62 protein-coding genes, 1 tRNA gene and 1 riboswitch (2 of these 64 running past the window's edge) are annotated in these 53,986 nt (G+C 64.0%); of the genes, 27 read left to right on the forward strand and 36 right to left on the reverse strand.

Annotated features, from left to right (window positions below; genetic code table 11):
- Window positions 1–91, forward strand: partial view of a TIGR02302 family protein gene (locus FJV80_RS12360; RefSeq protein ID WP_142876498.1) — the final stretch only. Its footprint begins 2,516 nt before the window's first position; the window shows 91 of its 2,607 coding nt (coding positions 2,517–2,607); its start codon lies beyond the left edge, outside the window; its stop codon occupies window positions 89–91.
- Between the two features lie 47 nt (window positions 92–138).
- Window positions 139–510: a glyoxalase superfamily protein gene (locus FJV80_RS12365; protein WP_142876499.1), complete on the forward strand. Its 372-nt coding sequence runs from the start codon at window positions 139–141 to the stop codon at window positions 508–510.
- Here the strand turns inward: FJV80_RS12365 and FJV80_RS12370 are convergent.
- Window positions 489–1,370: a LysR substrate-binding domain-containing protein gene (locus tag FJV80_RS12370; protein ID WP_142876500.1), complete on the reverse strand. Its 882-nt coding sequence runs from the start codon at window positions 1,368–1,370 to the stop codon at window positions 489–491. The two genes, FJV80_RS12365 and FJV80_RS12370, sit on opposite strands and share 22 nt — an antisense overlap.
- 224 nt (window positions 1,371–1,594) lie before the next feature.
- Here FJV80_RS12370 and FJV80_RS12375 point away from each other — a divergent pair, with 224 nt between their 5' ends.
- Entirely contained in the window at window positions 1,595–2,542 is a 948-nt protein-coding gene (locus tag FJV80_RS12375; RefSeq protein WP_142876501.1) for a DMT family transporter, read from the forward strand.
- On the opposite strand, the gene FJV80_RS12380 is transcribed toward FJV80_RS12375, so the two are convergent.
- From FJV80_RS12380 to FJV80_RS12390, 3 genes are all read right to left on the reverse strand, one after another.
- Window positions 2,543–2,914: a response regulator gene (locus FJV80_RS12380; RefSeq protein WP_010911735.1), complete on the reverse strand. Its 372-nt coding sequence runs from the start codon at window positions 2,912–2,914 to the stop codon at window positions 2,543–2,545. It abuts the gene before it with no gap.
- 119 nt (window positions 2,915–3,033) lie between these two features.
- Entirely contained in the window at window positions 3,034–3,576 is a 543-nt protein-coding gene (hpt, locus tag FJV80_RS12385; RefSeq protein ID WP_010911737.1) for a hypoxanthine phosphoribosyltransferase, read from the reverse strand.
- Between the two features lie 22 nt (window positions 3,577–3,598).
- Window positions 3,599–4,240 (reverse strand): hypothetical protein, encoded by a 642-nt coding sequence (locus FJV80_RS12390; protein ID WP_095787882.1) that lies wholly within the window; start codon window positions 4,238–4,240, stop codon window positions 3,599–3,601.
- 189 nt (window positions 4,241–4,429) lie between these two features.
- On the opposite strand from FJV80_RS12390, the gene ftsE reads away from it, so the two are divergent.
- The 3 genes from ftsE (at window position 4,430) to FJV80_RS12405 (ending at window position 6,910) form a co-directional block, all read left to right on the forward strand.
- Window positions 4,430–5,089 carry a cell division ATP-binding protein FtsE gene (gene ftsE / locus FJV80_RS12395; protein WP_010911739.1) on the forward strand — a complete coding sequence of 220 codons (660 nt, stop codon included), beginning with the start codon at window positions 4,430–4,432 and terminating at the stop codon, window positions 5,087–5,089.
- A complete protein-coding gene (locus FJV80_RS12400; RefSeq protein WP_142876502.1) occupies window positions 5,082–6,074 on the forward strand; it encodes an ABC transporter permease in 993 nt (330 codons plus the stop codon). Before ftsE ends, FJV80_RS12400 begins: the two co-directional genes overlap by 8 nt.
- Before the next feature lie 110 nt (window positions 6,075–6,184).
- Entirely contained in the window at window positions 6,185–6,910 is a 726-nt protein-coding gene (locus FJV80_RS12405; protein WP_095772263.1) for a YdcF family protein, read from the forward strand.
- Window positions 6,911–6,928: 18 nt separating this feature from the next.
- Here FJV80_RS12405 and FJV80_RS12410 read toward each other — a convergent pair whose 3' ends face one another.
- The gene (locus FJV80_RS12410; protein WP_142876503.1) at window positions 6,929–7,561 is read right to left on the reverse strand and encodes a pyridoxamine 5'-phosphate oxidase family protein; all 633 of its coding nucleotides are present in this window, start codon (window positions 7,559–7,561) and stop codon (window positions 6,929–6,931) included.
- Between the two features lie 81 nt (window positions 7,562–7,642).
- A complete protein-coding gene (locus FJV80_RS12415; protein ID WP_095772261.1) occupies window positions 7,643–8,113 on the reverse strand; it encodes a DUF1348 family protein in 471 nt (156 codons plus the stop codon).
- 107 nt (window positions 8,114–8,220) lie between these two features.
- Here FJV80_RS12415 and FJV80_RS12420 point away from each other — a divergent pair, with 107 nt between their 5' ends.
- Together FJV80_RS12420 and FJV80_RS12425 are read left to right on the forward strand one after the other, a co-directional pair.
- Window positions 8,221–9,123: a LysR family transcriptional regulator gene (locus FJV80_RS12420; protein ID WP_142876504.1), complete on the forward strand. Its 903-nt coding sequence runs from the start codon at window positions 8,221–8,223 to the stop codon at window positions 9,121–9,123.
- Between the two features lie 114 nt (window positions 9,124–9,237).
- A complete protein-coding gene (locus tag FJV80_RS12425) occupies window positions 9,238–10,026 on the forward strand; it encodes a 1-acyl-sn-glycerol-3-phosphate acyltransferase (RefSeq protein ID WP_142876505.1) in 789 nt (262 codons plus the stop codon).
- An 18-nt stretch (window positions 10,027–10,044) separates the two neighbouring features.
- On the opposite strand, the gene FJV80_RS12430 is transcribed toward FJV80_RS12425, so the two are convergent.
- From FJV80_RS12430 to FJV80_RS12440, 3 genes are all read right to left on the reverse strand, one after another.
- On the reverse strand, window positions 10,045–10,671 hold the full coding sequence (locus FJV80_RS12430) for a LysE family translocator (RefSeq protein ID WP_142876506.1): 627 nt from the start codon (window positions 10,669–10,671) through the stop codon (window positions 10,045–10,047).
- 87 nt (window positions 10,672–10,758) lie between these two features.
- On the reverse strand, window positions 10,759–11,706 hold the full coding sequence (locus FJV80_RS12435) for an aldo/keto reductase (protein WP_142876507.1): 948 nt from the start codon (window positions 11,704–11,706) through the stop codon (window positions 10,759–10,761).
- 123 nt (window positions 11,707–11,829) lie between these two features.
- Window positions 11,830–12,351 (reverse strand): gamma-glutamylcyclotransferase, encoded by a 522-nt coding sequence (locus FJV80_RS12440; protein WP_095772257.1) that lies wholly within the window; start codon window positions 12,349–12,351, stop codon window positions 11,830–11,832.
- Window positions 12,352–12,504: 153 nt separating this feature from the next.
- Here FJV80_RS12440 and FJV80_RS12445 point away from each other — a divergent pair, with 153 nt between their 5' ends.
- The gene (locus FJV80_RS12445; RefSeq protein ID WP_142876508.1) at window positions 12,505–13,503 is read left to right on the forward strand and encodes a DUF2125 domain-containing protein; all 999 of its coding nucleotides are present in this window, start codon (window positions 12,505–12,507) and stop codon (window positions 13,501–13,503) included.
- A 6-nt stretch (window positions 13,504–13,509) separates the two neighbouring features.
- Entirely contained in the window at window positions 13,510–14,439 is a 930-nt protein-coding gene (locus FJV80_RS12450) for a sugar kinase (RefSeq protein WP_142876509.1), read from the forward strand.
- Here the strand turns inward: FJV80_RS12450 and FJV80_RS12455 are convergent.
- The gene (locus tag FJV80_RS12455; protein ID WP_185975196.1) at window positions 14,436–15,371 is read right to left on the reverse strand and encodes a prephenate/arogenate dehydrogenase family protein; all 936 of its coding nucleotides are present in this window, start codon (window positions 15,369–15,371) and stop codon (window positions 14,436–14,438) included. The two genes, FJV80_RS12450 and FJV80_RS12455, sit on opposite strands and share 4 nt — an antisense overlap.
- 23 nt (window positions 15,372–15,394) lie before the next feature.
- Window positions 15,395–16,504, reverse strand: coding sequence for a histidinol-phosphate transaminase (gene hisC / locus FJV80_RS12460; protein ID WP_095772367.1), 1,110 nt, complete (start codon window positions 16,502–16,504; stop codon window positions 15,395–15,397).
- Between the two features lie 159 nt (window positions 16,505–16,663).
- Window positions 16,664–16,741: riboswitch (SAM riboswitch) on the forward strand.
- A 106-nt stretch (window positions 16,742–16,847) separates the two neighbouring features.
- Between hisC and FJV80_RS12465 the strand changes: the two genes are divergently transcribed.
- Window positions 16,848–18,017 carry a homoserine O-acetyltransferase gene (locus tag FJV80_RS12465; RefSeq protein WP_095772253.1) on the forward strand — a complete coding sequence of 390 codons (1,170 nt, stop codon included), beginning with the start codon at window positions 16,848–16,850 and terminating at the stop codon, window positions 18,015–18,017.
- 58 nt (window positions 18,018–18,075) lie between these two features.
- Window positions 18,076–18,693 (forward strand): methionine biosynthesis protein MetW, encoded by a 618-nt coding sequence (gene metW, locus FJV80_RS12470; RefSeq protein ID WP_095788041.1) that lies wholly within the window; start codon window positions 18,076–18,078, stop codon window positions 18,691–18,693.
- A 2-nt stretch (window positions 18,694–18,695) separates the two neighbouring features.
- On the opposite strand, the gene FJV80_RS12475 is transcribed toward metW, so the two are convergent.
- From FJV80_RS12475 to FJV80_RS12495, 5 genes are all read right to left on the reverse strand, one after another.
- On the reverse strand, window positions 18,696–19,163 hold the full coding sequence (locus FJV80_RS12475; protein ID WP_095793218.1) for a macro domain-containing protein: 468 nt from the start codon (window positions 19,161–19,163) through the stop codon (window positions 18,696–18,698).
- Window positions 19,163–19,483, reverse strand: coding sequence for a DUF1330 domain-containing protein (locus FJV80_RS12480; protein ID WP_142876510.1), 321 nt, complete (start codon window positions 19,481–19,483; stop codon window positions 19,163–19,165). The genes FJV80_RS12475 and FJV80_RS12480 overlap by 1 nt, the downstream gene beginning before the upstream one ends.
- Before the next feature lie 139 nt (window positions 19,484–19,622).
- Window positions 19,623–20,426, reverse strand: a complete 804-nt coding sequence (locus FJV80_RS12485) for a DUF1194 domain-containing protein (RefSeq protein ID WP_142876511.1) — start codon at window positions 20,424–20,426, stop codon at window positions 19,623–19,625.
- 87 nt (window positions 20,427–20,513) lie between these two features.
- Window positions 20,514–22,334, reverse strand: a complete 1,821-nt coding sequence (locus tag FJV80_RS12490) for an ABC transporter ATP-binding protein/permease (protein WP_142876512.1) — start codon at window positions 22,332–22,334, stop codon at window positions 20,514–20,516.
- Window positions 22,335–22,463: 129 nt separating this feature from the next.
- A complete protein-coding gene (locus tag FJV80_RS12495; RefSeq protein WP_095772250.1) occupies window positions 22,464–23,252 on the reverse strand; it encodes a methyltransferase domain-containing protein in 789 nt (262 codons plus the stop codon).
- 141 nt (window positions 23,253–23,393) lie between these two features.
- Here FJV80_RS12495 and gloB point away from each other — a divergent pair, with 141 nt between their 5' ends.
- Window positions 23,394–24,161, forward strand: coding sequence for a hydroxyacylglutathione hydrolase (gene gloB, locus FJV80_RS12500; protein WP_095772365.1), 768 nt, complete (start codon window positions 23,394–23,396; stop codon window positions 24,159–24,161).
- Between the two features lie 13 nt (window positions 24,162–24,174).
- Window positions 24,175–24,615, forward strand: a complete 441-nt coding sequence (locus tag FJV80_RS12505) for a cupin domain-containing protein (protein WP_095787899.1) — start codon at window positions 24,175–24,177, stop codon at window positions 24,613–24,615.
- On the opposite strand, the gene FJV80_RS12510 is transcribed toward FJV80_RS12505, so the two are convergent.
- The 3 genes from FJV80_RS12510 to FJV80_RS12520 all read right to left on the reverse strand — a co-directional run bounded on the left by FJV80_RS12510 (window position 24,590) and on the right by FJV80_RS12520 (window position 27,046).
- Window positions 24,590–25,264, reverse strand: coding sequence for a lysoplasmalogenase family protein (locus tag FJV80_RS12510; protein ID WP_095772248.1), 675 nt, complete (start codon window positions 25,262–25,264; stop codon window positions 24,590–24,592). The genes FJV80_RS12505 and FJV80_RS12510 overlap by 26 nt on opposite strands.
- A complete protein-coding gene (locus FJV80_RS12515) occupies window positions 25,261–26,175 on the reverse strand; it encodes an EamA family transporter (protein WP_095772247.1) in 915 nt (304 codons plus the stop codon). The genes FJV80_RS12510 and FJV80_RS12515 overlap by 4 nt, the downstream gene beginning before the upstream one ends.
- 82 nt (window positions 26,176–26,257) lie before the next feature.
- Window positions 26,258–27,046, reverse strand: coding sequence for a DUF3108 domain-containing protein (locus FJV80_RS12520; RefSeq protein ID WP_095787900.1), 789 nt, complete (start codon window positions 27,044–27,046; stop codon window positions 26,258–26,260).
- A 259-nt stretch (window positions 27,047–27,305) separates the two neighbouring features.
- On the opposite strand from FJV80_RS12520, the gene rpmB reads away from it, so the two are divergent.
- The 3 genes from rpmB (at window position 27,306) to FJV80_RS12535 (ending at window position 29,126) form a co-directional block, all read left to right on the forward strand.
- Entirely contained in the window at window positions 27,306–27,602 is a 297-nt protein-coding gene (rpmB, locus tag FJV80_RS12525) for a 50S ribosomal protein L28 (RefSeq protein WP_010911765.1), read from the forward strand.
- Window positions 27,603–27,755: 153 nt separating this feature from the next.
- Complete coding sequence (locus tag FJV80_RS12530) at window positions 27,756–28,436, forward strand: queuosine precursor transporter (RefSeq protein ID WP_142876513.1); 681 nt, start codon at window positions 27,756–27,758, stop codon at window positions 28,434–28,436.
- 3 nt (window positions 28,437–28,439) lie between these two features.
- Window positions 28,440–29,126, forward strand: a complete 687-nt coding sequence (locus FJV80_RS12535; RefSeq protein WP_142876514.1) for a spermidine synthase — start codon at window positions 28,440–28,442, stop codon at window positions 29,124–29,126.
- A 67-nt stretch (window positions 29,127–29,193) separates the two neighbouring features.
- Here FJV80_RS12535 and FJV80_RS12540 read toward each other — a convergent pair whose 3' ends face one another.
- From FJV80_RS12540 to FJV80_RS12560, 5 genes are all read right to left on the reverse strand, one after another.
- On the reverse strand, window positions 29,194–30,222 hold the full coding sequence (locus tag FJV80_RS12540; RefSeq protein ID WP_142876515.1) for an esterase-like activity of phytase family protein: 1,029 nt from the start codon (window positions 30,220–30,222) through the stop codon (window positions 29,194–29,196).
- Entirely contained in the window at window positions 30,219–32,117 is a 1,899-nt protein-coding gene (gene cobT, locus FJV80_RS12545) for a cobaltochelatase subunit CobT (RefSeq protein ID WP_142876516.1), read from the reverse strand. Before cobT ends, FJV80_RS12540 begins: the two co-directional genes overlap by 4 nt.
- A 9-nt stretch (window positions 32,118–32,126) precedes the next feature.
- The gene (locus tag FJV80_RS12550) at window positions 32,127–32,513 is read right to left on the reverse strand and encodes a hypothetical protein (protein ID WP_246688953.1); all 387 of its coding nucleotides are present in this window, start codon (window positions 32,511–32,513) and stop codon (window positions 32,127–32,129) included.
- A 78-nt stretch (window positions 32,514–32,591) separates the two neighbouring features.
- Complete coding sequence (gene cobS / locus FJV80_RS12555) at window positions 32,592–33,578, reverse strand: cobaltochelatase subunit CobS (RefSeq protein WP_142876518.1); 987 nt, start codon at window positions 33,576–33,578, stop codon at window positions 32,592–32,594.
- Between the two features lie 123 nt (window positions 33,579–33,701).
- Window positions 33,702–34,331, reverse strand: a complete 630-nt coding sequence (locus FJV80_RS12560) for a J domain-containing protein (protein WP_019861454.1) — start codon at window positions 34,329–34,331, stop codon at window positions 33,702–33,704.
- 158 nt (window positions 34,332–34,489) lie between these two features.
- Between FJV80_RS12560 and FJV80_RS12565 the strand changes: the two genes are divergently transcribed.
- Window positions 34,490–34,792 carry a BolA family protein gene (locus FJV80_RS12565; protein WP_142876519.1) on the forward strand — a complete coding sequence of 101 codons (303 nt, stop codon included), beginning with the start codon at window positions 34,490–34,492 and terminating at the stop codon, window positions 34,790–34,792.
- 30 nt (window positions 34,793–34,822) lie between these two features.
- On the opposite strand, the gene FJV80_RS12570 is transcribed toward FJV80_RS12565, so the two are convergent.
- The 5 genes from FJV80_RS12570 to FJV80_RS12590 all read right to left on the reverse strand — a co-directional run bounded on the left by FJV80_RS12570 (window position 34,823) and on the right by FJV80_RS12590 (window position 40,012).
- A complete protein-coding gene (locus FJV80_RS12570) occupies window positions 34,823–36,376 on the reverse strand; it encodes an acetolactate synthase large subunit (RefSeq protein WP_142876520.1) in 1,554 nt (517 codons plus the stop codon).
- A gap of 119 nt (window positions 36,377–36,495) precedes the next feature.
- Window positions 36,496–37,296, reverse strand: a complete 801-nt coding sequence (locus tag FJV80_RS12575; protein ID WP_142876521.1) for an alpha/beta hydrolase — start codon at window positions 37,294–37,296, stop codon at window positions 36,496–36,498.
- A gap of 85 nt (window positions 37,297–37,381) precedes the next feature.
- Window positions 37,382–38,266, reverse strand: coding sequence for an HlyC/CorC family transporter (locus FJV80_RS12580; protein ID WP_095787906.1), 885 nt, complete (start codon window positions 38,264–38,266; stop codon window positions 37,382–37,384).
- Between the two features lies 1 nt (window position 38,267).
- A complete protein-coding gene (aroB, locus tag FJV80_RS12585) occupies window positions 38,268–39,404 on the reverse strand; it encodes a 3-dehydroquinate synthase (protein WP_095772237.1) in 1,137 nt (378 codons plus the stop codon).
- The gene (locus FJV80_RS12590; protein WP_095772363.1) at window positions 39,401–40,012 is read right to left on the reverse strand and encodes a shikimate kinase; all 612 of its coding nucleotides are present in this window, start codon (window positions 40,010–40,012) and stop codon (window positions 39,401–39,403) included. Before FJV80_RS12590 ends, aroB begins: the two co-directional genes overlap by 4 nt.
- Window positions 40,013–40,223: 211 nt before the next feature.
- Here FJV80_RS12590 and FJV80_RS12595 point away from each other — a divergent pair, with 211 nt between their 5' ends.
- From FJV80_RS12595 to FJV80_RS12615, 5 genes are all read left to right on the forward strand, one after another.
- Window positions 40,224–40,376, forward strand: coding sequence for a histidine kinase (locus FJV80_RS12595; RefSeq protein WP_142876576.1), 153 nt, complete (start codon window positions 40,224–40,226; stop codon window positions 40,374–40,376).
- A 24-nt stretch (window positions 40,377–40,400) separates the two neighbouring features.
- Entirely contained in the window at window positions 40,401–41,318 is a 918-nt protein-coding gene (locus tag FJV80_RS12600; RefSeq protein ID WP_095793203.1) for a site-specific tyrosine recombinase XerD, read from the forward strand.
- 98 nt (window positions 41,319–41,416) lie between these two features.
- Window positions 41,417–42,367: an acetyl-CoA carboxylase carboxyltransferase subunit alpha gene (locus FJV80_RS12605; RefSeq protein ID WP_095772234.1), complete on the forward strand. Its 951-nt coding sequence runs from the start codon at window positions 41,417–41,419 to the stop codon at window positions 42,365–42,367.
- A gap of 238 nt (window positions 42,368–42,605) precedes the next feature.
- On the forward strand, window positions 42,606–43,937 hold the full coding sequence (locus tag FJV80_RS12610) for a murein L,D-transpeptidase family protein (protein ID WP_142876522.1): 1,332 nt from the start codon (window positions 42,606–42,608) through the stop codon (window positions 43,935–43,937).
- 8 nt (window positions 43,938–43,945) lie between these two features.
- Complete coding sequence (locus tag FJV80_RS12615) at window positions 43,946–44,185, forward strand: sulfurtransferase TusA family protein (RefSeq protein ID WP_185975197.1); 240 nt, start codon at window positions 43,946–43,948, stop codon at window positions 44,183–44,185.
- 16 nt (window positions 44,186–44,201) lie between these two features.
- On the opposite strand, the gene FJV80_RS12620 is transcribed toward FJV80_RS12615, so the two are convergent.
- Both FJV80_RS12620 and FJV80_RS12625 read right to left on the reverse strand, forming a co-directional pair.
- The gene (locus tag FJV80_RS12620; RefSeq protein WP_185975198.1) at window positions 44,202–45,311 is read right to left on the reverse strand and encodes a GTP-binding protein; all 1,110 of its coding nucleotides are present in this window, start codon (window positions 45,309–45,311) and stop codon (window positions 44,202–44,204) included.
- 68 nt (window positions 45,312–45,379) lie between these two features.
- Window positions 45,380–46,546 (reverse strand): D-alanyl-D-alanine carboxypeptidase family protein, encoded by a 1,167-nt coding sequence (locus tag FJV80_RS12625; protein WP_142876525.1) that lies wholly within the window; start codon window positions 46,544–46,546, stop codon window positions 45,380–45,382.
- Between the two features lie 253 nt (window positions 46,547–46,799).
- On the opposite strand from FJV80_RS12625, the gene FJV80_RS12630 reads away from it, so the two are divergent.
- The 3 genes from FJV80_RS12630 to FJV80_RS12640 all read left to right on the forward strand — a co-directional run bounded on the left by FJV80_RS12630 (window position 46,800) and on the right by FJV80_RS12640 (window position 48,802).
- Window positions 46,800–47,963 carry a M20 aminoacylase family protein gene (locus FJV80_RS12630; protein ID WP_095772362.1) on the forward strand — a complete coding sequence of 388 codons (1,164 nt, stop codon included), beginning with the start codon at window positions 46,800–46,802 and terminating at the stop codon, window positions 47,961–47,963.
- A gap of 84 nt (window positions 47,964–48,047) precedes the next feature.
- Window positions 48,048–48,124 (forward strand) — tRNA-Arg (locus FJV80_RS12635).
- Window positions 48,125–48,259: 135 nt separating this feature from the next.
- On the forward strand, window positions 48,260–48,802 hold the full coding sequence (locus FJV80_RS12640; RefSeq protein ID WP_246688954.1) for a cytochrome b: 543 nt from the start codon (window positions 48,260–48,262) through the stop codon (window positions 48,800–48,802).
- A gap of 34 nt (window positions 48,803–48,836) precedes the next feature.
- Here FJV80_RS12640 and FJV80_RS12645 read toward each other — a convergent pair whose 3' ends face one another.
- Window positions 48,837–49,271 carry a YqaA family protein gene (locus FJV80_RS12645; protein ID WP_095787913.1) on the reverse strand — a complete coding sequence of 145 codons (435 nt, stop codon included), beginning with the start codon at window positions 49,269–49,271 and terminating at the stop codon, window positions 48,837–48,839.
- 6 nt (window positions 49,272–49,277) lie between these two features.
- Entirely contained in the window at window positions 49,278–50,786 is a 1,509-nt protein-coding gene (locus tag FJV80_RS12650) for a multicopper oxidase family protein (RefSeq protein WP_142876527.1), read from the reverse strand.
- A 163-nt stretch (window positions 50,787–50,949) separates the two neighbouring features.
- Here FJV80_RS12650 and ugpC point away from each other — a divergent pair, with 163 nt between their 5' ends.
- Entirely contained in the window at window positions 50,950–52,035 is a 1,086-nt protein-coding gene (gene ugpC / locus FJV80_RS12655; protein ID WP_142876528.1) for a sn-glycerol-3-phosphate ABC transporter ATP-binding protein UgpC, read from the forward strand.
- Window positions 52,036–52,072: 37 nt separating this feature from the next.
- Here the strand turns inward: ugpC and FJV80_RS12660 are convergent, their stop codons facing one another.
- The 3 genes in view from FJV80_RS12660 to FJV80_RS12670 are tightly spaced (at most 58 nt apart) and all read right to left on the reverse strand, a layout consistent with a single transcriptional unit that may run on beyond the window.
- Entirely contained in the window at window positions 52,073–52,915 is an 843-nt protein-coding gene (locus FJV80_RS12660) for a carbohydrate ABC transporter permease (RefSeq protein ID WP_095772225.1), read from the reverse strand.
- Entirely contained in the window at window positions 52,912–53,796 is an 885-nt protein-coding gene (locus FJV80_RS12665) for a sugar ABC transporter permease (protein WP_142876529.1), read from the reverse strand. The genes FJV80_RS12660 and FJV80_RS12665 overlap by 4 nt, the downstream gene beginning before the upstream one ends.
- 58 nt (window positions 53,797–53,854) lie before the next feature.
- A protein-coding gene (locus FJV80_RS12670; RefSeq protein WP_142876530.1) for an extracellular solute-binding protein crosses the window boundary here: on the reverse strand, window positions 53,855–53,986 show its 3' portion. The gene runs 1,143 nt beyond the window's last position; only the last 132 of its 1,275 coding nucleotides appear in the window; its start codon lies beyond the right edge, outside the window — the gene reads right to left on this strand; the stop codon is at window positions 53,855–53,857.

Genomic DNA, 53,986 nt, shown 5'->3' on the forward strand with positions numbered 1-53,986 from the left:
GATCCTGGAAGCGATCCGCAAGCGGCTCGGCAACGCGCTCAGCCCCGATATCGAGCGCAGCTATCTCGAACGGCTGCTCGAGCTGAAATAGGGACCGCCCCCACACCCCGCCCGCCCCCCTCGAACGGTTGCAACACCATGCCGAAGCTCGGTACCGTCACGCCCATTCTGCGCATCTTCGACGTTGCCAAGGCGCATGAATTCTACGTGGGGTTTCTCGGTTTCGAAGTGCGGTTCGAACACCGCTATGATGACAACGCGCCGCTCTACACAGGCGTTTCTCGCGACGGCTGCGTTTTGCATCTGAGCGAACATCATGGCGACGGCACGCCGGGCTCTCACATCCGGATCGAGACGACCGACATTGCGGGGCTCAACCACGAATTGACCGAAAGAAAGTACCGCTTCGCCAGGCCGGGGTTGGAGGAGACGCCCTGGAAGACGAAAGAGGTCACGGTCGACGATCCGTTCGGCAACCGCCTGACCTTCTATGAGGATGTGAAGGACTGAGCTAACCGGTTAACGAATGCCTCGCGGATCGCCTCCTGCATGCCGTCGATCGCCTCGCCCGACGCGTTCGGGTTGCGATGCATCACCACATTGGAGGAATCGATGTCGCCGAATCCATCGGCGGAGGTCAATTCGCGGCAGCCGTCCGGGATGTTGCTGCGCGAGATCGGCGCGATCGCCAGCCCTGACGTGACCGCAAGCTTCAGGCCGCCGGTGGTGTCGCTGGTATAGGCGACGCGATAGCCAAGACCGCGCTGCTCCAGCGACTTGATGGCGAAGTCCTTACACCAGCTGACCCGGTTGTAGAGCGCGATCGGCACCGGTCGTTCCTCGTGCATGTGATGCAGGGTCGACGTCACCCAGACCGTCGGGTCGTGCATCAGCACTTCGCCGCCGGTCGGATCCTGCCATTCGAACACCACGCAAAGATCGAGTTCGCCGGCGGCGAGCGCCGCCAGCTGCGCCTCCGAATGCGCGTAGCGCACGGTGACCTCGACCTTGGTGTGGCGTTTCGAAAACGCGCTGAGCGCGCGCGACAGGATGGCGTGGCCATATTCCTCCGGAATGCCGATGCGCACCGGTCCGCCGAGCGGCGCTGCCGCCATCGACGCCGCCGTTTCGTCGAGCAGCGAGACGATGCGGCGGGCATTGACGATGAGTTCGCCGCCGCGCCGCGTCAATGCGACGCCGCGCGAGCCGCGCTCGAACAGGCTGTCGCCGACCAGCTCCTCGAGCTTCTTCATCTGCATCGATACGGCCGACTGGGTGCGCCCGGCCTGCTCAGCCGCACGGGTGAAATTGCCGGTCTCGGCGATGGCGACGAAGGTGCGCAGGAGATCGCTGTCGAGGGTTGGACGCATGCTATCCATCATAAGCAGATTTGATTGCAGGCATCATTCCAATTCGTTTGCAACATGTCAAACACCGGACGATAGTTGCCTTACCCATTGGATATGCGGCTGCGAAATCGGCCGCGGACCAATCAAAGAGTCCTCACTCGTACCCGCTGCCCGAAACGGTGGCGGGTTCTTTTTGATCTGGAGGCGGGCTGCTTCGGATCGTACGCGCAGGAGCCGGAACGCAGATGCAGAATAGGATGGTGCGCGGCATCCTGAGCCTGTGCCTGGGCGTGCTGGTGTTCTCGCTGCAGGACCCGCTCGTCAAGGCCGTGTCGAGCGGCTATCCGGTGACCGAGGTGATGGCGATCCGGTCGATCGTCGCCCTGCCGATCCTGATCATTCTCGTCCATGCCGATGTCGGGCTGTCGGCAATCCTGTCGAAGCGGTTCGGCTTGCTGACAATCCGCGCCTTCATCCAGTTCACCTCCTACACGGTCTATTATCTGGCCATCGCCGCGCTGCCGCTGGCCGACGCGGTGGCGCTCTATTTCATGGCGCCGCTGTTCATCATGGCGCTGGCCGGACCCTATCTCGGCGAACGCGTCTCCTGGCGGACGCTGGCGACGGTGCTCATCGGCATGCTTGGCGTCATCGTGATGGTGCGCCCCGGCGCCGGCCTGTTCGACTGGGCGGCACTGCTGTCGCTCGGCTCGGCGGCGCTCTACGGCTTCTCGCAACTGATGGCGCGCAAGATCGGCGATACCGAATCGTCCACCGTCATGGCCTTCTACCAGAACGGCGCCTATCTCATCGGCGCCGCCGTGGTTGCCGGCACGTTCCATCTCGCCGGCATAAGTCACGCCGTCCACCCCAGCGTCGAATTCCTGGTGCGGCTCTGGATATGGCCGACGCTGCCGGATTTCCTCAAGATGGCCGCCTGCGGTTTCGTCGCCTCCGCCGGCATGATCCTCCTGTCGCAGGGCTACAGGCTGGCGCCGGCCAACCGGGTAGCGACCTTCGAATACACCGGCATTCTGTGGTCGCCGCTCTGGGGTTTCCTGTTCTTCGCCGAGGTGCCGCGGTCGACGACCGTGATCGGCGCGGCGCTGATCATCGGCGCCGGTCTGCTCGCGCTCAACACTGGGCGGCGCAAGAGCGCGGCGCCCGTGCTTGCCGCCGTCGATCCGGCCTGATCAGGCGAAGCAGATCAGCGCCCGCTCGACGCGCGAGCGGATTTCGGCCAGCGTGAACGGCTTCTGCACGACATCGAGGATGATGCCGTTCAACTCCTCGGCGCGCTCGCGCTGGTCGGCATAACCGGTCATCAGCATGATCTTCATCGCCGGAAAAAGGGCGGCCGCAGCGATCGCCATCTCGATGCCGTCCATCTCGGGCATGCGGATGTCGGAGACGACGAGATCATAGCCACCATGGGCGGCGCGTATCAGCGCCAGGCCTTGAGCGCCGTCGGCGGCGATATCGATTGCGTGGCCTGCGCGTTCAAGCGCGCGGGCAGCGAGGGTGCGGACGGACTCATCGTCCTCGACGATCAAAAGCTTTGCCATGGCCGGCAATTTGGCCGCGAAAAGTTGACTTTTCCTGAAAGCGCCCAGCCTCCGACCGGGCTAATTTTTCCGGCGCCGTTAAGGCCTTTTTCAGAACTTGTCGGCGCAAGGCAGTGGCCTCACGCATCGCCTTTCACAACACCCACGAACGGCAATTCACGGAAGGCGTGCGCGACATCCATGCCGTAACCGACGACGAAATAATCGGGGCAGTCGAAGCCGACATAGTCGGCGACGAGCGCGGTCTGGCGGCGCATGCGCTTGTCGAGCAGCACGGCGATGGAACAGCTTTTCGCGCCGCGCGACAGCATCAGGTCGCGGGTGAAGGTCAGTGTCTTGCCCGATTCCAGAATGTCGTCGATCAGCAGCACGTCGCGGCCGGCGACCTCATTGTCGATGTCGCGCAGCACCCTCACCTCGCCGCTGGTGGTGCCGGCGCCATAGCTGGAAATGAAGATGAACTCGACCTCCGGCGACAGGCCGACATCGTGCATGGCGCGGATCAGGTCGGCGGCGAAGATGAACGAGCCCTTCAGCACCGAAATCACCAGGAGATCATGATAGTCGTGCCCGGCGATCTCCTTGGCGAGTTCGAGATTGCGCCGCGCGATCGCCGACGCCGAAAACAGGACTTCGATGTCCTTGTCGCGTACGATGGGCATTGTCGTCTTCCCCGGTGATCGCCTACTCAGCGAAAGTAACCAAAACGGTCCTTACGCCGTTCTTAGGCACGTCGAGCCGGCTGGCAAAGCCGAATCTTTCGCCCGATGCCAGCGAATGGCCGGATGTCCCCAACGTATAGCGGGTTACGCGCCCATCATTGCCCGTCACGCGGATTTCGAGCGACGGCATTGTCGCGGGCCCCGCCCCGTCATTGGCGGCCTCGCCATCGACGAACAGCACCGGATTGGCGCCCGAGGCGTCGACACGCGAGGTGACGCCTGAAATGGTCAGCGCCGAGGCTTGCGCGCCGGTCAGGAACGGCGCCTGGCGCACCAGCGCATGTCCGCCGGAGACCCAGAAAGCGGCCAAGGCGGCACCGACGCCGGCGATCCAGAAGATCGGCCCGCCGCGCGCGGCCGGCGGCCGTTCCGCCGGCGCTTCCGGCTTGCGCAGCATGTCCATGCCCTCGATGGACGGCGTGGCAATCAGGCGCGGCGGTGAAACGCTTTCCACGGCGGGGACAAAGCGCGGCATCACTTCATAGTCGGCATCGACGATATCAGCCGCCGGGCCGCGCACGATCCGCTCCGCCGCGACGATTGCCGGAGGATCGGTCATGATTTCGCCGGAAACCGGGCGCGCGGTTCGTTCGTCAGCCATCATGGCCCCGTTATTGCGCGTGTTCGCTTTTCGTTTCTTTTGCCTAAACAAAAATGGTTAACGCTTCCCCACCGGAGCCCTCGTGACGCGCCGAAACAAGCCAGAAATTAACCGCCGGTTAACCATGCCGGCCGATGGTCTTTTCGCAGAACAGGCAGGCTCAGCACTGCCAGGAATTTCAGGTCGTCGAAATTGATTCGCTTCGAAAATGTCGGCCTCCGCTATGGCATGGGTCCGGAAATCCTCCGCGACATCTCCCTGCACATCCCGGAGCGCTCCTTCCAGTTCCTGAGCGGACCCTCGGGCGCCGGCAAGACGACGTTGCTGCGGCTTCTGTTCATGTCGCTGAAGCCGACGCGCGGGCTGATCACCATTTTCGGCAAGGACCGTTCGCGCATTTCGCGCACCGAACTGCCGCATCTGCGGCGCCGCATCGGCGTGGTGTTCCAGGATTTTCGCCTGCTCGACCACATGACCACCTATGAGAATGTCGCGCTGCCGCTGCGCGTGCGCGGGCGCGAGGAAGCAAGCTACCGCACCGATGTCACGGAGCTGCTGAAATGGGTGGGGCTGGGCGAGCGCATGCATGTGCTGCCGCCGGTCCTGTCGGGCGGCGAGAAGCAGCGCGCCGCCATCGCGCGCGCCCTGATCGAGCAGCCCGAGATCCTGCTCGCGGACGAACCGACCGGCAACGTCGATCCGCCGCTGGCGCGGCGGCTGCTGCGGCTCTTCATCGAGCTCAATCGTCTCGGCACCGCCGTGGTGATCGCCACCCATGACCTTGGCCTGATGGAACAGGTCGATGCGCGCCGCATGATCCTGGCCGGCGGAAGGCTGGACATCTATGACTGATCTGTCCGCCGAACGCCTCGAAGAGCATGAGCTGGAAGCCGAGGCGGCTGAAGCAAGACCGCGCGCCCAGCGCCGAATGGCGCCGATCGTCCCGGCGCAGAACATCGCCGGCCGGGCGCTCGTCCTGGTCATCGCCATCATGACCTTCCTGTCCTGCCTGACCTTCGGCGCGGTGACGCTGGTGCGCGACACCGCCTCGGTCTGGGAGAACCAGATCTCGCGCGAGGCGACGATCCAGATCAAGCCGGCCGACGGCCTCGACATGGAGGCCGCCCTTGCCCAGGCCTCGCAGATCGCGGGCGAATTCCCCGGCGTGAAGTCGACAAGGATCATCGACCGCGATGCGACCGCCAGGCTGCTGGAGCCATGGCTTGGTTCGGGCCTCAACATCGACGAGCTGCCGGTGCCGCGCCTGATCATCGTCACCATCGATGAGAACAACCCGCCCGACTTCGCCGCCATGCGCGCCGCCATCACGCCGAAACTGCCGAGCGCGTCGCTCGACGATCACCGCACCTGGGTCGACCGGCTGGTGGCCATGGCCCGCACCACGGTGACCATCGGCATTGCCGTGCTGGCGCTGATGCTGTCGGCGACGCTGCTGACCGTGGTGTTCGCGACCCGCGGCGCCATGGCCGGCAATGGCCACATCATCGAGGTGCTGCATTTCGTCGGCGCCGAGGCCGCCTTCATCGCGCGCGAATTCCGCCGGCATTTCCTGGTCACCGGCATGAAGGGCGCGGCCGCCGGAGGTGCTGCGGCGGTGCTGGTTTTCATCGTCTTTTCCTGGTGGTCGTCACGCAATATGGCGACGCCGCAGGCCGACCAGGCGACTGCCCTGTTCGGCAATTTCGCCATTGGGTCGGCGGGCTATCTCGGCGTCGTCCTCATGGTGCTGGTGATCGGCGCGCTGACGGCGGCAACCTCGCATGCCACCGTCGTCGCCTATCTCAGCGACATCGATGTTCGCCAACCCGACGCATGAAAGGCAACTTGCTCTGGCGGAAATCGAAGCAGGATGATCACGGATGGAGAAACGACGTAACGCAAAGTGCGTCTTTTACCTACCCAAGGCCGCATTTCAGGATTAACCATATGGCCATGGACGTGCGGGATTCGACCGGGACGGTTGGACAGATGCCAGTGGTGGTTGCGCGTCTGCGCGACCATAGCGGGATTAGCCGTTTAAAGACCGCAGTGCGGATATCCGCGCTCTCCCTCCTCATTTTCGCAACCCTGTTTGCCGGCGGCTTCGGCTGGTTCGCCAACAAGGTCGCCCATCTCACCACGCCAGCCAATCCGGCCAAGGCCGATGCCATCATCGTGCTGACCGGCGGCCAGTCGCGCCTTGACGCGGCGATGGATCTGCTGGCATCCGGCAAGGGCGAGCGGCTGTTGATCAGCGGCGTGCATCCGTCCGCCAGCCGGCGCCAGCTCCAGGCAGCCACCGGCGGCGACAAGAACCTGTTTTCCTGCTGCGTCGACATCGACCGTGCCGCGTTGGATACGATCGGCAATGCCGAGGAAAGCGCCAAATGGGTCGAGAGCCACGCCTATGGCACGGTGATCCTGGTCACCAACAATTACCACATGCCGCGCAGCCTGCTGGAAATGGGCCGCCTGCTGCATGGCGCCAAGCTGGAACCCTATCCAGTGGTCAATTCCAATCTCGACAATGGCGGCTGGCTGACCAAGCCGCGGGCGTTGCGCGTGCTGTTCACCGAATACACCAAATACCTGCTGGCGCTGGCGCGCGGCATCGTGCCGGTGAAACCGACCCCGGACGGCATTGCGCTGGCCGAGACCGCGGCCGGCGGCTGAGCCCCCGGCGTTCCATCATCATTCCTTGTCTGTCCCCTTCGACACGGCCTTCAGGCGGCTGACCTCCTGCTCGAGCTGTTGAATGCGCCTGTCCCGCTCCCCAAGCGCTGCCGCCACATCAGCCGCTTCGAAGCGCTGCGGGATGTGTTGCGGGCAATTGGCATCCCAGGCCGAGACGGTGAACAGGATGATCTGCTCGGGACGTGCCTTGTAATCCTGCGGCATCAGCCTCGCCATCAGCTCGGCATCGTTCTCGACGACGCGCGCCGTGCCCCAGATCTTGATGCGCTGGCGCAGCATGTAATCGATCAGGAACAGGAAGGCGCGTGGATTGTCCGCCAGATTGCCTTGCGTGATGAACTGCCTGTTGCCGGAAAAATCCGCGAAGCCGATCGTCTTTTCGTCCAGCACCTTGAGAAAGCCGGCCGGGCCGCCGCGATGCTGGATGTAGGGCTGGCCATCGCCATTGGCCGTCGACAGGAAGACGCTGGTCTGCATCTCGATGAAGGCGGCAAGGTCCGGCGTGATGACAGCCTGCCAGCCACCACGCTCCTCGACGCGGGCGTAGGACTGGCGCGAACCCTTGCGCGCCTGGATCGCCTTGACGGTCGGCGTGAAGGCGACATCGCTGGTGAAAGCATGCGCGTCCATCGAAACCTCCTTGCCTGAAACCGGCTTCTAGCCGACGCAATTCCGGACGGAAAACCGCTTCACACTTTTCCTGGAACTGCTCTAAAGCCCGAGCGCCGACAAAGTCGGATGGTCGTCCGGGCGACGCCCCAACGGCCAATGGTACTTGCGATCAGCCTCGCTGATCGCCAGGTCGTTGATGCTGGCGATGCGCAGACGCATCAGCCCGTGCTCGTCGAACTCCCAGTTCTCATTGCCATAGCTGCGGAACCAGGAGCCGCTGTCGTCGTGCCATTCATAGGCGAAGCGCACGGCGATGCGGTTGCCGTGGAAGGCCCAGATCTCCTTGATCAGCCGGTAGTCGAGTTCGCGGCTCCATTTGCGCGTCAGGAAAGCCTGGATGGCATCGCGGCCCTGCAGGAATTCGGCGCGGTTGCGCCAGCGGCTGTCGATCGTATAGGCGAGCGCCACCCGTGCCGGATCGCGCGAATTCCACGCATCCTCGGCCATGCGGGCCTTTTGCGCGGCGGTCTCGGCGTTGAACGGCGGAAGGGGTGGGCGACTTTCAGACATGAGAACTCCATGGCGCGGCTCTGCTGCGAACTGACATATAGCCCCTTCCATTCCTGAAATGGAGATGGCATATTTGCAACCGTTCCTTCCATTTTCTGGAAGAAGTTGTGGATCGTCTCGAAGCCATGTCGCTCTTCGTCGCGGCGGTGGAGGCCGGCAGCCTTTCCGCCGCGGCCCGCCGTTTCGGCATTCCCCTGGCGACCGTCAGCCGCAAGGTTTCCGATCTTGAGCGCCATCTCAACACCCGGCTCCTGAACCGTTCGACGCGCCGGCTGACGCCGACCGATGCCGGCGAAGCCTATCTTGCGGCCTGCCGCCGCATCCTTGATGACGTTGGCGAGGCTGAACGCGGCGCGGCCGGCGAGTACAGCGCTCCGACCGGTGAACTGGCCATCACCGCGCCGGTCGTGTTTGGCCGTCTCCATTTGTTGCCGGTGGTCACCGGCTTTCTCTCGGCCTATCCCGACGTGGATATCCGCCTGACCCTGGCGGACCGCATAACCCGCCTGGTCGAGGACCATTTCGACCTCGCGCTGCGCATCGGCCAGTTGCCGGATTCGAGCCTGATCGCCATTGGGGTCGGCTCGATTCGCCGCGTTGTCTGCGCCAGCCCGGCCTATCTGGCCGAACACGGCACGCCCACGACCCCGGAAGATCTCGGCACCCACAGTTGCATCACCTTCGAGGGACTTTCCTCCGCCGCCCCTTGGAGCTTCGCCAGAGGCAAGACGGACGTCACGGTGCAGGTCCGCTCGCGCCTTCAGGTCAACACCGCCGAGGCGGCGATCGATGCCGCGGTTGCCGGCGTCGGGCCGACGAAAGTGCTTTCCTATCAGGTGGATGCCGCCGTGCGGTCCGGCAAGCTGCGCATCCTGCTGCAAGAGTTCGAGCCGGAACCGTGGCCGGTGAGCCTGGTGCATGCGGGCCACGGCCTGCTGCCGGTCAAGCTGCGCGCCTTCCTCGACTTTGCCGCACCGCGTCTGAAGGAGCGGCTGGCGCGATTGGAGTAGCGTGCCTGCGCTGGCGTGAGCCATGCTTCAGCATCGGCCGGGACACTGCTGCGCCATTTCCTTTTTCCCCGCGCTTGGTGTAACCAACGCACACTTCCTCACCGGACCTCCCCCATGCTCCATGTCAGATCGCTGGCGTTCAATTTCGCCTTCTACGTCAATCTGATCGTCCAGATGATCCTCTGGACCCCTTATTATTTCCTGTCGCCCCGCCACCGCGCCTGGTTCGTGCCGAAATTCTGGTCACGCACCTGCATGTGGCTCTATGACAAGATCGCCGGCACCAAAAGCTACATCACCGGGCAGGAAAACCTGCCGGAGGGGTCCTTCATCCTGGCCCCCAAGCACCAGTCGTTCTGGGATGCAATCGCCTTCTTCCCCTTTCTCAAGGACCCGCTCTACATCCTCAAGCGCGAGCTGACCTGGATCCCGTTCTTCGGCTGGTACATCATGAAGATGCGCATGATCCCGGTCGATCGCGGCAGCCGCTCAAAAGCCTTGAAGGCAGTGGTCGCGGCGACCAAGGAAGAGATGGCGCGCAACCCGCGCCAGCTGATCATCTATCCCGAGGGCACGCGCCGGGCGCCGGGCGACGAGCCGGCCTACAAATACGGCATCGTCGAAATCTACGCGCAGTTGGGCGTGCCAGTGGTGCCTGTGGCCCATGTCGCCGGCCTCTATTGGCCGCGCCGCAAATTCCTGCGTTATCCCGGCACCATCAAGGCGCGTTTTCTGCCGCCGATCCCACCGGGCCTCGGCAAGGACGAGTTCATGGCGAGGCTGATCGGCGAGACGGAAGCGGCTTGCGACCAGCTCCTCATCGAGGCATCGCGCGCCCCCAACCCGCCCGCCTTCCCGCCGACGGCGTTGAAGCGGCTGCGGGAGCTCGGCGCGAAGGCCTGAACGCCTCCAGCCAGGCGATCAGCCGTAGACGGCCAGCAGCGTGGTCAGCACCAGCGTCGCGGCAAAGATCAGATTGATGATCCGCGAAGCGATAGGCCTGCGCAGGAAGCGCGCGAACGCCGCACCGGCAAGCAGCCACACGGCATGGATGACAACGATCATCGCCGCCAGAACCGCCAGCTTCAGCCATAGGCCGAGTTCCGCGCCGTCCTGGCTCGACGAGGCGCCGGCGAACACGGCGGCGATCGCCACATAGGCTTTCGGGTTGGCGACAGCCAGCAGGAACCCGGCCAGCCAGGTCGGGCGCGCAGCGTCGGCCGTGCGCGCCGCCCGCGGCGGCGCCGTGGCGATCCTGAACGCGAGATAGAGGATATAGGCTGCCGAGGCGACAACCAGCACCGGCGCCAGCTTCGGCATCGAGCCAAGCACCGCCATGATCCCGGTCGCCACGACCAGCAGCACGGCGACCGTGCCGAGAACGATCCCCAACGTGTAGCGCACAGAATCGCGCAGACCGAAGGCGGCGCCAACAGCGGTGACGCTTATCGTTGCCGGCCCTGGACTGCCCATGACCACCGTGGCGGCCAGCACCAGGGCGAGCAGAGGCCGCCAAAGCTGCGGCTGCGAAAGAAGCGGCTCGGTCATCGCACCCTCTGTCTTGCCAATGGCGAAGGACGCTATGGCAAGACGGGAGCGTGGTCTTGGACGTTCGTGCGTGGGGCGGCCGAAGCCTCAGTCGCTCGCTTTGTCGAGCTCGGCCATGTCGTCGGCGGTCAATTTCAACGACGCCGCCTTGATCAGGCTGTCCATCTGGCTGGGCTTGGTGGCGCTGGCGATCGGTGCCGTGACACCTGGCCGCGCGATCGCCCAGGCAAGAGCGACTTCCGCCTGTTTCGCCGAATGCTTGGCGGATATGGCATCCAGAGCGGCCAGAATGCGCATGCCGCGCGCATTGAGATAACTGCCGACGCCCCCGCCGCGTTCGCTTTGGCCGAGATCGGCCTCGCTGCGGTATTTGCCGCTCAGGAAACCCTTGGCCAGGCTGAAATAGGTGATGACGCCGATATCCTCGGCCACGCACAGATCGCGCAACGGCCCATCGAAGGAGGAGCGGTCGTAGAGATTGTATTCCGGCTGCAGCACCTCATAGCGCGGCAAGCTGCGCAGGCTCGCCACATCGAGCGCGGCGCGCAATTGGCCGGCGTCAAGGTTCGAGCAGCCGATATGGCGGACCTTGCCCTTGGCAAGCAGCTTCTCATAGGCGCCAAGCGTCTCCTCATAGGGCGTGGCCGGGTCCGGCCAGTGCGACAGATAGAGGTCGATGACATCGGTCCGCAGTCGCTTCAGCGAGGCCTCGACGGCCTTTTCGATATAGGCGGCGGAGAGGTCCTTGTGCCCCTGCCCCATATCCGAGCCGACCTTGGTGATCACCACGACCTTGTCCCGGTTGCCACGGTCCTTCATCCAGTTGCCGATGATGGTTTCCGATTCGCCGCCCGTGTTGCCGGGCACCCAGCGTGAATAGGCGTCGGCCGTATCGATGGCGTTCAGTCCGCCCGCGACGAAGCGGTCGAGCAGGTCGAAGGAGGTTTTCTCGTCGGCGGTCCAGCCGAAGACGTTGCCGCCCAGAACCAGCGGCGCGATGGAAAGGTCGGTGCGACCGAGACGGCGTTTCTGCAAGATGGTTCTCCGTGATGATTGGGTTGGGGCGCATGCCCCCCGCTGGCTGGGTTCGGAGCCTAAGCTAGGTCGTCCCGCGTCGAGGTCAAAGGCCTGACCGCCTATTTGAGCAGAGCCAGTGCTTCACGATGGCGCTATCCCCCGTGCCACATCCTCCAGCCAGTGGTCGCGGATACCCAGTGCCTCCAGATGCTTCAGCGTGCTGAGCACATAATCCTCGTTGTTGCCGGATTGGCCGGCGGCGCCGCGCACCACCGCCGCCGCATGCGCGGCATCCAGCGCGCCGGCATATTGCTCATGCTTGCGGTCGACGATGTAGGCGACCGCTTCGACCGTGCCGCCGCCGTCGAGGCGGACCTTGAGCGTGCGCTCGAGATAGACGCTGGTGACGAGTTCGCGCTCACGCAGATAGGCGATCACCTCGTCGCGTAATTGTCCAGGCACGCGGAAAGCCAGGCCGACGCAGGAGCCGCCATGGTCGAGGCCAAGCACCAGCCCGGGCCGCTCACGCGTGCCACGGTGCACGAAGGAATAGACACACAGCGAGCGGCGATAGCCGTGCAAATGGGCGCGCCGCGTCTCGACATGTGCGAAACCCGGCCGCCAGATCAGCGAACCGTAGCCAAACACCCAAAAATCGCCCATATCGCCGTGCCTGATTGCAAAAAGAATGGCCACACCGCACCGGAATCCGGTGTTTTTCCGTCCGTCCCCGGCTACCTATTCGTCAATGTCTACCAAGTGTTGTCGGAATCGAAGGTCCGTCCACCAACACCGTGGGTTAATGAGAGCCAAAGCATGACGTCAAGTGACGAACGCCAACCAAAGTCCCGCCGCGGCCTGTTCTGGCTTGCGGCGTTCATCGTTGTGCTGTTCGCCATCTACAGCGGCGGCTGGTTCTATCTGGCCAACAGGGTCAGGACCGAGGCCGACAAGGCGGTCACCACGCTCAACAAGAGCGGCATCGAAGCCGGCTGCGCCAATCTCCAGGTCAGCGGCTATCCCCTGAGCTTTACCGTCTCTTGCGACAATCTGGCGTATGAGGACGATGCCAAGAACATCGCGGCCTCGGCCGGCTCCTTCAATGCCGTCGCCCAAATCATCCAGCCCTTGTCGCCGGTCGCCGATCTGCGCGGTCCGCTCAGGACCTCCGTCCCCGGCATGGTGCCGCTGTGGATCGACTGGGACAATCTGCAGGCAAAGGTCAAACTGTCATGGCCGCTGCCGCAGCGCATCGCGCTGCAAGCGGAAGGCCTGTCGGGCCAGACCGATCCAGCCGACGACACCGATCCGGTGGAACTGTTCAGCGCCGGCAGGGCGGCCGGCCAGCTGCAGCCGAACGGTCAGGACGTCGATTATGTCGGCAGCTTCACCGATCTGGAAATCGACCCGGATGCGATCGGCGGCCGCGTGCTGCCGGCGCTCGATGCCAGCGGCGACGCCACGCTGAAGAATGGCGTCGCGCTGATCGGAACGCAGGTGAAGAGCCTTCGCGGCCAAAGGGTCGAGATCCGCAACCTCGATTTGTCGTCAGGCACGGCGCGAGTCACTGTTTCCGGGCCGCTGTCGGTCGACGCCGAAGGCCTGGTCGACGCAGATCTGATGATCAGGATCAAGGATCCGAAGGCCGTGGCGGCCATTCTGGCCGGTGCCATACCCGAGCAGAAGAATGCGATCGAACAGGGTTTTGCCGCGCTTGCCATGCTCGGCAGCGAACCGTCGATGCCGCTGAAAGTGGTCAAGGGCAAGGCCTCGCTCGGCTTCATCCCGCTCGGCAAGATCAAGCCGGTGCAATAGCGCGCCATGCCGGGACCCCCGAGGCTCCTCAGTGTCGGCGCGCTGACGCTGGACACCATCCTGCGTGTCGAGACGCTGCCCACGCATCAGGGAAAGTTCATCGCCGCCGATGGCGTGCAGATCGCCTCGGGCATGGCCACCAGCGCTGCCTGCGCCGCGCATCGGCTGGGCGCCGAGGTGTCGCTGTGGGCGAGCGCCGGCGACGATCCGGTCGGCGATCAGCTGATCGCCGGGATCGAGGCCGAGGGTTTCGACTGCAGCTATGTCCGCCGCGTCAGCGGCGCCCGCTCGGCATTAGCCTCGATCCTGGTCGACGCGCATGGCGAGCGCATCATCGTGCCTTTCTATGACAGCCTGGCCCAGGCCGACCCCGGGGCATTGCCTTTCGCCGACATCACGGCATTCGATGCCGTGCTGGTGGACGTGCGGTGGCCCGGTGCAGCGACACTTGCCCTCGAGGCGGCGCGCGCGGCCGGTCGGCCGGCAATCCTCGATGCCGATACGGCGCCGCTGGCGGTGCTGGAGCAGCTGTTGCCGCTGGCCTCGCACATCGTCGCCTCGGAGCCCGCCGTCCGCATCATCTGCGGCCAGGCGCTGGATCTGGCGAGCGCTTGCACCGAAATGGCTTCCCGCACCGATGCGTTCGTCGCCGTCACCGGCGGCGCGGCAGGCACCTGGTGGTTCGATCGCGCGGCGGGATTATCCCGCCATGTCGCGGCGCCAAGGATCAAGGCGGTCGACACGCTCGCCGCCGGAGACGTCTTTCACGGCGCCTTTGCCGTCGGATTGGCGGAGGCCATGCCGGTCGAGCAGGCCTTGCGCTTTGCAAGTGCCGCCGCCGCGCTCAAATGCCTGCGCTTTGGCGGCAGGCTCGGCGCGCCGGATCGGGCCGAGACGCTGGCCATGGTCACGGCGACCTGGCCCGAAACAGCCTAGTTCTTCGACGGATGCTCCACCGCCTGGCGGCCGAAATCGGGCACGTCGATATCCTGGCCAGCCTCGATGATCGAGCGGCGCACGGCGCGGGTGCGGGTGAACAGGTCGAACAATTTATCGCCATCGCCCCAGCGGATCGCCCGCTGTAGGAACGCCAGATCTTCCGAGAACCGCGCCAGCATTTCCAGGATCGCATCCTTGTTGTGCAGGCAGACGTCCCGCCACATGGTCGGGTCGGAGGCGGCCAGACGCGTGAAGTCGCGAAAGCCGGAGGCCGAATATTTGATGACTTCCGTCTTGGTCACCGATTCCAGATCGTCGGCGGTGCCGACGATGTTGTAGGCGATGATGTGCGGCAGATGCGAGACGATGGCCAGCGTCATGTCGTGATGCTGGGGATCCATCGTGTCGATGTTGGCGCCGCAACGGCGCCAGAATTCCGACAGCCTTTCGAGCGCGTCCGGATCGGTGCCCGGTAGCGGCGTGAAGATGCACCAGCGATTGTCGAACAGATCGGCGAAACCGGCATCCGGTCCGGATTTTTCCGTGCCCGCCAGCGGATGGCCGGGAATGAAATGAACGCCATCGGGCACATGCGGCTGCATCTGCGCGATGACCGAGGCCTTGGTCGAGCCGACATCGGTGAGGATGGCGCCCTTCTTCAGCGCCGGCGCGATCTCCTCAGCCACCGCGCCGGACGAGCCGACCGGCACCGAGACGATGACCAGGTCGGCATCGCGGACCGCTTCCTTCGCATCCGTCGTGTAGGAATCGCCCAGCCCAAGTTCCTCCGCCCGCTTCAGCGTCGCGGCACTGCGGGTCGAGATGGCAACGTGGCCGGCAAGGCCCTCGCGTCGGATGACGCGGGCCAGCGACGAGCCGATCAGGCCGATGCCGACCAGCGCGATCTTTTCAAACATCGGTGATGTCATGGTGTTCCTGCTTTTCGGGCGTTCTAGCTTTTCAGGAATGTCGTGAGCGCGGCGACAACGCCGCGATTGGCCTCTTCCGTGCCGACGGTCATGCGCAGCGCGTTGGGGAAGCCGTAGCCGGAAACGCGCCGCAATATATACCCACGCGCGGTCAGATAGTCGTCCGCCGCGGCCGCCGAATGCTTCTGATCGTCGGGAAAGTGAATGAGCAGGAAATTGCCGACGCTGGGCGTCACCCGCAGCCCGAGCCCGGTCATCTCCTGGCTCAGCCAGGTCAGCCAGGTCTCGTTATGCGCCACGCTGCGCTCGACATGGGCGCGGTCGCGGATTGCCGCGATGCCGGCCTCGATCGCCGTCGCATTGACGTTGAAGGGACCGCGGACGCGATTGATGGCGTCGACGATGTGCATGGGCGCATACATCCAGCCGATCCGCGCGCCACCGAGGCCGATCTTGGAGAAGGTGCGGGTCATGACCACATTCTCGGCGCTGCCAACCAGTTCGATGCCGGCCTCATAGTCGTTGCGGCGGACATATTCGGCGTAGGCCGCGTCGAGCACCAGCAGCACATGTTTGGGCAGGCCGGCATGCAGGCGGCGCACCTCCTGGAACGGCACATAGGTGCCGGTCGGATTGTTGGGATTGGCAAGGAACACGATCTTCGTGCGCGGCGTGACGGCCGCCAGTATCGCATCGATGTCGGCCCGCTCATCGGTCTCCTTGACCGCGATCGGCGCAGCCCCGGCCGACTGGATGTAGATCTTGTAGACCATGAAGGCGTGTTCGGTGAAAATCGCCTCGTCGCCGGGCGCCAGATAGGTCTGCGCCAGCAGGCCGAGGATCTCGTCTGAGCCGTTGGAGCAGATGATGTTCTGCGCGTTGAGGCCATGCACTTCCGCGATCGCCTCGCGCAGCCGTCTGGCGGTGCCGTCGGGATAGATGTCGAGCCTGGCGGCGACTTCACGCGCGGCCTCGATCGCCTTCGGTGACGGGCCAAGCGGGTTCTCGTTGGACGACAGCTTGTAGACCTTGGCGACACCGGCGGGTGCGGCGCTCTTGCCCGGCACATAGGCGTCAATGTCCATGATGCCCGCGCGCGGGGTTGGACGTGCCTGATCCGGTGTCTGGTTCATTTTTGCAAAATCCGTCGAAAATGCCTCGCTCCGGAGGCCGCAGCGGAAATACAAGCCGTGGCCGATAATGTCGAGGGGTGGCAGTGGTGCCAGCAGCGGCCCAGATGTCGGCCCGGATGTCGGCATTGACGGCAGGGCGGGCGAGTTCTAGAAGGGCAGCAACAGTTCCGTGGTGATTTGGCCGGTCGGCTTGCAGCCACGTTAAACAATTCGCTAAAGGGCCGTTTGCGTGACGTAACCGGCTTTGCGAATGGCAATGCCGGTTTTTTATTGTCCGCGGCCGGCCGGACGGACGCATCGGCGGCGATTTTTCGCCCGATATGATGCAATAGGTGAGACGAGAATGGCCGCTCTGCGCGCAGGAAAGACCAACAACGAGGCCGACCAGCCGTCGAGCCCGGTGTTGCGCTTCGGGGCGGACAAGCCGCTCAAGCTCGACGCCGGCACGCTGCTGTCGCCGTTCCAGATCGCCTACCAGACCTACGGCACGCTGAACGATGCCCGCTCCAATGCCATCCTCGTCTGCCATGCGCTGACCGGCGACCAGCATGTCGCCAGCACCAATCCGGTGACCGGCAAGCCGGGCTGGTGGGAAGTGCTGATCGGCCCCGGCAGGATCATCGACACCAACCGTTTCTTCGTCATCTGCTCCAACGTCATCGGCGGCTGCCTGGGCTCCACCGGGCCAGCTTCCACCAACCCCGCCACCGGCAAGCCCTATGGGCTTGACCTGCCCGTCATCACTATCCGCGACATGGTGCGGGCGCAGCAGATGCTGATCGACCATTTCGGCATCGAGAAACTGTTCTGCGTGCTCGGCGGCTCGATGGGCGGCATGCAGGTGCTGGAATGGGCGTCGAGCTATCCCGAGCGCGTCTTTTCGGCGCTGCCGATCGCCACCGGCGCGCGCCATTCCTCACAGAACATTGCCTTCCACGAGGTCGGCCGGCAGGCCGTCATGGCCGATCCGGACTGGCATGGCGGCAAATATTTCGAACACGGCAAGCGCCCGGAAAAAGGCCTGGCGGTGGCGCGCATGGCCGCCCACATCACCTATCTCTCCGAAGCCGCCCTGCATCGAAAATTCGGCCGCAACTTGCAGGACCGCGAAGCGCTGACGTTCGGCTTCGACGCCGATTTTCAGATCGAAAGCTATCTGCGCCACCAGGGCATGACTTTCGTCGACCGCTTCGACGCCAATTCCTATCTCTACATGACGCGGTCGATGGACTATTTCGACCTCGCCGCCGATCATGGCGGGCGGCTGGCGGATGCCTTTGCCGGCACCAAGACCCGCTTCTGCCTGGTGTCATTCACATCGGACTGGCTGTTTCCGACCGAAGAAAGCCGCTCGATCGTGCACGCGCTCAACGCCGCCGGCGCGTCCGTGTCCTTCGTCGAGATCGAGACCGACCGTGGCCACGATGCCTTCCTGCTCGACGAGCCGGAACTGTTCGCCGCCATCAACGGCTTCATCGGCTCCGCGGCGCGGGCGAGAGGGCTAAGCGCATGACCCCGGAAAGTTGCAGCCTTTCAGGATCGGGATCATGCGCCGCAAAGGAGACGACATCATGAGCGTCAACGGCAGCCAGCGCGTCGACCTCGAGGTCGTCGCCAATCTGATCCCACCGCAGTCCCGCGTGCTCGATGTTGGTTCGGGCGACGGCTCGCTGCTTGAATTGCTGCAGGACACCAAGCAGGTCGACGGCCGCGGACTGGAACTGTCGCAGCGCGGCGTCAACGAATGCGTGGCGCGCGGCCTCTCCGTCATCCAGGGCGATGCCGACAAGGATCTCGAATTCTATCCCGACAAGGGCTTTGACTTCGTCGTCCTGTCGCAGACCTTGCAGGCGACGCGCAACCCGAAGCTGGTGCTCGACGAATTGCTCCGCATCGGCAACCGGGCGATCGTCTCCTTCCCCAATTTCGGCCATTGGCGGGTACGTCTGTCGCTGTTCGTCAAGGGCCGCATGCCGGTGACGCAGGACCTGCCCTATTCCTGGTACGACACCCCCAATATCCACTTCTGCACCATCCGCGACTTCGTCAACCTGTGCGACGAGCTTGGCGCGACGGTGGAAAAGGCGACCGCGCTCGACGCCGCCGGCCAGAAGATCGGCCTGTCCATGCCCTGGTGGTTCTGGAACTTCTTTGGCCAGCAGGCGGTGTTTCTGCTGAAACGGAGCTGACGTTACGGCGCGTATTCGACCAGCTGGTGGTTCTCGTCCGCAAGCTCCTCATCGATGATTGAAGCAATCGTTGCCCAATCGCCTCCCGCCAGACCCGCGCCAATCCTGGGATAGCCGATCCTCCGGCCGGCGAATCCAGCCTTGACCGCCTTCATGACACTGCGGATGGCGCCATAGTCAGCCTTCACGCCCTGGCCCTGCCAATGGAACTGGGTGTAGCCATTGATGACGTGGAAATTTCGATCTTCGCGCCGGATCTCGGCAACCGAGATAGTACCCAGCTTGGAGCGGTCGCCTTTCACGGTCGCGATATCCGCGGCGTAGGCCTCTGGAAACCGCTGCTTGATGGAAAGGGCAATGCCCTTGCCCATCTGGCATTGGCAATTGCAGCCATGCAGGATCGCGTCGAACTCTCCGTCGAGCGCAAGTTGCAACAGATCGCCACGAATCGTCCGCATGGGCAGTTCCATCAGCCAAGCACATCGGTAGCCTTGTGCGGATGCTCGATGCCGTCAACGATGATTACGTCGGAGTCCGAATTATCGGTGCGCAGTGAAAGGATCGCCTGATAGGCGGGCGAAGCATACCACTCGCGCACATGCTGGCGGTCAGGAAATTCGATGACGATGAGGTTGCCCGGCCAGTCGTTCTCGATCACCTCCACATCGCCGCCATGGACCAGGAAACGGCCGCCGAAAGGCTCCAGCGTGGCATCGATCCTGTGCAGATACTCGACGATCTGCGGACCCATCGTGACTTGGCGCATATGGGCGATGGCGTAAGCGGTCATGACGTAACTCCCTTTGCATCGAGACCGACCAACCGGCCTCGCCAGGGCAATCTGCCGGAACACCTGACACAAAGCGATTACGCCCGAGGTAATGGAATCGGCGCCTTCGACGGCCGGCGACAGGCGCTCTTGCGCATTTTCACCGGTCGAGTTCCGGAAAATACGGATCCGAAAGGAACCGCCTGTCGCGTTCGCCTTGCAGGCAGTCGATCGGCGCATCCGCGTCGACGGGGATGATCCTGGCCTTGTCCTGAATACCGCTCACTTCGAGGATCAGCTTGCGCCGGATGGCGGTGGAAAATTCGGCAGCCGAGTGGATGGGCAGCACGAAAGAGCCGGGTCCGCCGGTCACGCACTGCGCATAGTACTGGTCGAGATGCTTGAAGGTGGGCGATGGATTGATCAGGATCGGCAGGCCGTTGATGACGATGCCTTTTGCGGTTGCCGCATCGCGCGTCGCGGTGACCGGCGGCCCGATATTGTTGGGGCCATCGCCCGATATATCGATGACGCTGCGCTCACTGGCGAAATTCGTCCTGCCGAACAGCCCTGTGCCGAAGGCAATTGCCGTGGAAATCGAGGTGCCGCGAAAACTCCGGAACGGGCGCGCCGCCACCTTGTCGGCAAAGCTGTTGGCGCTTTGCGCGCCATCGATGATCTGCCAGTCGATGACCGCGTCGTCGCGCACCGTGCCGGCCCATTCGAAATAGGCAATCGCGATGCGGCCGGTATTGCCGGACCGGACGGCGTGGATGAAGTCGGGATGGCGCAGCGCCTCGACATAGCCGGCGCGTTGCAGGGCGAATTCCTTCTCGTCCATCGACAGGGATATATCGACCGCCAACACCAATTCGACGTCGACAGCCAGCGCACCCGATGGCGAGGCAACGGGCGTTGGCTGGACACAGGCAAGACAGGCAAGCAGGCGCAGAGCATCAAGCATCGCCACCGCCAAGTTTTGTTTCTCGGGGAAATCTTCCTTCGCGATCGCGGCGAAATAAAGCTTGCAGCGAGAGTGCGGGAAACGGCCCTACTTCTTGCGGCGGACCGCGACCGGCGGCGGATCGATGGCGCCGGCCCTGACGTGGGCGGGCTTCAGCGCTGGCGCACCGGAATCCTTGACGATCGTCAGGCCGCGTGGAAAGAACTGAATATTGTGCTGCCCGCGCCCGATGTTGATGATCGTGGCGCCCTTCAGATGCTTTTCCAGCATCGCCAGAACACGCCGCAGCGAGGGGCCGTCGAACGCATCCATGGCTTCGTCGATGATCACCCATTTCGGCTGCCGCAAGGCGAGCCTGGCCACGCCCAGCAAGCGCTGTTCGTCATCGCCCAGTTCATGGTCCCAGCGCCCGACGCGGTCGAGCGAGAACGACAGCCGTTCCAGGCCAACCTCGGCCAGCACCGCCGCAATGTCGGCGTCACTCGCGGGCGCATGCCCGTTGGCGTGATTGAGCACGTCGCGCAACGTGCCGGCCGGCAAATACGGCACGCGTGGCACGAAGATGAGGGGTTCTCCGGCCGGCAGGCCGATTTTTCCCCTGCCCCAGGGCCACAGCCCGGCAATGGCGCGGAAGAACAGCGTCTTGCCGGCGCCGGGTTCGCCGGTGATCATCACGCGATCGCCGGCGCGGATCTCGACATGCTGCTCGGAGAGTTTTGTGCAGCCCTCCGGCGAGGCCACCTGGAGCTTCTCGAACGTCAGGCTGCCATTGGCGTTCTGATCGAAGGTGATGCGCCTTTCGGTGTCGTGCAGCACATCGGTTTCATCGAGCGCGATGCGGAAGTCGGCGACACGCATCAGCGTGGCCCGCCAATCGGCGATGCTGCCGATATTGTTGATGAACCAGCGCAACGAGGAATGGACCTGGTTGAAGGCGCCGACCGCCATCATCAGCCCGCCAAAGCTGATATCGCCCGAGAAATAGACGGGCGAGGCAACCAGGATCGGCGCCACGACGGTGATCCAGCCATAGGTATCGGTCACCCAGGACAGGTTGATCTGCGCGGTATAGATGCGCCGCATGGCGCCGAGCACCGTGCCGAGGTCGAGTTCGAGCCGCTGCCTGGCGTCGGCCTCGCCATGGTACAGCGCGATGGCATCGACATTCTCGTTGACGCGCACCATCGAGGAGCGCAGCTCCGCCTCTCGTGTGTAGCGGTCGCTGTTCAGCTTGATGAGCGGCCGGCCGACCAGCCAGCTCAGCCAGGAGGCGGTGCCGGCATAGAGGAACGCCGCCCAGACCATGTAACCCGGTATGGCCAGCGACCAGCCGTTGATGTGGAAGACGAAGCCCGAAGACAGTTCCCACAGCACGCCGACGAAGGACACGAGCAGGATGAGCGACTGCAGGAGCCCGACGCCGAGATCGGTCGACAGGTCGGACAGATGCGCCGCATCCTGCTGCATGCGCTGGTCGGGATTGACGCCGATGGCGCCGGCATTGGCCAGCCGGAAGGCGCGTGCCGGCCGCATCCACTGGTCGATCAGGTCGAGCGTCAGCGCCTCGCGCAGCTTCAGCCGGATCATCTGGTTGAGCCAGGTCTGGCCGATATTGAGCACCAGCAGCCCGCCGGCGATCATCGCAAAGACAAGGAGCTGGTGCACGAAGGCCGCCATGTCGCGGCGTGCCAGCGCATCGTAGAAGGGCTGGTTCCAGCGGTTGAGCAGAACCTGGCCGATCGAGGTCGCGATGATGACGGCCATGATGCCGACCGACGTCCACAGCAGCCATTTGCGAACCGGCGACACCACCAGCGCCCGCCTGATCGTCGCAACCTGATCACGCAGGCTGCTGGCCTCGACGGCGACCGGCTGAACGGTGGCCTGATTGTCAAGTTGATCAGCCATGTCAGAGGTCCTTGCGTTCAGGTGCGATGCTGAAACCGGATGATGACGGCATCCGCATATCAGGCGGGTCGCGGGTTCACCACGACAGATAGGTCGAGGAGGGACGCGCCGCGCGCGTTTCTAGCACGATCACGAAGGTTTCACCTGGCGAGACGGCATGGCCCCGCCTGTCGCCTCGGCCCGGCGGCCGAGCCGCGTCGCGCCGTGCGGCGACAGCACCGGCACGAAGACGCGGCGCGAGGCGCGCTGGGCGACCGGCACGCCCTGATAGAGCCGCTTCTGCGCCTCGACGACGATGACGCCCGAAAAGATCGGCCACAGCCGCCGGCCGGCGCGCTCCAGCACATTGTGGAAGCGCATCATGAAGCGCCGCCGCGATGGCGGGAAGAACAGCGCATCCGACCAGGCGGCCGGCGTGAAATTCGCCTCGCGCAGCAGTTCCGTCAGTTGCCCGCGCGAGAACGGCCGGCCATTGCCGAACGGTGTGTGCTCGAAGCGCGCCCAGACACCGCGTCGGTTGGGCACGACGATGACGACGCGCCCCGCGGGCGACAGCACCCGCCAGATCTCGTTCAGTGTCTCGCGCGGATTTTCGACATGTTCGAGCGAATGGACGAGCAGCATGCGGTCGATGCAGGAATCGACCAGCGGCAGCTCCTCGTCGAAGACCAAAGCGGTCGCCGTCGGCCCGGCTGCCGGCCAGACCACGGCACCCTGCGTCGCCGGCATGAAGGCAAAGACCCGCTCCGCATCGGAGCCGAAACGCTCCAGCCAGGGCAAGGTATAGCCGAGCCCGACCAGCCGTTCATTGGGGACAGCCGCCCATATCGACGACAGTGCCATGGTGATCGAACGCTCGGCGAACCGGCCAAGCGTTGTCGAATAGAAGGAGCGAAGGTCGACGATGTCGGAATGCATGTGAGGGATGTAGCCGCGATATCGGCGTGTTTCAACAAAAGGCCTCGAAAGAGGTCCGCGTCACGAGATGTTACTCGACATCCCTGGATGACATTCCCGCGCTGGCGCCCTATGTCTGCGGCGACAATGGAGAAAGCCGAGATGGCGGTCGAAATCGAACAGTTCATGTGCCGGAGCGACAATTTCGGCGTGCTGGTGCATGACCCCAAAAGCGGGCAGACGGCGATCATCGACGCGCCCGAGGAAGCGCCGATCCTGGCCGCGATCAAGCGCACCGGCTGGACGCCGACGATGATCCTGACCACGCATCATCATATGGACCACGTCGAGGCCAATCTGGCGCTGAAGGAGCGCTTCAAGCTGCGCATCGTCGGCCCGGAGGCGGAAAAGGCCAAGATCCCCGGCATCGACGAAACCGTCGAGGAGGGCTCCGTCCTTCATCTTGGCGACGAGCGCATCGAGGTGATCGCCACACCCGGCCATACCGCCGGCCATGTCTCCTATTATCTGCCGGCATCGCAGGTGGCGTTCACCGCCGACACGCTGTTTGCGCTGGGCTGTGGGCGGCTGTTCGAATGCAAGCCGCCGGTGATGTACGACTCGCTGAAGAAACTCGCAGCCCTTCCCGCCGCGACGACGATCTATTGCGGCCATGAATACACGCTCGCCAACGCCCGTTTCGCGCTGACCGTCGACCCGACCAATTCGGCCTTGAAGGAGCGCGCCGCCAGGATCGAGGCACTGCGGGTCGACAACAAGCCGACACTGCCGACGACGGTCGGCGAGGAACTGTCGACCAATCCCTTCCTGCGCTGGCACGATCCGGCGATCCGCAAGCATCTCGGCATGGAAAAGGCCGGGGACGCCGAGGTGTTCGCCGAGATCCGCAAGCGCAAGGACAATTTCTGAGCAGCTCCGACCGATGACCAGCGCAGCAGAAATCATCGCCACCCTCGGACTGAAGCCGCATCCGGAAGGCGGCTGGTACGCGGAAACCTTTCGTGACGAGGCCGGCGGAGCGCGCGGCCATTCGACCGCCATCTATTTCCTGCTGGAACAGCACCAGCTTTCGGCCTGGCATCGGGTCAAGGACGCAGCCGAGGTCTGGCATTTCCATGCCGGCGCGCCGCTGGCGCTGTCGATGTGGCAAGAAGGCGCTGCCGTCATTGAGCAGGTGCTCGGCATCGGCCTCGCGGCCGGCGAACGGCCGCAGATCGTCGTGCCGGCGGGCTGGTGGCAGTCGGCGCGCAGCCTGGGCGAATGGACGCTGGTCGGCTGTACCGTCGCGCCGGGCTTTGATTTCGCCGCCTTCGAACTGGCCGAGCCGGGCTGGAATCCTAACCCAGCAGGAACCCCAGCGTAATCCCAAGCTGGGCTGCGTAGTACAGCACCCAGACGGCCAAACGCATCCAGGCGCGATGCGGCGAGATGGCCGCCACCAGAAATTTCTCGGTGGCCAGCAGACCGTCCGATGCCATGAACAGCACCGCGCCGCCGATGACCCAGGCGCTGTTGGTGGTCAGCGCCGCCATGCCCATCGCCAGGATCGCCACGACATAGATGGCGATCGGCACGCGCAGGCCGGGGCCGACACGGCGCCAGAGCGCGGCCAGCATGACGATGACGAACACCGCCAGTGCCAGCGCGATCGCCCCGCGCCAGGGCTCGGCCCCAAGCAGTCCCAACCCGCCGCCGCTGCGCAGGAACAGCGCGATGTAGACGATGTGGGCGACAAGGAAGCTGGCGAGCCCACCGAGAAACGCCTTTTCGCCGTCGCGCGACAAGAACGCGTCGCCCACCGCGCTGAGCGCAAGGGCCGCGACCAGCAGCAGCGGGCCGCTTTGCAGCGCCGAAAGCACGGCAAGCATCGCGACCGCGAGCGTCTTGGCCGCGGAGCGGGCGAGGCTCGGCGGCATGCCCAGCGTGAAGGCATAGATCACCGCCGCCACCAGCGAGAAGATCAGCGTCGCATTGGCATTGGCGTCGATGCCGCCGGCAAACGGCATCGTCATGCCGCAGCTCCGCTTTCGGATGCCTTGGCTTGGCTCTCGGCCTGGGCCGGCTTGCGCAGGAACAGCGACTTCGCCGCCAGGGCCGCGCCACCGGTGATGAGCACGCAGGCGGCGAGGATACGCAGCGACGGCTCGGCAACGCCGGCCGCAATCAGCACCAGCGTCGAGAGCAACGGCGCCAAGTAGCTTGCCGCGCCCAGCACCTGAATGTTGCCGCGCTTGACGCCGATGTCCCAGGCATAGAAGGCCGCACCCACCGGCATCAGGCCAAGTCCGAGCACGGCCAGCCACTGGCCCGCGCCATTTGGCAGAACGGTTTGTTCCAGCGCCAGATGGCAGACGAGCGACAGCACGGCGGTCGCCGCGCAGAACCAGGTGACGATGCTGGTCGGCACCGAGGGAAAGCGCCGTGACAAAAGCGAATAGGACGACCAGAGCAGGGCGCAGACGGCCGCCATGGCGTAACCGAAGGCGTAGCGCGCATCGAAGGCCAGCCCGCCGCCCTTCGTGACGATCAGTACGGTGCCGGCCAGGCCGAGCAACGCGCCGACGACATGGTTCCACGCCAGTTTTTCGCCCGGCATAAGGGCGGAGCCAAGCACGATCAGCAGCGGCCACAGATAGGCGATCAGGCTCGCCTCCACCGCCGGCGCGTTGCGCAGCGCTGTGAAATAGAAAAAGTGGTAGCCGAACAGGCCGGCAATACCGATCAGCCAGACCTGCGGCGGTATTTTCTGGCTCCTCTCGGCGGCCGGCATGAACAACCGCGCGACAAGGCCGACGCCGGTGCCGATCGAGAAGGTGAGCGCCGACAAAAGGAACGGCGGCACCTTGCCGGACGCATCGGTGAGCAGCGCCAGAAGCGCCCACATGGCGACCGCTGAAAAACCGATCAGTGTTGCGCGCCCCATTCCTGCCCCCGACGGCGCACCGAGGCGCCCACCACAATCTCGGGAAACCGCGTGGCGGTGGTCGCCCCGAAATTGCGTAAGATTACTCGACTGCTTCGAACCGTCTCGCGCTTATGGTCAGCGGACCGATCTGGGTCCCTACCGTAGCGTGGATCGGCGCATATACGCCGGTTTGGCCGAGCGGTGCAAACGTCACCATCATCCGGCTTTTGTTCCTGAGATAGTTCAGCGCCTTGCGGCCCTTGCGATAGCCGGCCACCGGCTCGAAACCCATCCGGCAGGTGATGGTGTCGCCCTTGTAGCCCGGCACTGAGATGGTGCCTTTCGAATCATAGGTCAGCGTCAGGTCGGCGCGCATCTCGCCATCATAGAACTTGACCGTGCGGCCGCAGACCTGATCGAGGCTGTCGGCGTGGATGACGGTGGCGGCCATCGGATCGAGTACCGATGCCAGGTCGCCGGCGCCGATCGGCACCCAGTCGTTGGGATCGCGCTTGCCAGGCGCCGGGATGACCTGCGTCGAGGTGACGGCGCCGTTGGCAAAGCGAATGTCGATCGCCGACACCTTCTTGCCGGAGGTATAATCGGCACGGAACGCCTGGGGCACCATTTTCTTGCCGGAAATCGTGCCCTTCGACGAGACCGTGCCGCGCGTGTCGTCGAATAATTTGGCGAGGCCCGCAGCCGTCACGCTACCTTCGATCGCGTAGGCGCCGTTCTCGTAATGGCTGGAGAAGGTCGATTTCGCGATCGAGAGACCAAGGAATGACACCGTGTACTCACCCTTGAACGACTGCGGCGAGGCAGCCGACGCGGCGGACGGCAAGGCGACGGCGAGCACGGCAACAAGCGCGTGAGACAAACGAAGCATGGCGGGATCGGGTCCTTGATTTTCGGCCGGAGGCGGGCGACTCCGGTCTGGCGTGTCCCTATGAGACCGCTTATAGGATGAAATCCGGCCTTAATATGAAATGCCGGGCGCTTCCGTGGCGAAGCCGGAGCTTGACGCCCCGGTGAAATGCAACTATGGAACGCCAACTTTTTCCATAAGGCCGCCTGACCAGAACCGCGCGCCACCCGGCGTGGGCACAAAGGTTTGGCAGGTCCCGAGAGAATTGAAGGTTAGAATTATGTCCCGCACCTGCGAACTCACTGCCAAGGCAGTCCAGACCGGCAACAATGTGAGCCACGCCAACAACAAGACCAAGCGTCGCTTCCTGCCGAATCTCGTCAATGTGACGCTGATCTCGGAAGCGCTGAACCAGAATGTGCGCCTGCGCATTTCGGCCAACGCGCTGCGTTCGGTCGAACATCGCGGCGGCCTCGACGCCTTCCTGGCCAAGGCCGACGTCAAGGAGCTGTCGCAGCGCGCGCGCCTGCTGAAGAAGCAGATTGCCAAGAAGCTGGCCGAACAGGTCGCTGCCTGACATCGTATAAAGGCGGGGGACCGCCCGGGCCAACTTTGTTGGCCTTGAGCATCGGATGGATCCGCAAGGTTCGACAATCCGGTGCTCGACTACGAAGCGAGCAGCGCCCGATGGGCATGATGCTCCTCTGGTTCCATTACCCAGGATAAAAAAATGACTTCCCTCTCGCGATATCTGCCCTTCGTGGTCGCCATGGCGCTTGTCGTCGTGGCATCGAACATTCTCGTACAGTTCCCGATGCAGGGCCAGATCGGCGGCCTGTCGCTGGCCGACCTTTTGACCTGGGGGGCTTTCACCTATCCCTTTTCCTTCTTGGTCACCGACCTCGCCAACCGCCGCTATGGCCCTGCCGTGGCGCGCCGCATAGTCTTCGTCGGCTTCATGACGGCGGTGGTCTGCTCGATCCTTGTCCCGCCCTTCCTGTTTCGCCATGGCCTGATCGAATTCGAGACTGCGGCCGCCCGACTGGTGCGCATCGCAGCCGCTTCAGGCGCGGCGTTCCTGTCCGCGCAACTGCTCGACGTCACCGTGTTCAACCGGCTGCGCCGGCAGAGCTGGTGGCGCGCGCCGATCGTCGGCACACTGGTCGGGTCGGTCTTCGACACCATGGTGTTCTTCACCGTCGCTTTCTCGGCCGCTTTCGCTTTTGCGGGCCCGAACGACAGTTTCGCGCTCGAGACGGCGCCGCTGATGGGCGTCTTCCACGTCGAGGCCATGCGCTGGGTTTCCTGGGCGCTGGGCGATCTCTCGGTGAAGCTGATCATCGCGGTGGTCGCGCTCATCCCTTATCGGCTGCTCGCCGCTCGCTGGAGCCAGCCGGCGCTGGCCGTTTAAACCATGATCCCCTGGGTTCACCTCGATTCGGCAAAGACCGGGGATGGTGTCCAGGAACTTCGCCTCAAGCGTCGCGGCAGCGAATTCTCGATCATGCTCGGCACCAACGAACTGATGAACAGCCGCCTCAGCGGCTCCGAGCAAGCGCTGGCGAAACTGTCGTGCCAAAGGATTGCGGGCCATCGCCAGCCGAGGATCCTGATCGGCGGCCTCGGCATGGGTTTTACATTGCGCGCCGCTCTGGCCGAACTTGGCAAGGATACCGGCATCGTTGTCGCGGAACTGGTGCCGGCGGTCGTCGCCTGGGCACGCGGCCCGATGGCGGAGGTGTTTGGCGGCTGTCTCGACGACCCCCGCGTCGCCATCCATGAGACCGATGTCGGGCAATTGATCCGGTCTGGGTCCGCGACCTGGGACGCCATCCTGCTCGACGTCGACAACGGCCCCGAAGGCATCGTCCACAAGGGCAACGACGCGCTCTACAGCCTCGCGGGCCTCGGCGCCGCACGCACGGCCCTCAAGCCGGGCGGCGTGCTGGCGGTGTGGTCGCAAGGACCTGACAGCGGCTTCACGCGGCGGCTGAAGCAGGCAGGCTTCGCCGTGGAGGAGGTCAACAAGCGCGCCAACGGCAAGCGCGGCGCGCGCCACGTCATCTGGATCGCCACCAACGGCTCCCGGGAAGGCGCCTGACCAGATCGAATCCGCCCAAACCGAACCCGCCGTTGAAAACGCTTCAGCTTGGCAGTTGGACCGCTTCTCAGTCCTGGTGCAGGACGAATTCCAGGTAGAGGTTGCGCTGCAGGATCGAGTGGTTGTCGTCGGAGATCAGCGACACCATCACCGCGCCGTCATCGCGCGTCCAGACGTCGAGACCTTCCATATTGTCGATCTGGTAGCCCATGTCGGCGTCCAGCAGCACGGGTCCGTCGGCGACGGCGCCCTTCTCGACACTCTCGCCATGGATGCGCCGCAGCCGCATCTTGAGCCCGCCCGCCATGGTGAAACTGCGCTCCAGCAGCAAAAGGTCGCCGTCCGGCAGGAAGGCGCCGTCGGTGATGTCGAAGTCGCCGTTGCGCTTGACGGTGAAGACGCCCTTGTGCGGCCCTTCGATGATGGCGGCGTAGATGTTGCCGGCTCTGTCGAGGCTTTTCTCTGACACCACGACCAGACCGCCCTGATGCTGGCCGTTGGCATTGGCATGGGTAACGGTCTCGAAGCCGCGATTCTGGCGCAGCTCGAGCGCCGGCACCAGGAAATCCAGCTGCCGGTACGGCGCCTTCATATCAGTCGGATCGATCTTGAACTGGGCGACGCGGTGGTTGCGCTCGAAGCCGACGGTGGCGATGCCATCCTTGACCGCAAGGCCTTCGGCGTCGACTTCCCATTTCTCGTCGATCGGCTGGCCGCCCTGGTCGACCATCTGCTGCATGCGGAAGTTCTGGATGCCCACGGGCCGCCTGTCGGCATCGCGGGCCACCGTGCCGAAAAACCAGTAGCCGGTGTCGGCCACGCCGATGAAATCGCTGCCCGCTTTCAGAAAGCGGAGGGCCGACAGCGCGCCGAAATCACGCGATTTCGAGGTCATTTCCAGCCCGCCGACGAATTCGAGCGAGCCGAACTGCTTGTCGGTCCGGCCAATGCGGAACTCGGTGATCGGGCGGGACGAAACCTCGATGGGTTCAACCGAGGCCGAGCCAACCGCACCGGCTGGCGCCGAAGCCACGCCGGCGAACAGGGCGATGGCGGCGAAGAGCGTTTGCCGAAACCCGCCGCGCGAAAGGATCATCCGGCGCGCCGCATGCCGCCGCGCCGCGTGTCGCGCGCGCTTTCCTCGGCAAACAGCGAGGCCAGTTGCTCGGTCATGGCGCCGGCCAGTTCCTCGGCATCGACGATGGTGACGGCGCGGCGATAATAGCGCGTAACGTCATGGCCGATGCCGATGGCCAGCAGTTCCACCGGAGAGCGCGTCTCGATCAGCTCGATGACGGCGCGCAAATGGCGTTCGAGATAATTGCCGGGATTCACCGAAAGCGTCGAATCGTCGACCGGCGCGCCGTCCGAGATCATCATCAGGATCTTGCGCTGTTCGGGCCGGGCGATCAGGCGGTTGTGCGCCCACAGCAGTGCCTCGCCATCGATGTTTTCCTTGAGCAGGCCTTCGCGCATCATCAGGCCGAGATTGCGCCGTGCCCGCCGCCACGGATGGTCGGCCGACTTGTAGATGATGTGGCGCAGATCGTTGAGGCGGCCGGGGTTCGGCGGCTTGCCGTCCTTCAGCCACTTCTCGCGCGCCTGCCCGCCCTTCCACGCCCGCGTGGTGAAGCCGAGGATCTCGACCGAAACGCCGCAGCGTTCCAGCGTACGGGCAAGAATGTCGGCGCAGGTGGCGGCGACCGTGATCGGCCGGCCGCGCATCGAGCCCGAATTGTCGAGCACCAGCGTCACCACCGTGTCGCGGAATTTGGTGTCGCGTTCCTGCTTGAAGGACAGCGGCTGCATCGGGTCGATGACGACGCGCACCAGCCGCGCCGGGTCGAGATAGCCCTCTTCCAGGTCGAAATCCCACGACCGGTTCTGCTGCGCCATCAGCCGGCGCTGCAGCCGGTTGGCCAGCCGCCCGACGACACCAGACAGATTGGCCAGTTGCTTGTCGAGGAAGGCGCGCAGCCGGTCGAGCTCTTCCTCTTCGCAAAGCTCTTCGGCGCCGACCGTCTCGTCGAAAGCGGCGGTGTAGACCTTGTAGTCGATTTCCTTCGGCAGATTGGTGAAGGGGTTGTCGTTGCGGCGCGCCTCGCCGGGCGTTTCGGCGTCGGCATCGTCGTCATCGGACAGATCGTCGGCGGTGGCGTCGGAGGCTTCCGTCTCGGACGACTGCTCGTCATCGGCCGAAGCCTCGGCGTCCTCGGACTGCGACTGCTCGGAGCCGGAATCGTCTTCCCCGCCCTCCTCGCTCTGCTCCTCGCCTTGCGGCTGGTTGTCGTCATTGTCCTCGGAATCTTCCGTCTCCTGGTCGTCGCCGAGTTCCTCGGCCATCTCCATGGAGGCGAGCATCTCGCGCACGACGCGGGCGAACGCCTGCTGGTCGTCGAGCTTGGCCGACAGGCCGTCGAGGTCAGCCTTGGCCTTTTCCTCAACCCAGGGACGCCAGAGCTCGACCAGCCGCTCGCCGCTTTTCGGGACCGCCCGGCCGGTCAGCTTCTCGCGCACCATGAGCGCCAGCGCTTCCTCGATCGGAGCGTCGGCCTTGTCCTTGACGTCGACAAGGTTGGCCTTGGCGTATTTGTCCTCCAGCATCGAGCCGATATTGTCGGCAACGCCCTGCATGGCGCGGCTGCCGATCGCCTCGACACGGGCCTGCTCGACCGCGTCATAGATGGCGCGCGCCGCCTTGCCTTCCGGCGCCAGCTTGGTGTGGATGCGCGCATCATGGCAGGCGCGCTTCAGCGCCATGGAATCGCCGAGGCCGCGGGTAATCGCGATATCGGTCTTCGATGCCTTCTTCGGAAGTTCCGGCAAGCGCGCCCGGCTGCCGGCGAGCGCCGGCCTGTCCTTGGCGAAGCCGACTTCCATGTCCTTGTCGCCGGCAATGGCGCGCATGCAGACGGTGACGGCGCGCTTGAAGCTGTCGGCTTCAGACCCCGTGTTCGACTTGTTGCGCGTGTTGTCGCCCGGACCCGCCATTATCTATCTCTATTTCGCCACAGGCTGTTGACCAAGCTGAGAGCGGAGGAGGCCAACAATCTCTTCCACCGAGATTGTAAAGTAACCGCCCTTCCCACTGTCATATGCCTGTCTCCACAGACCATATCCATGGCCGAAGCCATCTGGAATTGTACCAGTCCCCTCAAGCCCAACCACACTCTCCCTAAGCTGGTTGGCCGCTATAGGGAGGTGGGGAACAGTTTGCAGCGGCTTTCCGCCATTCGGTATCGGCGCATCGGTGATTGAAATCGACACGACCGGTTGATCTTCACCTTCCAGATTGTCGACCGCGCCTATGATCACCCGCGAGGATATCGGCGTCGCTCCGTGATACGTCCAAATCTGCCCGGGCTTGAATGGTTCATCCTGGGCCATGGCTGCCTGTCCGAGACCAAAGCAGAGGATTGAAAAACTCCACAGGAACGTCCGACGGGTTGTTCCCATGGAGTGATGTTACCCCAGCACCACGTTGGCGGCGCTCTCGGGCAGATCCTCGCCAAAGGCGCGCTGGTAGAACTCGGCCACCACCGAGCGCTCCAGCTCGTCGCACTTGTTGAGGAAGGTCAGCCGGAACGCCATGCCGATATTGCCGAAAATCTCGGCGTTCTCGGCCCAGGTGATGACGGTACGTGGGCTCATCACGGTCGACAGATCGCCATTGATGAAGGCCGAGCGCGTCATGTCGGCGACGCGCACCATCTTGTTGACGATGTCCTTGCCCTTGTTGTCGCGATAGTGCTTGGCCTTGGCCAGCACGATGTTCACCTCGTTGTCGTGCGGCAGGTAGTTCAACGTGGTGACGATCGACCAGCGGTCCATCTGCGCCTGGTTGATCTGCTGCGTGCCGTGATAGAGGCCGGTCGTGTCGCCGAGGCCGACCGTGTTGGCGGTCGAGAACAGGCGGAAGGCCGGATGCGGACGGATGACCCGGCTCTGGTCGAGCAGCGTCAGCCGGCCCGACGATTCCAGCACGCGCTGGATGACGAACATCACGTCCGGACGGCCGGCGTCATATTCGTCGAAGCAGAGCGCGACATTGTGCTGGTAGGCCCAGGGCAAGATGCCGTCGCGGAATTCGGTGATCTGCAGCCCGTCCTTGACGACGATAGCGTCCTTGCCGACGAGGTCGATACGGCTGACATGGCTGTCGAGATTGACGCGCACGCAGGGCCAGTTGAGACGGGCGGCGACCTGTTCGATATGGGTCGACTTGCCGGTGCCGTGATAGCCCGACACCATGACGCGGCGGTTGTAGGCAAAGCCCCCCAGGATCGCCAGCGTCGTTGCCTTGTCGAACAGATAGTCGGGATCGACGTCAGGCACATGTTCTGATGTCACCGAATAGGCCGGAACCACCATCTTGGAGTCGAAGCCGAATTTGTCCTTCACCGACACCGTCGTGTCGGGTAGGTTGGCGATGTCGCGATCGACCTTGTTCATATCTCTCAACGTCTCCACGGGCGAAACGTCCCGTTTCGCCGGCAATCGATTTTGTTCGGGGGCGGTCTTAGAGCCTTTTCCAACCTTATGAAAGTTGGAAAGCGACACAAACCGTAGGGTCGCTCAGCACAGGCCCGCCTGTTTGAGCACGCGATAGGCCTGCAGCACATCGCGGAACCGGTCTTCCGAACCTCTGTCGCCACCATTCGCATCCGGATGGTGACGTTTCACCAGTTCCTTATAGCGCGCCTTGATATCCTTGCCAGTCGCCTTTGTATCAAGGCCAAGCGTTTCCAGCGCCTTGGCCTCAAGCGGCTTGGCCTTGCGCTCGCGCGCCTCGCGCGGATCCTTCGGCCCCTTGAACAGGTCGAACGGGTCGCGCATGCGGTTGTAATAGCCGGCACGGCCGGAGCGCATCTGCGCCATATCGGGTGACGAACGTGTCGAGGCGCCGTTGACACCCATCTTCCAGGTCGGCCGATGGCCGGTCATGGCCTCCTTCTGGAAGCGCGCGACCTCGGTGTCCGGCACGCCGGAGAAGTAGTTGAAGCCCTTGTTGTACTCGCGCACATGGTCGAAGCAGAAGCGGAAATACTCGCCCTCCTTCATGCGCCCCACCGGCGCGCGATGGGTGCCAGGCTCCTTGCAGCCGTCCCACTGACAGATCGGCGAGTGCGACTTCAGCTCCGCATCCTTCTCCGGGCGGATGCGAATCTTCTCGAAATATTTGGGATACGGCTTCATCTCACCCATTTATGGGGCGTTCGCAGATGCGAAACAAGAATTGACATTTTCGCGATCATCGCCCTAACCGCTGAATCGCGGCTTAAAGCAGGCGAATGGCGGATTTAGTTGCGCAATAGCGGCCCCCAGGCTGGCGCGCCAGCCATATGTGGTGAACGGAGACGGCAATGTCCATACAGGCGACCATGGAAGACAAGCTCAACAAGGCATTTTCGCCGGAGCGGCTGGTCATCATCAACGAAAGCCATCTCCACGCCGGCCACCATCACCATGGCTCGGACCACCATGGCGCCTATGACGGCACCGGCGAGACGCATTTTCGCGTTCGCGTCGTCTCGTCCGCCTTTGCCGGCATGAGCCGCATCGACCGCCACCGCGCCGTCAACGAATTGCTCGCCGACGAACTGAAGGCCGGCGTTCATGCATTGGCGATCGAACCGGCGGCGCCCGGCGAAAAGATCCGCTGGTAGCTCAATCCGCCCCGACCCTCCGCGGCGCGGTCAGATCACTGCTTCGATAAGGAACGGCCCGCGCCGTGACAGGGCGCTGTCCAGCAGCGCGTCGAACCGCTCGCATGTGTCGGCGCGCGCCGCCTCCACGCCCATGCCCTTGGCCAGCGACACCCAGTCCAGCGCGGGATGATCGAGGTCGAGCATGCGCCGTGCGTTCTCGCCGATCGCGTTGACGCCGACATTCTTCATCTCGCCATGCAGGATCGCGTAGGTGCGGTTGGAAAAGACGATCGTCACCACGTCGAGATTTTCCCGCGCCTGCGTCCACAGGCCCTGCACCGTGTACATGCCGCTGCCGTCGGCCTCCAGATTGATCACCTTGCGGTCGGGACAGGCGATCGCCGCTCCTGTCGCCATCGGGATGCCGCCGCCGATCGATCCGCCGGTGCCCATCAGGTAGTCATGCGGCGCGGCAAAGGCCGACAGGGCGAAGAAACGCCGGGCCGAAGTGACTGCTTCGTCGCAGACGATCGCATTATCCGGCAGCTTGCGCGCCACTGACAGCGCGATGGCGTCTTCCGTCAGCCCGCCGCTCGGCGCGGCCTCGTCGGGAAAAGCGGTTGCGAAGTCAGTCGGTTGCGATGGTTTGACGCCGAGTTCGTCGCGCAGCGTTTCCAGCGCCGCATGCAGGTCCTGCCCATGGGCAGCGAGCGTCAGCACCTGGCAGCCGTCGCGCACAAGCCGTCCCGGTTTTCCCGGATAGGCGAAGAAGGCAACCGGCTCCTTGCCACCGACCAACACCAGCACGTCGATATCCGCCAGCAGCGCCGTCGCCGCATCGATCGGATAGGGGATGCGTGTCGGCGCGACGCGCCCGCGCCCGCGCTGCATCCGGGCGATCAGGACCTCGCTGAACAGGCGCACATCGCAGGCCGTCGAGATCTGGCCGGCGATCTCGAGCGCATCGGCGCGCGCCGCTCGCCCGCGAACGATCATGCCGACACGGCCCGGAGCCGCACGGATCGCCGCGGCGGTCGCGCGCACGGCGTCGCTATCGACGGCCGGTGGCGGCGAAAGGATGACCTTGCCCGGCGAGGCCGGGGCAGCATCGCCCCAGGCGGCATCCGCCGGCAGGATCAGCGTCGTGACCCCGGGCGGCGTCAGCGAGGCGCGGAAGGCCGCCTCCGTGGCCAGCTGGACATCGGCCGGCCCGGCGATGCGGCGAACCCAGTTGGACATCGGCGCCGCCAGGCCTTCGATGTCGCTGGTGAGCGGCGCGTCGAGCGGCAAATGATAGGAAGCGTGGTCGCCGACGATGTTGATCGTCGGGCTGAACGCACGCCGGGCGTTGTGCATGTTGGCCAGCCCATTGGCGAGGCCCGGACCGGTGTGCAGCAAAGTCGCTGCCGGGCGGTCGGTCATGCGCGCATAGCCGTCGGCCGCGCCCGTCACCACGCCCTCGAACAGGCCAAGCACGCAGCGCATCTCAGGCTTGCGATCGAGTGCCGCAACGAAATGCATTTCGGAGGTGCCGGGATTGGCGAAGCAGACCGTCACATCGTTGGCCAGCAGCACGTCGCACAGGACATCGGCGCCATTCATGCAATTTTTCTCCAAGTTATGAGGACCAATTGCACTTAGGGATGTCCGCACGGCAATATCCCGCCGCCGCTTTTGGCATGATCCAGTCGCAGAAGTTGGCGAGCGGAAGTCGACAGCGATCAGCCGACCGTCGATTTCAGGAAGGCCAGGGCGGCAGCGGTCAGCGCGTCGCCATCCCTGCCGAAATCGCGGTTGATCGACATGTGCGTATAGGCGCTGCCGTCGAACAGCGTTACCTCGGTGCCCGTGGCGCGCAAGCGCTCGGCGAAGGCTTTCGACTCCTCGCCACGGCCTGACGCCCCCGAATACGCGATGAAGGTCGGCGGATGCTTGCGGCCATCGACATAGCTGGCGGGCGAAAGTGCCGCCCATTGCGAAGGGTCGGAAAAGACCCGCGCATAGGCACGCACCATGCGGCCATTCTTCTCGAGCGCCGCAAGATCATAGGCCCTGGTGTCGTCGAGAAGCAGGCCGGCGACGCCGGGCAGCCCGCCGCGCATGCCGGTCAGCGCGATCAGATGGCAGCCGGCGGAATGGCCCATGCCGACAACGCGCTTGGGGTCGCCACCATGCTTGGCGATATTTGCGCTGACATAGGCATAGGCCTTTTCGACGTCACTGGCCTGCGTGGCGACATCGGCCTCGGGCAGCATGCGGTAGTCGATGGAGACGAAGCAGAAGCCGTTGGCGAGCAGGAAGGCCGGCTTAGAGCCGACCTGGCTGCGCTTGCCGAACTCCCAGGCCCCGCCATGGGCGAAGAAGACGACAGGCAACCCGCTTGCGCCGTCGGGCGCATAGATGTCGAGCTTGGCCGGTCCGTAGTCGAAGGTTTTGGGAGATGGTGAGGATTGGCGCGCGAGCGTCGTGGCCGGCACAAAAGCCGCCATCGAAGCCAGAAGCAGGGTTCGCCGATCGATCATCATCTTCTCCTGACTGCCCGGCGCAAAATGCACCGGGACGCCGCGAAGTTCCAATGAAGGATCGGTAAGGTGGCCGAAAGTGGCGCTACGCGATCGGCCTGATCCTCAACCGGGCGATCCGGTTCTTGTCGCGCTTCATGACGATGAAGCGCTTGCCGTGGAAGGTGAAAGCCTGCTTCTCCTCGGGGATCGACTGCGCCTCGTGGATGACGAGGCCGGCAATCGTGGTCGCCTCCTCGTCCGGCAGGTTCCAGTCGAGCGCCCGGTTCAGGTCGCGGATCGGCACATTGCCGTCGACGACAACGGAGCCGTCGGCCTCCTGCTTGACGCCCTGGATATCGACATCGTGCTCGTCGGCGATCTCGCCGACGATCTCCTCGATGATGTCCTCCAGCGTCACCAGCCCTTCGACCTCGCCATATTCGTCGACGACGACGGCGAAATGCGCCTTGCGGCGCAGGAAGGCGTTGAGCTGTTCCTGCAAGGTTGTGGTATCGGGCACGAACCAGGGCTTCGAGGCGATCTTCATCACGTCGATCTTGGAAAAGTCGTTGCCGACTTCGTTCAGCGCGCGCAGCAGATCCTTGGCATGCAGCACGCCGACAATGTTGTCGAGCGAGCCCTTCCACAGCGGCATGCGGGTGTGCGGGCTCTGCAGGATCTCGCGCACCACCGCTTCCGGGGCGTTGTCGGCATTGACCGAGCGCATGTTGGTGCGGTGGACCATGATATCGGAGACTTCGAGCTCTTCGAGGTCGAACAGGCCGCCGATACGGTCGCGGTCCTCGCGCACCACCTGGCCGTCGCGGCGGAAATCGTCGACAGCACCGCGCAACTCATCCTGGCTCGAGCGCTGCGGCTCGATGCGCGACAGCTCATAGCCGAACATGGCGAGAAGGCGTGTGCGCACGGCAGCGACCAGCAGGATGAGGATGGCAAGAACGGCGACGACGATCCAGCCATTGTCCATTTCAGCCGGCTTTCCGGCTGGCTGGGTGGTTTTCCCGCAGGAACGACAGCACTTCCGAAGCCGGAACGTCCTTGGCGATAAAAGCCTGGCCGATGCCACGCGTCAGTATGAAGGTCAGCGCGCCGCGCGACACCTTCTTGTCCTGGGTGATGAAGGAAAGCAGCGCCTCGGCATCGGGCAATTCACCCGGAATATCGGCCATCCGCCACGGCAGACCGACCGCGCGCAGATGCGTCTCGACGCGTGCCGCGTCGTCGGGGCTGGCCAGATTGAGCCGCGAGGAGAAGCGATGCGCCAGCGCCATGCCGATGGCGACCCCCTCGCCATGGACGAGCCGGGCGCCGTCATACTGCGTGGCGGCTTCGAGCGCATGGCCGAATGTGTGGCCGAGATTGAGCAGCGCCCGGTCGCCGGTCTCGAATTCGTCGCGGGCGACGACATCGGCCTTGGCACGGCAGGCTTCGGCAATCGCCTGCGCCCTCTCCGGCCCGCCGGCGAACACTTTTTGCCAGTTCGCCTCAAGCCAGGCGAAAAGTTCCGGCCGGTCGATCAGCCCGTACTTTGCGAGTTCGGCGTAGCCGGCGCGGAATTCGCGGATCGGCAGCGTGTCGAGCACTTCCGTGTCGGCCAGCACCAGTTTCGGCTGCAGGAAGACGCCGACAAGGTTCTTGCCGCGCGGGCTGTTGATGCCGGTCTTGCCGCCGACAGAGGAATCGACCTGCGCCAGCAGCGAGGTCGGGATCTGCACGAAATTCATGCCGCGCCGCACGATGCCGGCGGCAAAACCGGTGAGATCGCCGATGACGCCGCCGCCCAGCGCGACGACGACGTCGCCACGCTCCAGCCTCGCGGCCAGAACGCCGTCGACCACCTCTTCGAGATGGGCAAAGCTCTTGGTCTTCTCGCCAGGCGGCATCGTGATGACGGTGGGTTGGATGCCACCCTTCTCGAGCCCTGCCTTCAGCGTATCGAGATGCGCGGCGGCGACATTCTCGTCGGTGACGACAGCCGCACGCGTACCCGGCAGCCGGCGCGCAATCTCCTCGCCGGCGCGCGACAGAAGGCCGGAGCCGATCAATATGTCGTAGGCGCGGTCGCCAAGGCCGACTTCGACGGTGACTGGCTGGTCCACGCTCACGATTCGATCTCGCCCGTCGCTGCAATTTCATCGATGCCGAAATGCCGGCACAGCGCGTTCAGCACCTCGGCGGCGATGACCTCCTTGCGGTCGTCGCGGGTCGGCACCGTAACATCTGATGTCGCGTAGACCGGATAGCGCTCGCCCATCAGTCGCTCCAGCACGGCGCGGGGATCGGCGCTTTTCAACAGCGGCCGGTTCTGCTTCTTCGAAACCCGGTCCATCAGAAGATCGAGCTCGGCCTTCAGCCACACCGAGACGCCATGGCCGGCGATGGCCTCGCGCGTCTGCGCGTTCATGAAGGCGCCGCCGCCGGTCGAAAGCACCTGCGGGCCATTCTCAAGCACGCGCAGGATGACGCGCTGTTCCAGGGCCCTGAACTCGGTCTCGCCATAGCGTTCGAACAGCTCCGGCACGGTCATGCGCGAGACGCTTTCGATCTCCTGGTCGCTGTCGATGAAAGGCAGCGAAAGCATCGTCGCCACCTTGCGCCCGATCGCCGTCTTGCCGGCGCCCATCAGGCCGACAAAGACGATGGACCGGCTGCCCAGCCGGCCAAGCAGCGCGGCGTGGCTCTCGCCTGGAGGATTTGCCTGGTGCGCGTTCATCAGTTGTTTCTTGGGCCCTCTTTGCCGGCGTATCGACATGAAAAGCCGGTTTGCGTCAAGCGTGCCGAGTATAGGCAAGCTTATATCGGGCGGAGGATGCCTGCATCAGAAGTTGCCGACAGGCCTCCGCTTCTTCCTTGAATTGGTCGGATTGGCGTCCCATAAGGGCACAGGGTTTGGAAACGCAGAACAAGAAGACGGGCGAAAATTGATGCCGACACTGTTTCGCTTTGTCGTGATCCTCGCGATTCTGACCGGCATTGCCTATGGTACGATGTTCGCGTTGGTGATGTTCGTCGAGCCCAAAAAAGCGGAGATGAGCGTGCGCATCCCGCCGGAAAAGCTGAACCCCAAGAAAAACTGACAGAAGAAAAGCTGATCCCCGAGGATGAACAGCGCCGCCCGCATCGAGGCCTTCCTGGAAATGATGAGCGCCGAGCGCGGCGCCGCCGAAAACACGCTGTCCTCCTACCGACGTGATCTCGAAGACGCTTCGAGCGGGATCGATGGCGGGCTTGCCGGTGCTGCCGCCGCCGATATCCGTGCCTATCTCGACGATATCGCGGCGCGCGGCTTCGCGCCGACGTCGCAGGCGCGCAAACTGTCGGCGATACGCCAGTTCTTCAAATTCCTCTACGCCGAGGGCCTGCGCATCGACGACCCGACCGGCACGCTGGACAGCCCGAAAAAAGGCCGTCCGCTGCCCAAGACGATGAGCGAGGCCGAGACCGGCCGGTTGATCGACCGCGCCGCGGTGGAAGCCGGCGACGCCGGGCTCGGCTACAGTGACAGGCTGGCCGCGCTGCGCCTGCATGCGCTGGTCGAGGTGCTCTACGCCACCGGCCTGCGCGTTTCCGAGCTCGTCGGCCTGCCGGTGACGGTGGCGCAGCGCGACGACCGTTTCTTCATGGTGCGCGGCAAGGGCGACAAGGAACGCATGGTGCCGCTGTCGGCCAAGGCGCGGGTGGCGATGCGCGCCTGGCTTGCCGCTCGGGCCGGCGTGGCGGCTTTCGCCGAAAGCCCGTTCCTGTTTCCGGCCGCGTCCGACAGCGGCTACCTCTCGCGCCAGGTCTTTGCCCGCGACCTGAAAGGACTGGCGGCACGGGCGGGCATCGCCTCGGCGAAGATATCGCCGCATGTGCTGCGCCATGCTTTCGCCAGCCATCTCCTGCAGAACGGCGCCGATCTCAGGGCCGTGCAGCAGCTGCTCGGCCATGCCGACATATCGACGACACAGATTTACACCCATGTGCTGGAGGAGCGGCTGGTGCGGCTGGTCAACGATCATCATCCGCTTGCCGACTAGGCCTCATATCGCTATGTGAGGACGACATTTCACCGCCGGGGGCCTTGGTTTCAAGGGTTCCGCAGTCCTTGCCTTCCGACGTATCGGTCCGCTCAAGCATGTACAATTACCTCGATTTCGAAAAGCCGGTGCAGGATCTCGAGCTCAAGATCCTCGAGCTCAAGAAGCTTGCCGAGAATGGCGAAGCGGTCGATGTCGCCGATGAGATCACCCGGCTGGAGAAGCGTTCGCGCGACGCGCTGCGCGATCTCTACAAGGCGCTGACGCCCTGGCAGAAAGTGCAGGTGGCCCGCCATTCCGACAGGCCGCACTGCGTCGACTACATCAAGGGCCTGTTCAGCGACTTCACGCCGCTCGCCGGCGACCGCAATTTCGGCGAGGACCAGGCGATCGTTGGCGGTTTTGCCCGCTTTCGCGGCGAGCCTGTCGCGATCATCGGCCAGGAGAAGGGCTCGGACACGACCAGCCGCCTGAGGCACAATTTCGGTTCGGTGCGCCCGGAAGGCTACCGCAAGGCGGTGCGGCTGATGGAACTGGCCGACCGCTTCAAGATCCCTCTGTTGACGCTGGTCGACACGGCAGGCGCCTATCCCGGCGTCGGAGCCGAGGAGCGTGGCCAGGCCGAAGCCATTGCCCGCTCGACCTCGGCCTGCCTTGCGCTGAAGGTGCCGTCGATCTCGGTGGTGATCGGCGAAGGCGGTTCGGGCGGCGCCATCGCCATCGCCACCGCCAACCGTGTCTACATGCTCGAACACGCCATTTATTCGGTGATTTCGCCGGAAGGTGCGGCCTCGATCCTTTGGCGCGACACCACACGCTCCAAGGACGCGGCGACCAACATGAAGATCACCGCGCAGGATCTTCTGGAACTGAAGATCATCGACGCCATCATCCCCGAGCCGATGGGCGGCGCCCAGCGCGCGCCCGAAACGGTGATTGCCGCGACCGGCGACCTCATTGCCAGGACGATGAAGGAATTTGCCGGCGCCAACACCGATTTCCGCGAACAGCGCCGCGAGAAATATCTGGCGATGGGCCGCAGCCTCTGACGGCATCCGCCAGCGGACAAGGCCATTGGAAGCCCCGCGCGCGGGGCAATGTGGCGGCAATGTGCAATTTCGCCACAAAAATGCCGCCGGATTCGGGTCAATGAAATTGCCGTGAGTGGTTGGTCGACGCTTGCGGTAAGGAATTTTCAAGGTTAACGGGCTTACGGTCCGTCGGTGTTCAGCATATGGGCTCGGCAGTTTCGCAGCCTGGCCCGAGGGAAAAGACATAGCCGTATCCATGTTTGCCAAGCTCGCCCGCACCGGAGTCCTCGCCGCCTCGATAGCCATCGCCGGCTGCAATGATTCGTCGATGAAGGACTTTGCCCCGGAAGCCAACAAGCCGCTGCCGGACAAGATCCTTGCCGACATGAAGGCCAAGGGCATGGTGCGCACCTCCTCGGTGATGGCGCGCATCTTCAAGGAAGAGGGCAAGCTCGAGATCTGGAAGGCCAAGACCAACGGCCGCTACGACATGGTGGCGAGCTACGACATCTGCAAATGGTCGGGCAAGCTCGGTCCCAAATACACCGAAGGCGACCGCCAGGCGCCTGAAGGCTTCTACACGGTCCGCCCGTCGCAGATGAATCCGCGCTCCAACTACCATCTGTCCTTCAACATCGGCTTTCCCAACGCCTATGACCGCGCCAACGGCCGCACCGGCCAGAACCTGATGGTGCATGGCGCCTGTTCGTCCTCGGGCTGCTATTCGATGACCGACGCGCAGATCGAGCAGATCTATGCCTTCGGCCGCGACGCTTTCCAGGGCGGCCAGACCGAGTTCCAGGTTCAGGCCTTCCCATTCCGCATGACTGCCGCCAACATGGCCCGCTATCGCAGCGACCCGAACTACGAGTTCTGGAAGATGCTGAAGGTCGGCTACGACAATTTCGAGGTCACCAAGGTGCCGCCGAAGGTCGATGTCTGCGAGAAGCGCTACGTCTTCAACCAGGTCGCCGCCGACGGCCAGACATTCGATCCGACCGGACCATGCCCGGCGACCACCCAGCCGGACTCGCTGAAGAGCGCCTACAACGCCTATCAGAGCACCTATGACACGGCCTTCAACAGCGCGCTCAAGGCAAGCGTGCCGCCACCGAAGCCGACCATCGCCGGCATCAAGGAAGCCAGCATCGTCTCCGACTGGTCGAAGCGCCGGGCGCGCGGCGAGCGCGTGCCGATCGATCCGCCTTCGCTCAACAATGACGGCACGGTGACCGAAACGGCGCGCATGGGCCGCATCGATTCGCCGGCCGGCCGCAAGATGGCGGCACTCGACGCCGAAAAGGCCGCCAAGCAGAAGGCCGAGGAGCAGAGGCTGGCCGCCATAGAGGCCGCCAAGCAAGCCAAGGAGGCCGCAAAGGCACAGGCGCTGGCCGAAAAGGAAGCGGCCAAGGCGCAAGCCGTGGCGGCAAAGGAAGCGGCCAAGGCCGCCAAGCAAGCCCCGGTCGCCACCGCCACCATAGCCGCCCCGACGGAGGCCGCGCCGGAAGCCGAAACGCAGGCAGCGAGCGCCGATGAGAGCCGGGTAACCAAGCTGAAGAACAAGCTGCTCGGCATGTTCGGCGGCTGAGCTTGGTCTTGGCCGGGGGGACCGCTGTCTACGACCTGAAAGGGCTGAACTGCCCTTTGCCGGTACTGAAGGCAAAGAAGCGGCTGGCGAGAATGCAGCCGGGCAGCCGGCTCTGGCTCGAGACCACCGACCCGCTCGCCGTCATCGATATTCCCGCCTTTTGCTCGGATGCCGGCCACCAGCTGATTGAAACAGCGGCGGTATCAGGCGGCCATCGGTTCCTGGTCGAGCGCGGCGGGACCATCTGAATTTCAGTGTGAAGCGCTATCTTCCGGCGATCGCCAGCGGATTGTTCTCCAGCGCCGCGCGGTCGGGCGTGTCGATCGACGGCCGGTTGGTGAAGGCGGCGAACAGCCTGCGCACATAGTCTTCCGGCATGTCGAGCGTGATCAGCACCAGCCGCGCGCCGCGCTGGCCGTTCGGCCAGGCGGGCAACCTTGCCGGCGGATGCAGGATCTTCTGCACGCCGTGGATGACCAGCGGGCGTGACGGATCTTCGCTGAGTTCGATCACGCCCTTCATGCGCAGCAGCTTCTCGCCATGCGTCGAACGCAGCAGGTCGAGGAACATTTCTATCGCTGAAAACGGCACCGGACCGTCATGGACAAGCGAATAGGAGCGCACGCGGGAATCGTGGCGATGGCCATGCCCATGACTGTGATCATGGTCATGACCATCGTGGTGATGGTCGTGGTCATGCGCCGCTTCCTCGCCGAGCCAGCGGCGCACATCGGCGGATTTGGTGGCGGGATTGTAGAGGCCGCAATCAAACAGCGCCGCCACGCCGGTCGTTGAATGGCCGGCATCAAGCAGTTCGGCACCCGGATTGATCTGCCGCAGGCGCGCCCGCAGCGTGTCGAGATCGCCGGCATCGGTCACCAGGTCGGCCTTGCTCAGCACGATGCGGTCGGCGACGGCGACCTGCTTGACCGCCTCGACATGGGCGTCGAGCGTGGCATTGCCATTGACCGCGTCGACCAGGGTGATGACACCGTCGAGCCGGAAAGCCTGGACGAGCGCCGGATGCGCCATGATCGACTGCAGCACCGGCGCCGGGTCGGCCAGCCCCGTGGTCTCGACGATGACGCGGGCAAGCCGGGCGATACGGCCGGTCTGCAGCCGGTCGACCAAATCGGCCAGCGTATCGACCAGTTCGCCGCGCACGGTGCAGCACAGGCAGCCGTCGGAAAGCTGGATGATCCCGTCGGAAGCCTGCTCGACCAGCAAATGGTCGATCGCCACCTCGCCATACTCGTTGATGATGACCGCGGTGTCGGCCAGCGCCGGGTCCTTCAGCAGCCGGTTGAGCAGTGTCGTCTTGCCGGCGCCGAGGAAGCCGGTCAGCACCGAGACGGGGATCGGAAACCCATTCATCAGGCTCTGTCTCGTTGTTTGAGCATGATCTTTTCCGAAAACCGGATTCCACTGTTCGGGATCATGCTCTAGTTCGCGACCTTGACCGGCTGGTCGCCCTGCGCGGCGGAACCGGCAACGGCCGGACCGGAGCCGGTCGGCGCCGGCCGATCGGGCCGCCAGCTCGGGATCGGCACGTCGGCATATTCCTGGCCGCCCTGGTCGAGCATCGCCTTCGGCGCCGGGCCGGTGGCGCCGCCGAGGCCAACGGCGACCAGCGTCGGCACATGGTCGAGCTTTTCCTGATAGGGCGATTTCGGCGCGTCCTTGGCAGCGGCCGCCGGCGGCGCCTCGGACTGCTCCTCCTTCGTCTTCTTCTTGCAGACCTCGTCATGCATGTCGTTGGGCGAAACCGTGTCGCCATAGGGCGCCAGCGTGGCGACGGTGGCCGAACCGGCCGTGGGCGTGTCAAACCCCTGGTCGAGCAGTTTTGCCGCGGTTTCGGCGCGGCTGACCGCCGACTTCTCGCCCAGCACAACCGCGACCAGCGTGCGGCCGTTGCGCGTCGCCGAACCGATCATGTTGAAGCCGGAAGGGCAGACGAAGCCCGTCTTCATGCCGTCGGCGCCGGGATAGCGGCCGATCAGCAGATTGTAGTTCGAAATGGCCTTCTTGCCGACCGCAAGACCTTCGATCGAGAACCACGGCGCATATTGCGGGAACTCGCGGCGGATCGCCATCACCAGCACGGCGAGGTCGCGCGCCGTCGTGTACTGGTCGGGCGAATAGAGGCCGTTCGGATTGACGAAATGGGTGCCGTTCATGCCGAGCCGTGCGGCTTCGGCATTCATCCTTTCGGCGAAGGCGGCCTGCGAGCCGCCGACATTCTCGCCGACAGCCATGGCGATGTCATTGGCCGATTTGACCAGCATCATCTTCAGCGCATTGTCGAGCCGCATCACCGAGCCCGGCTTGAAACCCATCTTGCTTGGCGGCTCACCGGCCGAGTGCTTGGTCACCTTGATCGGCGAATCGAGCTGGACCTCGCCGGCCGCGATCGCCCGGAAGGTCACATAGGCGGTCATCAGCTTGCTCAGCGAGGCCGGATACCAGCGTTTGAAGGCATCCTGGTGCTGCAGGATCTGGCCGTTCTTCAAATCGAAGACAACCACCGGATTGGCCAGCGCCGGTCCGGCCAGGACCGACAGCATGATCGCGCCAGCCGAGAATAGTTTGAGGAAATGCCTGTGCCGCATGATCTAATCCGAAATCGCCTCTTGCCCTGATTGCCCCTGGCTCCGTAAGATTTCGTTACGCGACCGCCAGCACAATGAGTCCGACCCTCAAAAACGGACCACATCGGTGCGGTGCTATTTACCCTATGTGACGCCAACATGGCAAAGTGCCTGACAATCACAATTCCAAAGCCCCGGCACAATTGCAAAACCCCGGGCACAATTGCAGAAGACCAGGCTGAAGCCGGCTCATCCAACAACGAATGGAACCATCATGCCAATCCTGAACCGCGCCGCTGAAATGCAGGACGAAGTCGCCGGCTGGCGCCGGCATCTGCACCAGACGCCGGAGCTGAACTTCGATGTCTTCAAGACGGCGGCTTTCGTCACCGAAAAGCTGAAAGAGTTCGGCTGCGACGATGTGGTCAGCGGTCTCGGCAAGACCGGCGTCGTCGGCATCATACGCGGCCGCCAAGGCGAAGGCGCCACCATCGGCCTGCGCGCCGACATGGATGCGCTGCCGCTCAACGAAATCACCGGCAAGCCCTATGCCTCGACCGTTCCCGGCAAGATGCACGCCTGCGGCCATGACGGCCACACGGCGATGCTTTTGGGTGCCGCGAAATACCTCGCCGAGACGCGCAACTTCGCCGGCTCCGTGGCGGTGATCTTCCAGCCGGCGGAAGAAGGCGGCGGCGGCGGCAACGAGATGGTCAAGGACGGCATGATGGAGCGATTCGACATCTCCAAGGTGTTCGGAATGCACAACATGCCGGGCCTGCCCGTCGGCCAGTTCGCCATCCGTCCTGGCCCCATCATGGCGGCGACGGCCGAATTCACCATCACCGTGAAAGGCAAGGGCGGTCACGCCGCGATGCCGCACGGCACGATCGACCCGATCGTCATCACCAGCCAGCTGGTCGGCGCGCTGCAGACGATCGCCTCGCGCAGCACCGATCCGGTCGAGGCCGTGGTGGTGTCGGTGACCAAGTTCCATGCCGGCGACGCCTACAACATCATCCCGGAATCGGCGGAGATCGCCGGCACCGTGCGCACCTTGCGCAAGGAGATCGCCAAGAAATCCGAAGAGCGCATCCGCACCATCTGTGACGGCCTGGCGACCGCTTTCGGCGCCAAGATCGAGATCGACTACCAGGCAAACTACCCCGTGACCTTCAACCATGCCGATGAGACGGTGTTTGCCAGCGATATAGCGGCCGATGTCGCCGGCGACGCCCATGTCCACCGCGGCATCCAGCCGGTGATGGGCGGCGAGGATTTCTCCTACATGCTGGAAGCCCGCCCCGGCGCCTTCATCTTCATCGGCAATGGCGACACCGCCGGTCTTCACAACCCGGCCTATGATTTCAACGACGAGGCCATCCCGCACGGCATGAGCTACTGGGTGAAGCTGGCGGAAACCGCGCTGGCCGCGTGATGAGCACTGCACAAGAGGCCGGCCGATTGCATGCGGCCGGCCTCTTGGCGAAACGGTCCGAAGCGGTTATGTGTCGGGCCGCGTGGTCCCGTAGCTCAGTAGGATAGAGCGGCAGATTCCTAATCTGTAGGTCACAGGTTCGATTCCTGTCGGGATCACCATGTATTTTCAAGTGCTTGGCGAAGAGGCCCTGTACCTCTTTGCGGTATCAGGTCCGTTGAAGAGGACGAAGACATCACGCCCTCATGCGCCCCCTTGATAGATGTCGGGCCGCGAAGGTGAGCGGGAAACCTCGCTTGCATTGGCATTTCGGCATTCGTCTACTGCACTGGCTGACCGTGGCGGCGCTCGCGGCGCAAATCGCCATTGCCTTCGGGCCGATGCGGGGGCCGGGCATGGCGATGATGAACTGGCTGCCGCTTCACATGTCGATCGGCGCGACGATCCTGGCCATCATCGTCCTCAGGCTTTGCTGGCGCAGCTTCACCCGGGCCCCGGCCAGGCCAACCTCACGGTTCGTGCGGTTCGCGACGGCTTTCTTCCACATGTTACTCTACGTCACCATCCTCGCCGTCCTGATAACGGGATGGCTGGGCTACCGGCCAATGCCTTTCATGCCCCCCGCACGGCTTTTTGGAACCTTGCCCGTGCCGCTGGCACCATCGGTTGGCGCGCTGTCGGCAAGGGGTTTCGCGTTCGTGCATCAGAAGCTGGTCTGGATAATGCTTGGACTTGTCGGCATTCACGTCCTGGCTGCCACGGTGCATTTGGGGCTGTTGCGCGATGGCGTCATGCGAAGCATGGTCTTCGGCCGGCCGAAAAAGGCCTCGCGCGTATGACAATGCTGCTTGCGGTCGATGATGTGGAGATGGCTCACGCCGTCGCCCACAACCCTCCCGCGACGATCACTGCATAGCGTGCAGCCTTGCCTGTCGCGACAAGAGCGACGAACACACCGAGGTTCGTACGCGCAGCGCCCGCGGCAAGGGTGAGAGCATCTCCGACAACCGGCAGCCAGGCAAACAACAGTGTCCATTCGCCAAAGCGCCGGAACGTTCGAGACGCCTGCTCGTAGCGATCGGCGGTGACCGGAAACCAGCGCCTGTTGCGCAGCCCGTCAATGCCACGCCCCAGAACCCAGTTCAACACGGAGCCGAGCGTGTTGCCGATCGTTGCCACCATAAGGAGCAGCCAGGGGTCACCGCGGCCCGAGACGACAAGGCCGGCGAGCACCGCCTCCGACGAAACCGGCAGGACGGTTGCGGCGAGGAAGGCGCTGAGGAACAGTGCGCCATAGAGCGCCGCCACGCTGGACTATGCCTGCACGTCGACTACGCCCATCATGCCGAGCTGCTCATGCTCGAGGATATGGCAGTGATACATCCTCGGCCCCGGCCGGTCCTGCCGCAGCAGCAGCCTTACCGTCTCCCCGCGCGCGACATTGACGGTGTCTTTCCAGGCGCGATAGGCCGGCTTTGATACGTTGCCGCCGCGTTCGTGTTCGATCACCTGGAACTGCGTCCCATGCACATGGAATGGATGATCCATGTCCGCCTCGTTGACGATCTCCCAGAGTTCGACCTGACCGGCCTTGGCGACGACGTCGATGCGCTTCATGTCGAAAGCGGCGCCGTTGATCAGGAAGCCCATCTCCATGCCGCTGGCGTTCATGGCCATGGTTTCGGTGAAGACGAACCGGCGGCTGACAGCCGGAGCGCCGAGTTGCGCGATCGGCCGCAGCCTGTCGGGAAGTGGCGGAACTGGGTCCGCCTCGGTCTGCGAGACATTGACCGTCAGCAACGTCAGTCCGGCATCGGCTGGTCGCCCGGGACCCATCCAGCCGCGGTCATAATCTTGCGTGGTAAGCGCGGCCGCGCCGGGCTTGTCGAAAGAGACGACCAGTTCGAGCCGTTCCGCCGGGCTGAGCAGGATGTCGCCGGCCGCGACCGGGGTCTCCAGCAGACCGCCGTCGGTTCCGATGATTGTCATCGCCGCGCCGTCAAAGGAGAGCCGCAGAAAGCGCGCGTTGGTCGCATTGTAAAGCCGGAAGCGCCGCTTCGCACCAAAGGGCACCGTCAGTGTGGGATTCTTCTGGCCGTTGACCAGCACATGGTCGCCGACGCGCCCGTTCATCAGGTCCGTCATCGTGTTGTCGGGCAAGCTGCCATCGGCCGCAAGGCGCAGGTCGGTGAACACCAGCACGGTATCGCCATAGGCGGCCGGGATCGGATCGGCCTTCGGCTTGACCACGAACGCGCCGGCAAGGCCGCGGTAGACCTGCTCGGCGGTCTTGCCGTGCGGATGCGGGTGATACCAATAGGAGCCGGCGCTGCCTTCCGGCAGATCGAAACTGTAGGTGCGGTCGGTGCCGGCGACGACCGGGTCCATCGGGTTGCCGTCCTGATCGGCCGGCACCGGCATGCCGTGCCAATGAATGGTGCTTGCCTCGTTCGCGATCCGGTTGGCGAAGGTGATCTCGACGCGGTCGCCCTCGACTGCCTCAATCAGCGGTCCGGGGCTGGTGCCGTTGTAAGCGAGGATCGGCGTGTCCAATCCCTCCGCAAAACGTGCCGTGGCGGACCCGGCCGTCAGCGTCGCCTTGAACAGGCCCGGCCTGCTGGCTTGGTTCGCCAGCAGGGGTAATTCGCGCAGCGCCTCGCCCTCGGGCAGAACCACCGTGCCTTGCGGCACGGCGGCCATATCGTGACCTGAGTGACCGCCCATATCCATGCCGGGCATGTCGTCCATCTTCATCTGCGCGACGGCACGCTTGCTCACAAGAACCGTCGCAAGACCTGCCGCCAGAAAACCTCGCCGATGCATCTTTCGTTTCCTCGACCAGTCGTTGAACACCCAAGGGTCCTAGGAGACTGCCGATGCCTGGCCACGTCAATGCGGCGTTTGGGCCGCCTGATCGACACGGCGCCCATAGTTCCTTGACATCGGGTATTTATCCGAAATTATGTAGGAAAGAAGGATCGCAGGCATGGCCGGAATCGCGCTTTCGGGCGTATCAAAGCACTTTGGCACAGTCGAGGTGATCCGCGACGTGAGCTTGGACATTCAGCCAGGAGAGCTGGTCGTGTTTCTCGGGCCGTCCGGTTCCGGCAAGACGACGCTGCTGCGGATGATCGCCGGCCTCGAAAGCATTGACGAAGGCACGCTGACGATCGACGGGGTACGCTCGGAGAACCTTGCGCCGGGCAGGCGCAACGTTGCGATGGTCTTCCAGAACTATGCGCTTTACCCGCATATGACGGTCGCGGAGAACATGGCCTTTGGGCTGAGGAACATTCGGGTCGCGCCGGATGTTATACGCCAACGGATCGCTGAGGCTGCGCGTATCCTGGAGATCGAAGCGCTGCTTCAGCGACGGCCGTCGCAGCTCTCCGGCGGGCAGCGCCAGCGCGTGGCCATCGGGCGTGCGATCGTCAAGGAGCCCAAGGCATTCCTGTTCGACGAGCCGCTCTCCAATCTGGACGCGGCGCTTAGAGCCCGCACGCGCGTCGAGCTTGCCGAACTGCATCAGCGTTTGAAGTCGACGATGATCTACGTCACCCACGACCAGGTGGAAGCGATGACGCTCGCCGACCGCATTGTCATCCTCAACAATTGCCGGATAGAGCAGATGGGCAGACCCGTCGATGTCTATGCACGTCCGGCGTCGCGATTCGTCGCGACCTTCGTCGGGTCTCCGGCGATGAACATTCTGCCTGTCACGGTTTCGGGCTCGGGCGACAGGCTCAATGCGCGCTTGACCGACGGATCGCTGGTCGAACTTCCCAGCGCGCAGGTCAACATGGACTGGCGCGAACTCGGGGTGCGGCCGGAATCGCTGACTGTCGTCGCCGAAGGCGGTGAAACATCGGCCACGGCCACCGTCGTCGAGCGCCTTGGCGAGCGAACGCTGGTCTATGCGCGGCTTGCGGATGGGACGCAGGTCACGGCACAGGACCGTGGGCTTTCGAGCGTCAAACCGGGCGACGCCGTTCGGCTGAAGCTCGACACCACGGCCTTGCATCTCTTCGCCGCGGACGGATCGGCCTGGCACGCGGGCGCTGACGGGGCCTGAACCTGCCGAGCCTAAATCCGGTTCCACGCGACGCGCTTTAGCCCTTGATGCCTGCCGAGAGCGTTATCGCTTCGGTTACCCGGCGCTGGAAGAAGAGGTAGGCCAGTGCCACCGGAAGGCCGGCCAGTACGGCTGCCGACAGCTGGCGCGCGTAGTAGACACCGAAGGCGTCATTGACCTGCGTGATGCCGACGGTGATCGTCATCATCTCGGTGCGGGTCACCGAGAGGAACGGCCATAAGAACGCATTCCACGTCCAGATGAAGCAGACGATCGACAGCGCCGTCGTTACCCCCCAGTTCATCGGCATGTAGATCTTGAAGAGGATCCCGAATTCAGACGCATTGTCCATGACCGCGGCCTCGCGGAAGTCCTTCGGAACCTGGTCGAAGAACTGCTTGTACACGATGATGATGACGGGGTGGATGAGCTGCGGCAACATGATCCCGGCCCAGCTGTTGAGCAGGCCAAGGTTGGCGACCAGCACGAAATGATTGATGATCAGCGCCGAAGTCGGCACCATGAAGGAGGCGAGGATCAAATACCACAGCGCGATCCGCCCCGGGAACCGCAACTGCGAGATCGCGTAGCCGCACAGCATCGAGATGAAGATGGTGATGATCGTCACGCCGACCGCGACCGCCACCGAATTGACGTACCAGGCGCCGATCTGGGTGGTGGTCAGGGCGTCAATGTAGTTCTCCAGCGTCGGCGTCTCGGGCCAGAGTTCGATGTAAGGCCGGATGACCTCGTCGTCCGGTTTGAGCGATGAGATCACGCCCCAATAGAGCGGGAACGCCCACAGGATGGCCCAGACGAGCGTCAGCGCCGTGATAATCCCGCCCCAGACGTTCCAGCGTTTCGCTGCCATGGCGTTCATCGGCGCCGCCTTTCGGCAAACCGGAGCAGTTGGAATTGCAGGACCGAGACGACCACCACGAGCACGAAGAGGGTGACGGCGACAGCCGCCGCCCTGCCTCCCTGGTTCTGCTGGAAGGCCTTCTGGAAGACGTAGTAGACAAGCACCATATTGTCGTTCGGCCGGCCGCCTATCGAGAACAGATAGACCTGATCGAAGATCTTGAGCTGCAGGATGAGCTGGATGGTGAATACCAGCGAGGTGATCGGCCACAGCAGCGGCCAGGTGATACGCCGGAAGGTCGTCCATCGCGTCGAGTTGTCGAGTGCGGCGGCTTCGTAGATCTCCATTGGTATGGACCGCAATCCGGCGAGGAAGAGGAGGATCGAGAAGCCCGCGGTCCACCAGATCGTCACCCCGGCCACCGCAGGCAAGAACCAGACGCGCGACTTGAAGATCGGCACGCGCGGGATTCCCAGCCAGTCCAGCACATGCATCGCGATCCCGAACTGGAAATTCAGCGTCCAGTCCCAGATCAGATAGACGACGGACACCGGCAGTATGTAGGGCAGGAAGAACAGCGCCAGCACGATCGCCTGGAACCGGCCCTTGAGACGTGAAACGCCAAGCGCGATCAGCAGGGCGATGAGTGTCCCGGGGACGACCGTCATCACCACGAAGTAGGCGGTATTCCAGAGCGCGCGCCGGAACATCGGGTCGTTGTCGAGCCGCAGGTAGTTGTCGAGACCGACCCACCGCCCCGTGCCGATCAGCGGCGCATCGGTGAAGGAGATGCGAAACATCTGGACCGTCGGATAGACGAACGCCAGCAGGTAGATCGCCAGGAAGGGAGCGACCAGCACCAGCGCGACAAGACGTTCAGTGCGGGAGTTGCGAAGCATGGCTCTTCCTCGAACACGGCTGGGGCCGCCCTGGGCGGGCGGTCCCAGCCTTTGAGCCCTACATGCTGTTCAGCTCTTCCTTGATGGATTTCACCGCCTCGCCTGGGTCCATCTCGCCGTTGAGGGTCGGCACGAAATAATTGGACATGATGTCGAAGATCGGCCCGGCGACACCGGCCTTGGTCGACTT

This window comes from Mesorhizobium sp. WSM4310 (assembly GCF_007003935.1).
In the GTDB taxonomy this organism is placed as follows: domain Bacteria; phylum Pseudomonadota; class Alphaproteobacteria; order Rhizobiales; family Rhizobiaceae; genus Mesorhizobium.

Excerpts from the sequence above, each read along its gene's own strand:
- FJV80_RS12380 (WP_010911735.1), bottom strand. The coding sequence starts at position 2,914 with ATGGCAAAGCTTTTGATCGTCGAGGACGATGAGTCCGTCCGCACCCTC.
- hisC (WP_095772367.1), bottom strand. The coding sequence starts at position 16,504 with ATGAACCAGACACCGGATCAGGCACGTCCAACCCCGCGCGCGGGCATC.
- FJV80_RS12590 (WP_095772363.1), bottom strand. The coding sequence starts at position 40,012 with ATGAACGCGCACCAGGCAAATCCTCCAGGCGAGAGCCACGCCGCGCTG.
- FJV80_RS12610 (WP_142876522.1), top strand. The coding sequence starts at position 42,606 with ATGTTTGCCAAGCTCGCCCGCACCGGAGTCCTCGCCGCCTCGATAGCC.
- FJV80_RS12410 (WP_142876503.1), bottom strand. The coding sequence starts at position 7,561 with ATGGACGCGCATGCTTTCACCAGCGATGTCGCCTTCACGCCGACCGTC.
- cobT (WP_142876516.1), bottom strand. The coding sequence starts at position 32,117 with ATGGCGGGTCCGGGCGACAACACGCGCAACAAGTCGAACACGGGGTCT.
- FJV80_RS12630 (WP_095772362.1), top strand. The coding sequence starts at position 46,800 with ATGCCAATCCTGAACCGCGCCGCTGAAATGCAGGACGAAGTCGCCGGC.
- FJV80_RS12495 (WP_095772250.1), bottom strand. The coding sequence starts at position 23,252 with ATGCATTCCGACATCGTCGACCTTCGCTCCTTCTATTCGACAACGCTT.
- FJV80_RS12390 (WP_095787882.1), bottom strand. The coding sequence starts at position 4,240 with ATGATGGCTGACGAACGAACCGCGCGCCCGGTTTCCGGCGAAATCATG.
- FJV80_RS12485 (WP_142876511.1), bottom strand. The coding sequence starts at position 20,426 with ATGCTTGATGCTCTGCGCCTGCTTGCCTGTCTTGCCTGTGTCCAGCCA.
- FJV80_RS12595 (WP_142876576.1), top strand. The coding sequence starts at position 40,224 with ATGCCGACACTGTTTCGCTTTGTCGTGATCCTCGCGATTCTGACCGGC.
- FJV80_RS12605 (WP_095772234.1), top strand. The coding sequence starts at position 41,417 with ATGTACAATTACCTCGATTTCGAAAAGCCGGTGCAGGATCTCGAGCTC.
- FJV80_RS12405 (WP_095772263.1), top strand. The coding sequence starts at position 6,185 with ATGGCCATGGACGTGCGGGATTCGACCGGGACGGTTGGACAGATGCCA.
- FJV80_RS12445 (WP_142876508.1), top strand. The coding sequence starts at position 12,505 with ATGACGTCAAGTGACGAACGCCAACCAAAGTCCCGCCGCGGCCTGTTC.
- FJV80_RS12660 (WP_095772225.1), bottom strand. The coding sequence starts at position 52,915 with ATGAACGCCATGGCAGCGAAACGCTGGAACGTCTGGGGCGGGATTATC.
- FJV80_RS12365 (WP_142876499.1), top strand. The coding sequence starts at position 139 with ATGCCGAAGCTCGGTACCGTCACGCCCATTCTGCGCATCTTCGACGTT.
- hpt (WP_010911737.1), bottom strand. The coding sequence starts at position 3,576 with ATGCCCATCGTACGCGACAAGGACATCGAAGTCCTGTTTTCGGCGTCG.
- FJV80_RS12540 (WP_142876515.1), bottom strand. The coding sequence starts at position 30,222 with ATGATCCTTTCGCGCGGCGGGTTTCGGCAAACGCTCTTCGCCGCCATC.
- FJV80_RS12560 (WP_019861454.1), bottom strand. The coding sequence starts at position 34,331 with ATGGGTGAGATGAAGCCGTATCCCAAATATTTCGAGAAGATTCGCATC.
- metW (WP_095788041.1), top strand. The coding sequence starts at position 18,076 with ATGAGCGTCAACGGCAGCCAGCGCGTCGACCTCGAGGTCGTCGCCAAT.
- FJV80_RS12465 (WP_095772253.1), top strand. The coding sequence starts at position 16,848 with ATGGCCGCTCTGCGCGCAGGAAAGACCAACAACGAGGCCGACCAGCCG.
- FJV80_RS12520 (WP_095787900.1), bottom strand. The coding sequence starts at position 27,046 with ATGCTTCGTTTGTCTCACGCGCTTGTTGCCGTGCTCGCCGTCGCCTTG.
- FJV80_RS12490 (WP_142876512.1), bottom strand. The coding sequence starts at position 22,334 with ATGGCTGATCAACTTGACAATCAGGCCACCGTTCAGCCGGTCGCCGTC.
- FJV80_RS12375 (WP_142876501.1), top strand. The coding sequence starts at position 1,595 with ATGCAGAATAGGATGGTGCGCGGCATCCTGAGCCTGTGCCTGGGCGTG.
- FJV80_RS12480 (WP_142876510.1), bottom strand. The coding sequence starts at position 19,483 with ATGACCGCTTACGCCATCGCCCATATGCGCCAAGTCACGATGGGTCCG.
- cobS (WP_142876518.1), bottom strand. The coding sequence starts at position 33,578 with ATGAACAAGGTCGATCGCGACATCGCCAACCTACCCGACACGACGGTG.
- FJV80_RS12425 (WP_142876505.1), top strand. The coding sequence starts at position 9,238 with ATGCTCCATGTCAGATCGCTGGCGTTCAATTTCGCCTTCTACGTCAAT.
- FJV80_RS12440 (WP_095772257.1), bottom strand. The coding sequence starts at position 12,351 with ATGGGCGATTTTTGGGTGTTTGGCTACGGTTCGCTGATCTGGCGGCCG.
- ugpC (WP_142876528.1), top strand. The coding sequence starts at position 50,950 with ATGGCCGGAATCGCGCTTTCGGGCGTATCAAAGCACTTTGGCACAGTC.
- FJV80_RS12575 (WP_142876521.1), bottom strand. The coding sequence starts at position 37,296 with ATGATCGATCGGCGAACCCTGCTTCTGGCTTCGATGGCGGCTTTTGTG.
- FJV80_RS12565 (WP_142876519.1), top strand. The coding sequence starts at position 34,490 with ATGTCCATACAGGCGACCATGGAAGACAAGCTCAACAAGGCATTTTCG.
- FJV80_RS12580 (WP_095787906.1), bottom strand. The coding sequence starts at position 38,266 with ATGGACAATGGCTGGATCGTCGTCGCCGTTCTTGCCATCCTCATCCTG.
- FJV80_RS12505 (WP_095787899.1), top strand. The coding sequence starts at position 24,175 with ATGACCAGCGCAGCAGAAATCATCGCCACCCTCGGACTGAAGCCGCAT.
- FJV80_RS12620 (WP_185975198.1), bottom strand. The coding sequence starts at position 45,311 with ATGAATGGGTTTCCGATCCCCGTCTCGGTGCTGACCGGCTTCCTCGGC.
- FJV80_RS12665 (WP_142876529.1), bottom strand. The coding sequence starts at position 53,796 with ATGCTTCGCAACTCCCGCACTGAACGTCTTGTCGCGCTGGTGCTGGTC.
- FJV80_RS12600 (WP_095793203.1), top strand. The coding sequence starts at position 40,401 with ATGAACAGCGCCGCCCGCATCGAGGCCTTCCTGGAAATGATGAGCGCC.
- FJV80_RS12570 (WP_142876520.1), bottom strand. The coding sequence starts at position 36,376 with ATGAATGGCGCCGATGTCCTGTGCGACGTGCTGCTGGCCAACGATGTG.
- FJV80_RS12625 (WP_142876525.1), bottom strand. The coding sequence starts at position 46,546 with ATGCGGCACAGGCATTTCCTCAAACTATTCTCGGCTGGCGCGATCATG.
- FJV80_RS12510 (WP_095772248.1), bottom strand. The coding sequence starts at position 25,264 with ATGACGATGCCGTTTGCCGGCGGCATCGACGCCAATGCCAATGCGACG.
- FJV80_RS12475 (WP_095793218.1), bottom strand. The coding sequence starts at position 19,163 with ATGGAACTGCCCATGCGGACGATTCGTGGCGATCTGTTGCAACTTGCG.
- rpmB (WP_010911765.1), top strand. The coding sequence starts at position 27,306 with ATGTCCCGCACCTGCGAACTCACTGCCAAGGCAGTCCAGACCGGCAAC.
- FJV80_RS12515 (WP_095772247.1), bottom strand. The coding sequence starts at position 26,175 with ATGGGGCGCGCAACACTGATCGGTTTTTCAGCGGTCGCCATGTGGGCG.
- FJV80_RS12650 (WP_142876527.1), bottom strand. The coding sequence starts at position 50,786 with ATGCATCGGCGAGGTTTTCTGGCGGCAGGTCTTGCGACGGTTCTTGTG.
- FJV80_RS12530 (WP_142876513.1), top strand. The coding sequence starts at position 27,756 with ATGACTTCCCTCTCGCGATATCTGCCCTTCGTGGTCGCCATGGCGCTT.
- FJV80_RS12415 (WP_095772261.1), bottom strand. The coding sequence starts at position 8,113 with ATGTCTGAAAGTCGCCCACCCCTTCCGCCGTTCAACGCCGAGACCGCC.
- FJV80_RS12370 (WP_142876500.1), bottom strand. The coding sequence starts at position 1,370 with ATGCGTCCAACCCTCGACAGCGATCTCCTGCGCACCTTCGTCGCCATC.
- FJV80_RS12550 (WP_246688953.1), bottom strand. The coding sequence starts at position 32,513 with ATGGCCCAGGATGAACCATTCAAGCCCGGGCAGATTTGGACGTATCAC.
- gloB (WP_095772365.1), top strand. The coding sequence starts at position 23,394 with ATGGCGGTCGAAATCGAACAGTTCATGTGCCGGAGCGACAATTTCGGC.
- FJV80_RS12400 (WP_142876502.1), top strand. The coding sequence starts at position 5,082 with ATGACTGATCTGTCCGCCGAACGCCTCGAAGAGCATGAGCTGGAAGCC.
- FJV80_RS12535 (WP_142876514.1), top strand. The coding sequence starts at position 28,440 with ATGATCCCCTGGGTTCACCTCGATTCGGCAAAGACCGGGGATGGTGTC.
- FJV80_RS12430 (WP_142876506.1), bottom strand. The coding sequence starts at position 10,671 with ATGACCGAGCCGCTTCTTTCGCAGCCGCAGCTTTGGCGGCCTCTGCTC.
- FJV80_RS12455 (WP_185975196.1), bottom strand. The coding sequence starts at position 15,371 with ATGACATCACCGATGTTTGAAAAGATCGCGCTGGTCGGCATCGGCCTG.
- FJV80_RS12450 (WP_142876509.1), top strand. The coding sequence starts at position 13,510 with ATGCCGGGACCCCCGAGGCTCCTCAGTGTCGGCGCGCTGACGCTGGAC.